The organism is Tenacibaculum sp. TC6, from assembly GCF_050606265.1.
Classification (GTDB): domain Bacteria; phylum Bacteroidota; class Bacteroidia; order Flavobacteriales; family Flavobacteriaceae; genus Polaribacter.
The window spans coordinates 1-57,671 of record NZ_JBOCUK010000002.1 but is presented as its reverse complement, the minus strand read 5'-3'; the positions used below and the strand labels follow the sequence as shown (position 1 = coordinate 57,671).

Sequence of the window (57,671 nt, the reverse complement as noted above, 5' to 3'; positions counted from 1 at the left end):
TAAATTTTACCACTACTCCGTCTCCCAACTGTCCTCTGTCTAAACCTATATCATTAGATCCGAGTCCTTCTGACAATGAATGAACATACAAAAACTCTGTATTTAGTTTATTTACTTCTAAAAATAGTTTATCAGAAGTTTCATCATAATAAAAATTAAAATAGCCTTGGTATTTGGTAATTCCTTCTTTTCCTTTTAAAAATTGTGAAAAACCGGGTATAGAAAATCCTAGAAAAAGAATATAAATGGTTAGTTTTTTCATGTGTTTGTTTTTATTGCTTTTGATAGTCGCAAGCTCCCTTCAATATTTAAAATATTTCCATAAAAATAGAAAAATACTCTTGCTTATTTTTACAGCTTCTCTGTTCAATCCTAAATTTTAACTTATTTTTGTGTCAATTATGATTACACAAGAACATTTAAAAAATATATCAGACCGCGTAAAAAAGCTGAAAGAATACTTAGAAATAGATAAAAAACTCATTGAAATTTCTAACGAAGAAGAAAAAACTGCCGACCCAGATTTTTGGAACCACCCTAAAGAGGCAGAGAGTGTGATGAAATCTCTGAGGTTTAAGAAAAAATGGGTAGACGATTACAATGCTATTGTTACTTTAAATGAAGATCTTTCGGTTTTATATGATTTTTATAAGGAAGGTGATGTTGCCGAAGAGGAAGTTGAGGAGCATTACCAAAAAACCATTTCTTATCTTGAAGATACGGAGTTTAAAAATATGCTTTCTGAAGAAGGTGACAACCTAAGTGCCGTTATTCAAATAACTGCCGGAGCCGGAGGAACAGAAAGTTGTGATTGGACAGAAATGTTAATGCGTATGTACTCTATGTGGGCAGAGAAACAAGGGTACAAAATAAAAACCTTAAACTACCAGGAAGGTGATGTAGCCGGTATAAAAACAGTAACTCTTGAGTTTGAAGGTGATTACGCTTTTGGTTGGTTAAAAGGTGAAAACGGTGTGCATAGATTGGTGCGTATTTCTCCTTTTGATAGCAATGCTAAACGTCACACCTCATTCTCTTCCGTATATGTATATCCGGTAGCAGACGATTCTATTGAAATTGATATTAACCCTGCTGATATTGAAATAACAACAGCTCGTTCTAGTGGTGCCGGTGGTCAGAACGTAAACAAAGTAGAAACAAAAGTTCAGTTATACCACAAACCAACCGGAATTCAAATTCAGTGTTCTATTTCACGTTCACAGCATGATAACAGGGCTACCGCTTTACAAATGTTAAAATCTCAGTTATATGAAATTGAGCTTCAAAAACGTTTAGCGGCTCGTGCAGATATTGAGGCTAATAAATTAAAAAATGAATGGGGAAGCCAAATTCGTAATTATGTTATGCATCCTTATAAATTGGTAAAAGATGTTAGAACAACCCATGAAACCGGAAATGTAGATGCAGTTATGAATGGTGAGATTAACCCGTTTTTAAAAGCTTATTTAATGATGATGGGGCAAAAGGAAAAAGAAAACTCTTAATTTTTAAACTGAAAACCTTAGCGTAATGATTAAAATATTTCACAATAACAGATGTAGTAAATCCAGATGCGGTGTTGAAATTCTTGAAAATTCCGGAAAAGATTTTGAAATCATCAACTATTTGCAAACCCCTCCCAATAAAGAGGAGTTAAAAGATATTATTAAGTTGCTTGGTATTGCTCCTATTGAGTTGGTTAGAAAGAACGAGCAAATCTGGAAAGATGCTTATAAAGATAAAAATCTTTCTGATGATGAAGTTATTGAGGCGATGATTGAAAACCCTAAACTTATAGAGCGTCCTATTGTAATTAACGGTAAAAAAGCGGTTATTGGCCGCCCACCGGAAACTATTAAAGAAATTATATAACTACTATTTTTAAAAGCTCTCTATAAACGAGAGCTTTATTTTTTAACAGTTTTTTACAACTAAAACATTAGTTATTAACCTGTATATTGTTAACTTCGCCTAGAAATCAAATATTTAAGTACTATGAAAAAACTTTTTTTAGCAATTTCCATTGCTGCAAGCATTTCCTTAACCGCACAAAATCAGCAAACAAAGCCTGCTTCTCCTCAGAAAGGAAGTTTAGCTTCTATGGAAATTCCTACCGACCCTTCTGTTAAAATAGGAAAACTATCTAATGGGTTAACCTACTATATACAACAGAACCCAAAACCTGCCAATAAAGTAGAACTTCGATTGGCTATTAATGCCGGTTCTATTTTAGAAGATGATGACCAATTAGGGTTAGCACACTTCATGGAACACATGAACTTTAACGGAACTAAAAACTTTAAGAAGAATGAATTGGTAGATTATTTACAATCTATCGGAGTAAAATTCGGAGCGCACCTAAATGCCTATACCGGTTTTGATCAAACGGTTTATATCTTACCTATTCCTAGTGATGATGAAACTAAATTAGAAAAAGGTTTCCAAATTATTGAAGACTGGGCGCATGGTGCTTTACTTACCGGTAAAGATATTGATGATGAACGCGGTGTTGTACTGGAAGAGTACCGCTCTCGTAGAGGTGCCGATAGCAGAATGCTAGAAAAATACCTTCCGGTTATTATGCACGGATCAAAGTATGCAGAAAGATTACCTATTGGTACAGAACATAACCTTAAAACTTTTAAACATGAAAGTTTAAGACGTTTTTACAAAGATTGGTATCGTCCGGATTTAATGGCGGTTATTGCAGTAGGTGATGTAGATGTAGCCACTTTAGAGCAAAAAATAAAAGATCATTTTGAAAAAATTCCTGCTGCTCATAAACCTAGAGAACGAAAAGTAGCTCCTATGAAAAACCATCAGGAAACTTTTATTGCTATTGAAGCCGATAAAGAAGCTCCTTTTTCAAGAGTTCAATTACTATATAAAGATCACGACAATGCGCAACCGGAAGTATCTATTCGCGATTACAGACAGTCAATCATTGAGTCGTTATTTTCTCAAATGCTTAATAACCGATTAGATGAGTTACGTAATAGTGAAAACCCTCCTTTTGTATATGGTTTCAGTTATCATGGTGGTACGTTGGCCAGAGATAAAAATGCCTATCAGTCTACCGCAGGTACAAGTGCTGACGGACAGTTAAGAGGTTTAGAAGCTTTATTAGAAGAAAGTGAACGAGTAAAACGTTATGGTTTTCAGGAAGGAGAGTTTGAAAGAGCTAAAAAGAACATTGTAGCCAGAATAGAAAAAGCATTTAAAGATAAAGACAAAAGAGAGTCCGGAAGAATTGTGGGGGCGTATATTAATAATTTTTTAGAGCAAAGTCCTATACCTAGTATCGATTGGGAATACAAAGCACACTTAAGATTGTTACCTACCATTACTTTAGAAGAGGTAAATAAATTAATCAACAGTTACTTACATGACGATAACCGAGTGGTTGTAATTACCGGACCTAAAAAAGTAGTTACTAAAGAACAAGTTATCAATGCTTTAAACGGGGTAAAACAAAAGGAATTAAAACCTTATGAAGATAAGGTGGTAGCTACCTCTTTAATGGCAAAAACACCTGCTCCGGGTTCTATTGTTGCTACGTCTAAAAATGCCCAATTAGGCACCACTACTTTAACGTTAAGCAACGGTGCCAAAGTAACCTACAAAAAAACCGATTTTAAAAACGATGAGATTTTATTTGATGCCTTTAGTTTTGGAGGAAACTCGTTGTACTCTGATGCCGATTTAAAAGCAACTGCCTTTGCTAACGGTGCTTTAAATGAAGCGGGGATTAACGGCTATTCAAAAGTTGATTTATCTAAAATGTTATCCGGTAAAATTGTAAATGTAAGTCCTTATATTTCCGGTTTAAGTGAAGGATTTAGAGGAGCTACTACGCCAAAAAACCTGGAAGATTTATTCCAAATGGTACATTTATACTTTACCTCATTAAACAAAGATGAAAAAGCATTTGCTTCGTATGTAAACAAACAAAAAAGTTTCTTAGGTAACTTATTGGCAAGTCCTAATTTTTACTTTCAAAAAGAAATGGGTGATTATATGAATCATGGAAATCCTCGTTATTCAGGGTTCCCTTCACCTGAAGCTTATGAAAAAGCAGATTATAATTTAGCGTACAAAAAATACCAAGAGCGTTTTGCAGATGCCGGAGATTTTCATTTCTATTTCGTAGGTAATATAGATGAAACTAAGTTACAAGAGTTTTCTAGTACTTATTTAGCAAGTTTACCGGGTAAAAACTCAAAAGAGACTTTCAAAGTACATGATTTCAGACCTTTATCAGGTTCACACTCTAAAACTGTAGCTAAAGGAAAAGATCCTAAAAGTAGTGTTCAAATTATTTACCAAGGAAATGCTGACTATGACGATAAAGAAGCTTTAGCTTTTAGCAGTTTAGGTGATATTGTAAGTATTAAGCTTACTGAAAAACTACGTGAACAAGAAGGTGGTGTATATTCTTCAAGAACACGTGGTACCATTTCTAAACTACCTTATGGTTGGTATAATTTTACTATTTCATTTCCTTGTGCTCCTGAAAATGTAGAAAAATTAAAGACTATTTCTGTAAACGAAGTTGCTTCTATAGTAAAAAACGGACCTACAGAAGAGGATTTATCTAAAGCTAAAAAAGCAATGATAGCAGATTACAAAGAGGATTTAAAGAAGAATCGTTTTTGGTTACGCACGCTTAGAAACATTGACTTTTATGGTAACAACCCTACAGATGTATCAACATTTGAAAACAGAGTAAACGCGCTTACCGTAAAAGACATTCAAAAAGTAGCAAAGAAATATTTAACTAACGGATATATTTTAGGAGTTTTAAATCCTGAGAACTAATAGCTATTTCCGCCACATAATAAAAATTCCCTGTTTAGGCTAGCTTAAACAGGGAATTTTGTTAGTTCTAATTATAAATCACATTATTACTTTTGAAGTTCTAAAAGTTCTATAGCTTTTTTTAATTCTTCTTGAAGTTCATCATACCCAATCACTCGTCCTATACTACTTAATTCAAGAAAATGCATTCTAAGGTTTTGGTATAAAGTTTCTTTTATCTGATTTTTTAACTGGTTTATTTCCTTGGTTTGCTCCATATCATCCAGTTGTTTATATAATTTTAAAATATCGGTATTCATCATGGCTATAAGTTTAAATCTTTATTAGGGTGTACACCCAATTTTCATTTTTAAAAATAAGACCGTCACTGCGAAGCAAACACTTTTGCTGTGGCAGTCTCTTTTTATCCAGAGATTACTTTAGTCGTTACCACTTCTTTGTAATAACCCAAAAGGAAATTGGTCGTACATCTTTTTTATACTATTTTTCAAAAATATACTTTTTTTACTATAATTCTTAGTTACTTCTGTATATATACTTGTTATCTTTTACTCTTAACTCTTTTAACACCTTATTTAGTAGCCTACGGCAACTATTTATAAAAACTTTAACACCTACCACGAAAACAACCTACTGATTTTCAAAGAATAATATGTACTTTGTAGCGTCTTGAAAAAGCAAAAATCATATTACTATGAAAATTATCACTCCTATTTTAGAGAAATATCGCAAAGGCGATGTAGCACAGTACTTTTACAATGTACTTGAAATTATAACTGAAGACAGAGCTACTACTTTACAAATAGCCAATCAACGAAGTGCTTTAGCCACTACTATGGATAGCTTTAAAACCAATTGGCAACAAGTAAAAGGTAGTGAGTTAACTCCTCAAATAGCTGAACTGGATGCACAACGTGATTCTAGTTATATAGGGTTAAAACTTACGGTAGAAACTTGGGCAAGTAATCATTTTGATGATAGCTTAAAAAATGCTGCTTTTTTAATAGCCGATAAACTAGCTACGTATGGAACTAAAATCCAAGCATTACGCTACCAAGAAGAAACGGCTACCTTAAATGCTATTATTAATGATTTAGAAACGGATTTAGCTCCACAGGTAACTCAATTAGGACTTACCGATTGGGTAGCGCAATTAAAAAACTTAAATACGTCTTTTAATGAAAAATATGTGTTACGTGCACAAGATTTATCTACAGAACAAGACGGATTGGTTGCTGAAATTCGTATACAGGCTACTAACGAGTTTAAGTTGTTAAAAGATTTATTTGTAGCCAGAGGTACGATTGCTATAGAAGACGCACAAGATAATGCCGCTCTTTTTACCACCGTTGCCAATGAATGGAATACCTTAACAGAGCAATACAATGCTTCTGTATTAAGAAATACCGTAAGCACCGGTACACCTACCGATACTACAGAAGAACCAACTACAGAAGCTCCTTCTGAATCGGAATAATATAATTTTTAATTACGAATTATACATTCTTAAAATTATGTACATCAGATTCTTGACCTTATTTTACACAAAGACTGATATACTTTTTTACAAAAACTTTTAGTTAATCATACTTTTTCAAGACCTAACACCGCAGAAGCGGTGTTTTTTTTGTGTAGAGAATGAAACTATTCAATAAAGTGTGTAGTCGAGTGCAATCGAGGCCCAAAACCGTCCTGCCACGGGTGGGAAACTCTCGGCGGTTCCCGAAACCGTCCTGCCACGGGTGGGAAGCTCTCGGCATTCCCCGAAACCATCCTACCACGGGTGGGAAGCTTTTGGCATTCCCCGAAACCGTCCTGCCACCGGTGGGAAGCTTTCGGCAGTTCCCGAAACCGTCCTGCCACGGGTGGGAAGCTCTCGGCGGTTCCCGAAACCGCCCTGCCACCGGTGGGAAGCTTTCGGCTGTTCCCGAAACGGTGCTGACGTGGTCAGGAATCTTTCGGTGGTTCCCGAAACTGTGCTACCATGGGTGGGAAGCTCTTGGCTGTTCCCGAAACCGTCCTGCCATGGGTGGAAAGTTTTAGGGGATTTCTAAAAGTGGTATTAATACAGTCTGTATATTCTTTTTAGAAATTATTCATCAACCCTATCTAATGGCTCATTTTTCATAAATGCCTCAAAGGCACCAACAGGAGCAAAATCAATATTTATAATTGAATAATTATCTTTCAATCTCCATAAACGAACAGAGTCAGTTCCTTTTTTTTCTAACCATTCACGTGTAACCTCCTTACGTTCCTTAAAAATAACCAGAAAGAGTTTAATTCACACTCCCCTTTAAACATAAAAAATCAATTAATAACAATTATTTATACTACATCCTATATAATAGATTCTTTTTATTTTATAAGTATCAAAACAATAATCAAGGATTAAAAATATAATCTTTTTAAATAAAAATTAGAAAATTCACTTTTTGCATTATATTAAATTCAACTTATTTTAATTTTCTAGTCTTAGAATATTAAATTTCACAATAGTTTCACAATTTTCACAACATATAGAATCTCCTTGATTAACAATTAAATTGTAAACATTTATTTCATCATTACAAACTGGACAATTTAAAAAATCAATAAAATTCAAAACAATCGGAGGTTCTAAAACAGTCTTTACCTCTTGATAAAATATATTTCCCATTTATATTATATTTATTTAACTGATATCAGAAGTTATATAATACTCTTTCGTAACTCCTGTACTTTTTATTACTTCTTTGAACTTTAGATTATTAATTGGATTTTCAATAGTTAAAAACCTTGGAATATCATTTAAATTCAAAACCAAAGTAATAATATAATCAGTTTTGTACTCATTAGCTTTAATATATTCTTTTTCAGTTAATCTAAATCGTCCCTTTTGTTCTCTAATTCCTTTAATCTCTATCAGAAAAGATTTTTCTTCTACATCTAATTGGAAATCATATCCATCACCATATAATCTTGCGTCAAAGAGTTTTCCATCTTTAAAAATATCTAGTGAATTATAATTGTTGATAAAATACAACTCTGCCTCTAATCCTGTTTCTTGGATTTTTTTATATCGAGATTTCATAATTGGCTTTACCGAATCAATTATACCTTTTACCTTATATTTTTCCTTTAAAAACAATTTTACAATATTGGAAAATCCTATAACATCTTCATTACCGAACAAACTATCGATTACTAATTTTCTATGAAGATAAACATCTCCTTTTTGCCACCATCCTTTTCTTTTATTTGGAAAAAAGGGATCAAATAAATCCATTCTATTTTTTACTACTCCTGTAGTTTCTGCAATACCTATCTCAACAAAATACTTGTAAAAAGAATCTTTATACTTATATCCAAATTGCTCAATAAAACTGTTATCAAACTTAGCTAAACCATATCCTAACAAATTTAGAATTTCATAGTTCTCATGTTTATTTTTGGTATTCTTCATAAACAAAAATTGTTTTTATAACTTCTATAATGAATTACTCTTAACTTTTCTACTCCCCCAACACCTTATCAAAATAAGCAATTACTTTGGTTAGTCCTTCTTCTAAACCCACTTTAGGTTGCCAATCATTCAATAGTTGTTTTGCCAAAGTAATATCCGGTTGGCGTTGCATTGGGTCGTCTTCCGGTAAAGGTTTAAAAATAATTTTTGACGAAGAATTGGTCAGCCTTATAACCTCATTTGCCAGTTCTAGCATAGAATATTCTAACGGATTTCCAATGTTTACAGGGCCTGTAATTGACTCAGGAGTATGCATCATTCGTACCATTCCTTCAATTAAATCATCTACATACTGGAAACTTCGGGTTTGTAATCCATTACCGTAAATGGTTATATCTTCCCCCTTTAAGGCTTGTACTATAAAGTTTGAGATTACTCTACCATCATTCGTATTCATACGGGTACCGTAGGTATTAAAAATACGTATGATTTTAATACGAACGTTGTTTTGTTTGTGGTAGTTGATGAATAATGATTCTGCACAACGTTTTCCTTCATCATAACAAGAACGCAAACCAATAGGGTTTACATTTCCCCAATAGCTTTCCGGTTGCGGGTGTATTTTTGGGTCGCCATACACTTCACTGGTAGAGGCTTGTAATATTTTAGCATTTACACGCTTTGCCAATCCTAACATATTGGTAGCTCCTACTACCGACGTTTTGATCGTTTTTATAGGATCATACTGATAATGTATGGGAGATGCCGGGCATGCTAAATTGTATATCTCATCAATTTCTGCATAATAGGGCTCGGTAACATCATGACGAACTAACTCAAAAAAAGGATTGTCCATCAAGTGCAAAATATTTTTCTTACTTCCTGTAAAATAATTGTCTAAACAAATTACTTCATTTCCCTCATGCAATAGTCGCTCACATAAGTGTGAACCTATAAAACCAGCTCCTCCGGTAACTAATATTTTTTTCAATGTAGAATTATTTTCACCAAAAATAAGAACTATAAAACAATTATCAATATTCAGGTGTCAATAATCAATGTTCAATTATCAGTGTTCTGTAATCAATGAACAATAGAGATTACCAAATTGATAATTCATAATTCATAATTCGGATGTACGACAAATTTCCTTTCGGTCATTACGAAGGAGTAGTAACGACTGAAGTAATCTCTTGATAAAAAGAGACTGCCAAAGCAAAAGCTTTTGCTTCGCAGTGACGGTCTTGTTTTTAAAAACGGAAATTTGTCGTACACCCCATAATTCTTATAACTAATTCTTTTTGAAAAAATACGTTGGGTAGTGCTCTTCCGGGTTTCTTTTTAATACTCGAATATAAAAGGTAGATTGTAAAAAGGCGATTCCGTAACCAAAAAACTGAATACATACAGCGTATATTGATAATGCGCCTACTTTGATACTTTTATTTAATATAGTTGAATGTATAAATAACATGCCCAAATACGCCAATAACGGATACAAATACATCATATTTCTACTAATAATAGCTCCAAGAACTGAGGCTACTGTGAACAGTACAAACAGCGTAGGAAACCAAAAGGTAATTTTTTTAGTTTCCGGATGCCAACGGGTAAGTATAGGCCTAACGGTACCAAACTTTTTTACCTGTGTATAAAACTTATCCCAAGAAATTCTTCGCTTATGATATACATGGGCATTGGGTAAAAAAGTGGTTTTAAAACCTGCCTTTACAATTCTTTGAGATAAATCAGGATCTTCTCCCGGGTGTATTCTTGAAAAGCCTTGCGTTAATTCAAAGGCTTTCTTAGAGATTCCCATATTAAAACTACGGGGTTCAAATTTCTGAACTTTGGTTTTTCCTCCTCTGATACCTCCGGTGGTAAAAAAGGAAGTCATTACGTAGTTAATTGCTTTTTGCAAGGGAGTGAAACTTTCATGTGCCGCATCTGCCCCACCAAAACAATCTACATAGTTTTTTTCTAAAAATGCGGCTATGGTTGATAGGTATTGAGGTGGTAGAATAACATCAGAATCTAAAATAATAAAGTAGTTCCCGGCAGCTTTTTTCATACCGTAGTTTCTGGAATCACCGGGACCTGAATTTTGTTTATACAGGTAAGTGATTGCCAATTGATTTTGGTAATTCTTAACAATGTCTTCTGAAGATTCACTAGAACCATCTTCAACAATTACAATTTCATAGGCTTGCTTATAATCTTGTTTGGTAAGACTTTCTAACAGCTCATCAATTTCATTAGGTCTATTGTAAACAGGTACTATAATTGATAATGATACACTCATTGTTATTTTCTAAGCTATAATTTGACTCTCTTGCGCTGTTTTTATTCTTTTGGCTATTCCGTTCCAAAGATTAATTCTTTTTTCTAAAGAAGCTTTTGCATAATACAGCACATCGTTCCATTTTTGCTCATCGGTTCCGCATAACTCTTCTATCATTTGTAAAGATAAAGGTCCGTGCTCATCACCATCTAATTCAATATGTCGGTTTAAATAATAGGTAAGTTTACCGTAATCTACCTTTTCTTTGGCTTCTGTACGTTTTACAATTTCTAAAAACATATCCGGTATTACATCTTCTCTACCAAAGGTAAAACCGGAAGCTATAATATGAGGTTGTTGGGTATGAATTATTTCAAAGGTAAATGAAACAAAATCTTTAGTTTCCGGAGCTATAGAAAGCGTATTTAAGATATCGTTAATATCATCTCCATCAATAACTTTAGAGATAAAAGCTGCTATTTCTGAGGTATTTGCTTGTGTTTGTTGCATAGCATCTATATACATTTCAAAATGGCTTTTAGGCTCTCCTAATTCATTTATATCGGTTTCTTCTCCCAGTACTATTTCATTGATAAAACGAGCCGTTTTAGCATTTAACACTGGTACCCAAGGCACCTTTACACAGGTTAATTTTTGTTGTAATGCTTTTAGTAAAGACATAAAATCCCATACAGCAAAAACATGCTCTTCCATAAATAGTTGCACATCTTTAATATCTTTTAATAAAGTGTACAATTCATGTTCTTTTAACTCTTTTCTTAAAGATGCTAAGGCTTGTTCTGTTATTAAAATACGGTTCATGGTAAACTATTTTCCAATAAAAAATGCAAATCTAAGGATTTGCATTTTATCTTATTGTATTATTCTTGGTATTGAAGTTATTTATTCTTCTGTAAATTTACTCATTACAGCGTCACTTACTCCCATATTTGAGAATCCGCCATCATGGAATAAATTTTGTAACGTTACCTTTTTTGTTAAGTCAGAGAATAACGAAATGGTATAGTCTGCACATTCTAACGCAGTCGCATTTCCTAATGGTGACATTTTATCTGCATACGAAATAAATCCGTCAAATCCTTTTACTCCACTTCCGGCTGTTGTTGGAGTTGGTGATTGAGAAATGGTGTTTACACGTACTTTATGGTCACGTCCGAAGAAATACCCGAAACTACGAGCAATAGACTCTAAATAGGCTTTATTATCTGCCATATCATTATAATCAGGAAATACTCTTTGTGCTGCCATATAGGTTAAAGCTACAATACTTCCCCACTCGTTCATTGCATTTTTATTATACAACACATTCATGGTTTTATGAAACGATAATGCTGAAACATCTGCTCCTTTTTGTGTAAAATCGTAATTAGAGTTTGTATAATGAATTCCTTTACGCACGTTAACAGACATACCGATAGAGTGTAAAACAAAATCAATTTTACCTCCTAAAATTTCCATTGATTTTTCAACTAAGTTGTTTAAATCATCCATAGAAGTTGCATCAGCCGGAATTACTTGTGAACCTGTTTTTTCAGCTAAGGCTTTAATTTCTCCCATACGCATTGCAATAGGCGCATTGGTTAATACGAATTCAGCTCCTTCTTCATGAGCTCTTTCAGCTACTTTCCATGCTATTGAATGCTCATTTAAAGCTCCAAAAATAATTCCTTTTTTACCTTTTAATAAATTATACATGTTCTAGTTATTTGTTTTATTCGTTTATTAATTTTAATTTTTGCAACAAACTCATCTTTCCTCTTACTCTGTTTACAGATGCATACAGTTCGTCTAAAAATTTATTATTTAGTGTTTTCTTTACAGCTAATTTATAGTGTTTATAGGCCAACATAAAATTACCTTTTAACTCATATGCTTGTGCCATTTTATTATAAATGGTAGCCTTATCAGCTATTGTACTATTAATAGCTTTCGTGCCAAAGGTAATCATTTCATCATAAAGGTTCATATCTATTAACAGATATGCATAATTAGCATATACTGCGTAATAATCCGGAGCATATTTAAGAGCTAACTCAAAATGTGTTTTAGCTTTGGTAAAATTATTAAACTTCACATTATACATCCAACCTAAATGATTGTGTGCTCTGCCGTAATCAGGAAACTCACTTAAAAGTTCCAATAGGAGCTCTTTAGCTTCTGTAATTTTATTTTCTTCAATTAGCTGGTCGGCCTCATAAAATAAATTTTCTGCTTTATCTTCACTCATAGCTTTTATTTTTAGTTTAATAATTCTTTGGCATGTAGTAATGCACTTTCTGAAAAATCTTTTCCGCTTAACATTTCAGCAATTTCAGCAACTCTTTCATCATACGTTAATAGTTTAAGGTTAGAGGTAGTTACTCCGTTTTCTTCTCCTTTATATACTTTGTAGTGTTGCTGTCCTCTTGAGGCTATTTGAGGTAAATGTGTAATGGTTATTACCTGCATGTTACTTCCCATATCGTTCATAATAGCGGCAATTTTATTAGACACCTCTCCTGAAACTCCTGTATCTATTTCATCAAAAATAATAGTTGGTAGCTGTATATTTTTAGAAAGAATATTTTTAATAGACAACATGATTCTTGATAATTCTCCTCCGGATGCTACCTTTTTTAACTCACCAAAGTTACCTCCTTTATTGGCTGAAAATAAAAAGGTAAGTTCATCTTTTCCGTTGGTCGTAAAATGTTCGTTGGGTGTAACTTCAATTAAAAACTGTGCATTAGACATTCCTAATTCCGACAGTAAATACATTAAGTCTTTTTGAAGTACTGGAATTGCTTTTTGCCTTCCGGCAGTGATAGTACCGGCTAATTCATCTAATTTTCCTTCAACTTCTTTTATTTCGGCTTCTTTCTTTGCTATTTGCTCTCCGGCCCCTTCAACTTGCGCTACTTTTTCTGCTAATTCGGCATGAATGTGTTGCAATTCTTCAATAGTTGAAACCGTATGCTTTTTTTGCAGGTTATAAATCAGTTGTAAACGATCATTGAGTTCTTCTATTTCGTAAGGATTAAAATCTACCTTTTCATTTTCTTCTTCTAACTCAGAAACAATATCATCTAACTCAATTTTAACGCTGGTTATTCTTGCATGTAGCTCTTCATACTCTTTAGAATAAGAACTTATTTTTTGCAATCTGTTTTCTAAAGAATTAAGCTGGGTTTGTATGCCTATTTCTTCACTGATAACCAATTGCAAGCTTTCTGATAAATTTTGTTTTATCTCTTCAATATTGTTAAGCTTTTCAAGCTTTTCTTCTAAGGTTTCCTGCTCCCCTACTTGCAATTTTACTTCTTCCAGTTCATTAAATAAATGCAAGTTATATTCATATTGCTCGGTAGATTTTTGAGCGTCTTCTTGCATTTCTTTTAATTCTCTTTTTAAGGAGTTATATTTTTTAAGTCCTCTTCGGTAAGAAGCTACTTTTGCCTGATTTTTAGCCAGTGCATCTAAAATAGCATATTGAAATTCTACATCAGACAACTGTAAGGTTTGATGCTGTGAATGAATATCTATTAACTTTGTTTTTAAAGCAGATAATACGGATAAGGTTACCGGAGTATCATTTACAAAGGCTCTGGATTTCCCGGAAGGTAAAATTTCTCTTCTTATGATGGTTTGTTCTTCATAATCAACATCCAATTCTTCAAAAGCTTCTTGTAATCCGTATCCTTTTATAGAAAATTGAGCTTCTATAACACACTTTTTTTCAGTGTCTTTTAAGGATGTTAAATCTGCACGATTTCCCATTACCAATCCTAAAGCTCCTAATAAAATAGACTTTCCGGCCCCGGTTTCTCCGGTTATTATAGATAATCCTTTGGTAAAATCAATCGATAATTGATTGATTAACGCATAGTTATGTATTGATAAATGTGTAAGCAAATTCTAACTCTTTGAAAGGAATAAAAGTAAGAATTTTGGCTGAATTAACTTATGTTAAATGCCAAGGAAGTTTACTTAATTTTTTCCCATTTATTTTCATACGTAGGGGCTATCTTTTGTAACACCGTTAGCATTTTTTGCTGATTTTTTGTCGGCCTTCCGTCAGAAAAAACATTCACTATTTCATCTGCTTTAGCATCTAAAAAAATTCGAATCATATAGTTACCTACTGTAATGTTGTGTAGTTTATCTAATTCAATAACATTTTTTTCAATCTCTTCTTTTGCCTGATCTGCTTCGGTAGCAAACGTGTCAAATCCATTTCTATGGTAATTGTAATAAATACTACGCAAAACAGCAAATTTTGGAGATAACAGGTTATCTATTAACGCAAACCTGTTTTGTTTTCCTATTTGGTTTTGCCATCCGCTTTCACCGTTAGATTGCGCTTGTAACATGGCATTTTCAGCTTGCTTAAAATAATCTTCTCCTCCTTTTTCTGCAAAAGTGTCTGCATCTACTCCAATAATAACATATACGTAAAAAGCAATCATTGACACTAGATTAGAATCGTAAACGTTAGGAGTGTATAATAAAGGATCAAACTCGTTATACTTAAAATTAAAGTTTGTATCGTTTATATTTAAAATAGGAGTTGCATACGATGAATTAAAAACCGGACGTGTGGCTTGTATTTGTAGGCTTGCAGAAAAGTTATTTCCTGCCTGTTCATTTACAATAATGGTAAAAGCACAGTTAATACGTTCTTGTACTTTAAACGTTTTATTGGTCCACTGTTTTTGGTTAATAAATTCTGTTAAAGCCTTTTGCAGTGTTGTATATACCTGCTTATTGGAACTTTGGATTTTTTCTGTATTTATAGTTACTAAAGCATTTAACTCTTGTGATGAAACTGAAAGTATTGTAGTAAATACAAATAGTAGAAAGAAAATCTTACGCATGTAACTTATGTATTATTTCGTTAATTATATCTTTAGACACCTCACTTTTAGACTTTAATTCAAATTCTTTTTGGTTAAAATCAGCATCAATAATAGTAATTTTATTTGTATCTGTAGCAAAACCAGCTCCTTTATCTCTTAATGAATTTAATACAATTAAATCTAAATTCTTTCGCTCAATTTTACTTTTAGCATTTTCTAACTCGTTATTGGTTTCTAATGCAAAGCCTACTAATAATTGATGTTTTTTGTTTTCTCCTAATGATTTTAATATATCTTTTGTAGGTTCTAACTCAATAGTTAACGCTGTATCCTTCTTTTTTATTTTCTGGTTAGCCACATTTTTTGGTCGGTAATCTGCCACTGCTGCTGATAAAATGGCCACATCAACCTCAGCGTAATAGGTATGACATGCTTGGTACATATCTTCTGCTGATTTTACATCTACTCTATGAATAAGGGAGTGTGTGGCTTTTTGAAATGAAGGCCCTGATATTAAAATAACTTCTGCGCCTAAGTTAGCGGCAGTTTTAGCTATTTCAAAGCCCATTTTTCCTGAAGAATGATTTCCTATAAAACGAACAGGGTCTATAGCTTCATAAGTTGGACCTGCTGTTATTAATATTTTTTTTCCTCGTAAAGGTAGTTTAGAGGCTATATCTTTTTCAATAAATTCAACAATGTCTTCCGGTTCAGCCATTCTTCCTTCTCCTACTAAGCCACTGGCTAATTCACCTGAGGTTGCCGGAATCATACAGTTTCCGAAACTTTGTAAAGCTTCTAAACTATTTTTTGTAGAAGGATGTTTATACATATCTAAATCCATAGCTGGCGCAAAATACACCGGGCATTTTGCAGACAAATAGGTTGCCAGTACTAAATTGTCACAAGTACCGTTTGTCATTTTAGATAAAGTATTGGCTGTTGCCGGGGCAATTAGCATAATATCTGCCCATAGTCCTAACTCAACATGATTATTCCATAATTCATTTTCTTCATCTTTTTCATAAAAGGTAGAATGAACCGGATTTTTAGATAGTGTTGATAAGGTAAGTGGTGTTATAAAATCTTTAGACGCAGGAGTCATAATTACTTTGACTTCTGCGCCTGATTTTATAAATAAGCGGACTAAGTGTGCCGTTTTGTAAGCGGCAATTCCTGCAGTTACAGCTAATAAGACTTTCTTACCGCTTAGTACAGACATATTATTCCGCGTCTGGTGTTCTGAAATATACTTTTCCTTCTAACCACTCTTCTACTGCAATAGCATGTGGCTTAGGTAAACGTTCATAGAATTTAGAAACTTCTATTTGCTCTTTGTTTTCAAAAACTTCCTCTAAACTGTCATTATAAGTAGCAAATTCATCTAACTTATCTACTAACTCTTTCTTTAAATCAGAATTAATTTGAGTAGCTCTTTTAGCTATAATTGAGATAGCTTCGTAGATGTTCTCTGTTGGAGTTTCGATAGCTGCTTTATCATAAGTAACAGTACTTACAGGTGCTTTCGTTTCTTTATAATCCATTTTTTAACTTTTAACTAATTGTTCTTGTTCCTTTTGTAATGCTGATAACATTTTATCAGAATCTTCCTTGTATTTAGATTGCGGGAAATTTCGTTGTAACTTCTCGTAAGCTTTTATAGCTTCTTCAATTCTTTCCCCTTTTCTTCTAAAGGTACTTTTCATAGCAAAATCATGCGCTGCTTTTAATCGGTAGTACAAGGCTTCTTCTTTAAAGCTTGTTCCTAAATAATCTGATAATAAATTATCAAAAGCAACAATGGCTGCTTTGTAATTTCTAGGATCATAATCGGCAGTTCTATAATATGTTTTTGCTATTTCAAATGCTTTCTTTTCTAACTTATATCTAAGTTCTCCGTAGTATTTGTTAGCTTCTGCTAATCTATCAGAATCCGGAAACTTATCAATAAATCCTTGAAAAGCTTCTAAGGCTTTATTGGTATCTGTAGGATCTAAACTAAATCTTGGTGCTGCTTTATAGTAACTTAATGCAGATAAAAATGCTGCTTCTTCTACTTTAGAGCTTTTTGGGTAGTTCTTAGCAAATCTATCAAAATAATACCCTGCTAAACTGTAGTTTTTAACATTAAAATTAGCTTGTGAAACCATAAACTGAATACGTTCCATTTGAGGTTTACCTCTATAAGAAGGGGTTATTTTTTCAAATAAACGTAAGGCTTTACTGTATTTTTGAGATTCATACATTTTTACGGCCATTTTGTACTGGTCTTCTACGGTACCTTTGTTTAATACTTTTTGATATTCACTACATGAAATAAACATCAAAAGCATTACTAATATATACGCTAATTTTTTATTTTTTTGCATCTGGCAAAATTAAGGATTAATTATGGATTATTAAAAAGATTTTTTAAACCTGTTTTTTAGTGCAATAAACCATAAAATCTGTTATAAAAACTACAAAGAACTACTAAATGTTTGTTAATGTTATTGTGGTTTTTCTGCTGCTTTTCCTACTAATTGTTTTACATCATTATCAAACAAATACAATCCGCCTTTATCATCTCCTATTAAGTTAATCTTGTCTAAAATTGTTCTAGCTAAGGCTTCTTCTTCTATTTGCTCAGATACATACCATTGTAAAAAGTTATGAGTTGCATAATCTCTTTCTTCTAAGGTAATATGTACTAAATCGTTAATTGATTGTGACACCATTACTTCATGATCAAACAACGTTTGAAACATATCTTTAAATGAACCAAATTCTGTTGGAGGTGCTGTTAGGTCAGATATACGTGCATGTCCTCCGCGCTCATTTATAAATTTTACCAATTTAAGCATGTGCATTCTCTCTTCATCTGAATGTGCATACATAAACTGAGCTACTCCTTCAAATCCTTGTACTTCTGCCCAACAAGCCATTGACAGGTAAATTTGAGAGGACTCTGCTTCTATTCTGATTTGTTTATTTAGCGCTTCTTCTATTTTTTTTGGTAACATAAATGGGTGATTATTTTTAAAATGCAAAGATGCTAAAAAAATGCTTAGATGAAAAGTAAATACTATACTCAACTGTTATAAAAAGTATGTTGTCAATTAAAAATGTATCTATATTTGTGCTTGTTGTATTGGTATAAAAAGAAAAGTGGTTTCATTTACAGAATGTAAACTGCTATGATTAGAAAAACTGACAAAAATTGAGCGCTAGGTTTACCAATATACGCACAACCGTTATGACTATTTTTGATTTTCAACTATGATAAAACCAACAAAATTACAGCCAGGAGATAAAGTAGCTACCATATCTCTTTCTTGGGGAGGCGCCGGAGATATCTCTCACAGATATATGGCAGGAAAAAAACAATTACAAGATACCTTTGGTTTAGAAGTAGTTGAAACCCGAAATGCTTTACAACCTTCGAGTTGGATTTATCAAAATCCTGAGGCACGTGCAGATGATTTAATGGAAGCTCTTGAAGATTCTTCTATAAAAGCTATTATTTCAAATATTGGTGGTGAAGACAGCATTCGAACTTTGCCGTATATAGACTTGTCTGTGATACGAAACAATCCTAAAATTTTTATCGGGTTTTCTGATTCTACCATTACTCACTTTTGCTTTTATAAAGCGGGGGTAACTTCTTTTTATGGTACATCAACCTTAGTGGGGTTTGCTGAAAATGGCGGTATGCTTCCGTATCAAATAAATGATATTCATCGAACTCTTTTTTCTTCTGACCTTATTGGGCAAATTAAGCCTAATAGTGACGGGTGGACTTCTGAACGTTTGGAATGGAACAACCCTAACAACCAATCTATTAAAAGAAAACTAGAAAAATCAGGTACTTGGCGCTTTTTACAAGGCAATGGTATTCATAAGGGTGAATTGTTAGGCGGTTGTTTAGAAGTTCTTGAGTTTTTAAAAGGAACTGATTTTTGGGTAGCTCCCGTTGATTGGACTAACAAAATTATGTTTTTAGAGACTTCCGAAGTTAAAACGTCTCCTACTAATTTTAAATGGATACTTCGTAACTACGCCGCTTCGGGAATATTTAAATCTATTAAGGGTTTAATCGTTGCTCGTCCTTATGACAACTTGTATTGGAAAGAATATGATGCTATTTTATTGCAAGTTATTAGAGAGGAAGAAGGATTAACATCGTTACCTATAATTGCCGGAATGGACTTTGGCCATACCTGTCCTACTTTTACTCTGCCGTATGGGGTTATGGCTGAAATTGATGCTGATAACAATACTTTTTCTATTATAGAAAAGGCTACTTTATAGTTTGTAAATTTTTAAAAAAGCTTCCCTAACCTATGTTTTAGGTAGCATAACATCATTATTTTACTCAATGCTTTTGTAATAGAAATCTATAGACAAAAGCATTTTTTATGCACTTTGCATAAAAAAGGTAAGCATCTTTTTTACCAGAGGTTATTACCTTTAAAAAAAGACAGTATATTTTAACTAAAAAAGACCGTAGTATATGATAAAACTACGGCCTTTTTAGCTCCTTTTTTCTATATGCCCCTTTTATAGATTATCTATAAAACTTCCTATTTTTTGTTGTAACTGTACTGTTGCCGGTACTAAAGGTAAACGTACAGCATCTGAAGTAATGCCTAACTTTTTAAGTACGGCTTTAATACCTGCCGGATTATTTTCTTCAAAAATATAACTTACGATATCCATTAATTTATAATGCAATGCAAAGGCTTCGGTATTGTTCCCTTCTAATCCTAAACGAATCATATCTGAAAAGTCTTTTGGAAATCCTTGTCCTATTACCGAGATTACTCCTGCTCCTCCGGCTAATACTACACCTAACGCTAAATCATCGTCTCCTGAAATTACTAAAAAACCTTCCGGTTTATTTTTTAGTAATTCATAGTATTGTTGTTGGTTATTTCCGGCTTCTTTAACTCCTATTATATTGTCAAAATCATTTGCTAAGCGTAAGGTAGTTTCCGGTAACATATTTTTAGCTGTTCTTCCCGGAACATTGTATAAAATTACCGGTTTAGGGCTTGCTTGCGCTACTGCTTTAAAATGTTGGTAAAAACCTTCTTGTGTAGGCTTACTGTAATAAGGAGCTACTGATAAAATTGCATCTATTTCAGATAAATCTAGTGTTTGTAATTCATCTATAATAACCTGCGTATTGTTGCCTCCTACTCCTAATACTAATGGTAAACGTCCTTGGTTAGTTTCAGCAATTACTTTTATAATTTCTTTCTTTTCCTCTTTTGTTATGGTAGCACTTTCTGCCGTAGTACCATTGATAACTAAATAGTTGGTTCCGTTATCAATATTATACGTAACTAATTTTCTTAGCGCCTCAAAATCTACACTTAAATCCTCATTAAAAGGAGTTACCAAAGCAACCCCCATACCCATAAACTTTTGCATTATATTTTATTTAAAATCGTTAAATATTTTTTTAATTCCTGATTTAAGATTGCTTCGTTAAATGTAGGATCAGCCACTACGATATCAAACAACCTGTCATCAATACCAACAAACCCAGCTTTAAGTTTTGCTTGTGACTGCAAAGTTATTACATTAGTGTATAAATTTGACGTCTTTGTATAATTTATAAGCAAATCATAGTCGTTTTTAACAAAGTTTTTCAAATTGTCTGATTTCAAACTTGCTTTGTATTCGATTTCTTTTTCTGTAAAAAACAAAGGGGTAGTTTCTTGTTTTTTAGAAAACTCCCGATATACTAAAAAGGTGATGTCTTGTTTTTGAAAAGGAAATATGTTTAGCATGTTAGAGGTAATTACATTTACCAAAGCTTCATTATCTAACACTACAGCAACCTTTTTTACTTTTCCTTGTTTATTATTGGTTACCGGCTGCTTTTGCAACAGTTTATCGTACTCTTTTTGTATTGACTTTTGCTTTAAATTAGCTATCATTTGTGTATTAAAACTAAGGTTATTTATTTTTCAATTGCTAACAATACAAACTGATTCAGTTGTTTTCCGTACTTCTGAAAGTTATCATCAGACACTACTAATAAGGTTGAATTGCCATTGGGTAATATAGGTCCGAAAGTAATTCCTTCTATATTATCAATAATTCCCTCAGTAAGTTGGTCTTTTACTGATGAAAAATCAAAGACTAATTCTTTGGTTAACGGAATGTATGGTTCATTTTTTAATCCTCCAAGAGTAAGTGTATTGGTTGTTTGCTCATTGGCTGTTGCTTTAAATATACGTATGGTGTTACCGTAACTTCCGTAATCACTTTGATAAATACGTTCTACCACAAAAAATACATTAGGGGCATACTCTAAAATAGCGGTAACGCCATTCAAATTGATGTTTCCTTTAGGTTGTTTATCTATCTTTTCTAACTGGTAAGCATATTGTTTGGTAGCTTGCTCTGTAACATGATCAAAATAGGTAATTCTAACCGGTGATTGGGTTTCTTGTAAAGTGGGTTCGTCTCCGTCAATTTCTAACGGGGCTTCCATTGCTACCCAAAAACCTTTGTTTTCTATTCCTTTGCAAGAACCTTCAAAAACGCCGTTATGTCTTGGCTTTCCTTTTTCAAGGTTGCTAAAATAATCCGGTACTTTTATTTCTCTTAAAAAAGCACCTGTTGCATCGGTTATAAAAACGGCAGGCTTTTTTCCTCCTTTTATATTGCCTTCACTGGTTAGGTTAATGGTACCATCACTGTTTACAAAAATCGATTCTAAATCTAACAACTGTTCTTTATAAAATGTACTTACCGTATCCGTAATAGAAATGGTGTTTAAAAAACGAATGTTTTTAATTTTTTCATTTTCTATCGCAATTGTACAAGTAACAACTCTTGGGTTTTCTGAATCATCTACTACCAAGTAGTAAGTATCTTTATACCGATCTATTCCTGACAGTCCGCCAATAAGATTTCCTTGAAATTCAAGAGAATCTTTAACCACATATTCATCTAAAAACGTTAATTGAATTGATTCCTTTTTACAACTTAAAAAAGGCAATAACAATAGTAACAGTCTGTATTTCATTGACAATAAACTTATATTAAGAGAATCGTAAAAACGGTATTTGCTTTTACTATACACAAAAATACCATTTATCTTCGTAAGGTTTAAAATTTTCACCGTCTAAAACATAAAGACTCAAAATTATGAATACTAAAATAGTACTTGTACTAAAGCTAATTGCCGCAGTTATTATGCTACAAACACTTTATTTTAAGTTTTCCGGAGCACAGGAAAGTATTGATTTATTTACTAAAGTAGCAGGAGAACATGAAGCCTTAATGAGAATTGGCACAGGTATTATGGAGCTTATTGCTGCTGTTTTATTATTTGTTCCTAAAAAAACATGGTTGGGTGCTTTGTTAACTGTAGGATTAATGGGCGGAGCTATTATGAGTCATCTTACCAAAATTGGTATTGTACACAACAATGATGGTGGTACTTTATTTATGATGGCTGTTGGTACGTTACTTATAGGTGTATTACTTCTTTATAATTACAGAAAAGATATTCCTTTTATAAAATAGAATTTTTGATTATTGTTTGTTTAATTGTTTAAACCATTGATTTTAGTTTCCCCACTAAAACCAATGGTTTATATTTTTTATACCACGGCTATATAGATATCAACTTCACCATTGGTAGGGTCGTTGGCTTTTTCTCCGTACAGCTCAAAATCTGCCGTATAAGTTCGGTTTAAATCCATATTCCATATTTCTACCCATTTATGAATGACTGCATCTTTGGTAAGATCTCCCTGTGCTACAAATTTCTTGTAAGTTGATTTTTCAACGGTAATGCCTACCATACCTTCCGGAATTGTATTTAAGTCTGAAACTATACAGCCTAAAATAGTATCATACGGTTGAGTATGATCTGATTCATAATGGGTGTACACTGCACAAATAGCAGGGTCTATTGCATTCGGTATTAATTTAGGCACTTCCAATGCCATAAACCTTTTCCATAAGTTCGTAATATCTTCTTTTGCTTGTCCGTTTTCATTAGTGGTTCTTACTGAGATGCCAACCACGTAAAAGGTGTCTTTTTGTACTACTTTCATTTGTAAATTTTTAAAGTTGGTACAAAACTAGGTACGATCTATGACAACCCTTTGTCAAGGGTACTCATATATTTTTCTCTACAGATTTCAAAATACTCTTGTAAAGTTATTTGATGAGCTTCAAATACGGTATATGTATTGGTTATTTTTTGCATACAGTCTAACCTAAAAACCCTAAACTCATTCCTTAACCTGCAATATGCTATTAACAACCAATTTTCATTAGTACTGTATAAGGCAAAGGGTTCTACCGTTCTTTGGGTAAACCTATGTTCTAACGATAAATAGTCTATTTGTAATAAATGAAAGTTTGTAATTGCAGATTGAATTTGTGTTAAAAAACTACTGGTTTGTTCTTCTTCCATGTTAGCTCTGAACACAATTCGTTGTGACAGTAAATCTGCTTTATCTTTTTGCGAGTATTGTAAAACAGCTTTAATTTTAGTAATGGCATTGCTATAATTTTCTACCAAAGAAGCATCTTTATTTTTTAGCATTAACTGTTCTGCAGTAATTAAAGCATTAGCTTCTTCTTCAGAAAACATAACAGGCGGTAATTGATAGCCTTCTATAAGGGAGTAACCTTTTCCTTCTTCTGTGACAATAGGAACTCCCGAGCTTTCGAGAGTTCGTATATCACGATAGATAGTTCTGGTACTTACTTTATATTTTTCTGCCAATTCTCTGGCTGTAAGAAGTCTTTTAGATTGTAACTGCGTAAGTATTTGTGTTAACCTGGCAATTCTTGGCTTTTCCATGTAAGGTCACTTTTAGCTATCATAGCTTTGCAGATAAAATATTGAGAAATAATATACAATATAATAATAGCGATATCAAAGAAATGTTTAGGGGTGTAAAAGTTATTCAATGCAATTAGGCTATCAGAAGCTATAAATAAAATAGCACCTAACAACAACCATAAGTTGGGCGTTGATTTTTCTTGCCTGAAATTTAATAAGGCGGTAGCTCCAAACGTTGCAATGGTTACTCCATATACAATTACCGGTACTAACATGTCTCCTAAATTTTCATAAATCAAATACAAAACACCTGCAAACAGGAACACAAAAGGTAATGCAGAGGATACCATTTTTATAGTTAAATCTTTTTCTAAAAAGCCTATTGTTATTTTTATATAAATAATATGTGCTAATAAAAATGACGCTAAGCCAAATACAAAAAAGCTTTCTTTATCTAATAAAAAAACATCACCCCAAAACGAGAAGAATAAACCGCTTACAAACCAAAAATTCGGTTTTTTAACAGCTGCTAAATAGACTAACACCAACGTGGTCATTAGTAAAGGTTTAAAAATCATTTCTATAATTTTGGTTTGCGAAATAACAGCATACACATCTGCGGCTGCCACCAGTAAAAACAAGATAGAAATAAAGGTTACTTTAGTTTGCTTACTCATCACTTTTTAAGAAATCTTAATGGTTAATAAAACAATTATTTAGGCGTTAATCATGTCAATAAAATCTTGCTCTGTAATAATAGGAATTCCTAAATCTTCTGCTTTTGCCAGTTTACTAGGTCCCATATTATCTCCGGCAACTATAAAATCGGTTTTTTTAGAGATTGAACTACTTACTTTTCCGGCATTGTCTTCAATAGCTTTTTTAAGCTCATCTCTACTCATTTGATGAAAAACTCCCGAAACAACAAAAACTTTTCCTGCTAATTTATCGGTTTGATTTTCCATGCTTTTTGCAGAAACTTCTAACTGAACACCATAAGACTGCAATCTTCTTATCAGTTCTTTATTGCCTTCATTAGACGAAAAGTCAATAATACTTTGTGCTATTCTCTCTCCTATCTCATCAACAGCAACTAAAGTTTCTAAATCGGCATTCATTAGGTTATCTATCGACTTAAATTGCTTGGCTAGTTTTTTAGCTACCGTTTCTCCTACAAATCGAATTCCTAAGGCAAATAATACTTTTTCAAAAGGTATTTCTTTTGATTTTTCTATGCCATCTATCATATTTTGAGCTGATTTCTCAGCCATACGCTCTAATGGTACAATTTGCTCTTTCTTCAGCTCGTACAAATCTGCATAGTTTTGTATCAATCCTTCTTTTCTAAGTAAATCAACCGTTTCACCTCCTAAGCCTTCTATATCCATAGCTTTTCTGCTAATAAAATGCTGAATTCTTCCGGTTATCTGCGGAGCGCATCCGTATTCATTAGGGCAATAGTGTTTAGCATCGCCTTCGGTTCTTACTAATTCGGTATGACATTCCGGACAATGAGTTGCATACACTGTTGGCATAGAATCTAAAGGCCTTTTAGTAAGGTCTACTTTTATTATCTTAGGAATAATTTCACCTCCTTTTTCAACAAAAACCGTATCTCCGATTCTAACATCTAATTTTTCAATTTGATCGGCATTGTGTAATGAAGCTCTTTTAACCACGGTACCGGCTAAATAAACGGGTTCTAAATTAGCTACCGGAGTAATGGCTCCGGTTCGACCTACTTGATAGGTAATTTCATTTAAAACCGTAGCTACCTGTTCTGCTTTAAATTTATAGGCTATTGCCCAACGTGGTGATTTAGAGGTATACCCAAGCTCTTCTTGTTGCTGTAGGTTGTTTACTTTTACCACCACCCCGTCGGTTTCATAAGGTAACTCATGTCGTTTAACATCCCAATCGTTAATAAAGTCAATAACTTCTTGTATCGATTTTGCTAAAACAATAGTATCAGGTGCTTTAAACCCTACTTTTCTTGCAGCTTGTAAACTTTCATAGTGGGTAGCGTATTTTCGTTCGTTGGTTACTACTTGATATAATAAACAGTCTAAAGGGCGTTTAGCTACTTCTGCACTATCTTGTAGCTTTAAACTTCCGCTTGCCGTGTTTCTAGGGTTTCTATAGGGTTCATCTCCATTAGCTATTCTTTCTTCATTCATAGCATTGAATCCGTCGAGCGGTAAAATAATTTCACCCCTCATTTCAAAATCGGAAATAAAATCACCATTAGGTACTAACGGAATCGACTTTATTGTTCTTACATTAGTGGTTACATCATCTCCCTGAAATCCGTCTCCTCTGGTAACCGCCCTAACAAACTGACCGTTTTCATAGGTCAAGTTAATTGAAGCTCCATCGTATTTTAACTCACATGTATATTCTATATCGGTTCTTCCCAGGTTCTTTTGCAAACGTTTTTCCCAATCCAATAAATCTTCTTTAGAATATGAATTATCTAAAGAGTACATTCTGTTTTTATGTGTAACCGTTTCAAAGTTTTTGGTAATATCTCCTCCTACTCTTTGTGTTGGTGAATTAGGATCGAAAAACTCCGGGTTTTCATCTTCTAACTGCTCTAATTCTTTTAGTTTTATATCAAACTCGTAATCGGAAATAGTAGCGTTATCTAATACGTAATAACTATAATTATGTTGATGTAATTCCTTTCTTAGCTGTTCAATTTTCTCTTTAACTGTCATTATCTGCAATACAACTTGTTTTCTCTATTTATTTTTTAACGGTTCCTGTTAATAAGCTCACACCTTTAGGTAATGGGTTTCCTGCTGATCGCCTAAAAGAAACTACTTGCCCTACATGCCATAAAGCATCTCCGATAGGACCGTTTAACTGATTCCAAAAAGGGTATTCAGCTACCTGATTTCCTCTTCTCATCTTCATGGTAAACATTGATATATCTTTTGATTCTTTTAGTATATCACTTGATTTTTTTAAGTTTTCTAACGTTTGCTTTCTTAAAGCTTCAAAAGAAAGTTCTTTTACAGAAGGAAATACAACTTCTTTTCCTTCCAAAGCACTTAAAGTCATAACAGACAACCCTAAAATATGATCTAACGTTTCTCTAATGCTTCTGGTTTTGTCTCCTGGAGCATATTGTAAATTTTCTTCTGTTAACCCTTCAGTAGCCCAGTAATAACGGAATCCTAAACCATCAATCATTCTACCGGCTACAGTACCTGCTGTATATTCTTTTGGTGATTCCGGAATTTCATAATACGGCAATTGTTGGGCATTCATACGGTGTAGGGTTACTAACGTTATAAAACATAAAAGAGCTCTTATACTTCTCATAAATGGTATTATTCTAAAAATTAAAACTTTTTAATTCACTGTAAAACTTATACTTATATTTTTCAAAGCTACCTTGAAAAACGGTTGTTTTGATTGTGTATTTTTTGCTAATTTAAGGAAAACTTTTAGACATTTTTCTCTTCCTGTAATTGGTTATAAACAAAAAACCGAAGCCTAAGCCTCGGTTTTGTTTATTGGAAGTGTATTTGTTACTTCTTTAAAGTCATTGTATAAACAATATCATCTTCAATTGTTGAAAACAGTAATTCTTTGTTGGTTAATTTAAGTATCTTAAAACCATCAATAGCTCCTTCGTTTTCAAACTTTAAAATGTTTTTATTTGATTCTAATTCCCAGTGACCTATTTTTTCATTTTTTCGTATCATCAGCTGGTAGCTTCCATCTTCTTTAAAAACCAACCAACTGTTTAAACAATCAGAAAAATCTTCTTTTTCATCACCTATCTTTAGGGATTCTATACGCCATTTTCCGGAAGTTAAACAAGTCTCTTCTTTGCTTTCTTGAGCTAACACTACTGTAGATACACTTAAGAAGAACACTATAAACATAATTGCTTTTCTCATATTTTGGGGGATTTTTGGGGTTATATCTCAAATATATAAAAAAAAGCCGAAACATTTTACGGCTTCAGCTTTTTATACTATTAAATTAATTGTCTATTAATAATAAGTGTAACGACGAACTTTTGCTATGTGTTTAGCTAAACGCATTACTTGGTGTGAATATCCGTATTCGTTATCATACCACACATATAAAACCACAGTGTTTCCATCAGCTATGGTAGCTTTGCTATCAAAAATTGATGGTGCAGTAGTTCCTACAATATCAGAAGAAACTAATTCATTATTTAATGAATATTGAATTTGCTCAACTAAATCACCTTCTAAAGCATATTGCTTCATAATAGCGTTTACAGCCTCAACAGTAGTTTCTGAATTTAACTGAAGATTTAAAATAGCTAACGATCCGTTTGGTACAGGTACTCTAATTGCATTAGATGTTAATTTTCCTGCTAATACCGGTAAAGCTTTTGCCACAGCACTTCCTGCTCCGGTTTCTGTAATTACCATGTTTAAAGCAGCAGCTCTACCTCTACGGTATTTGTTATGCATGTTATCTACTAAATTTTGATCATTAGTATAAGCATGAATAGTTTCAATATGTCCTTTTTTAATACCAAAATTATCTTCTAATACTTTTAATACAGGTGTTATTGCGTTGGTTGTACATGATGCTGCTGAGAAAATATCAATCTCATCCGGATTGTTTTCTAAATGGTTAACTCCGTGTACAATATTTGGAATTCCTTTTCCCGGTGCTGTTAATAATACTTTACTAGCTCCTTTTGACGCTAATAAACGACTTAAAGCTTCTTTATCTCTAAAAGCTCCGGTGTTATCAATTACTAAAGCATCGTTAATTCCGTATTGTGTATAATCAATTTCTTCCGGTTGGTTAGCAGAAATCATATAAACAGTAGTTCCGTTAATGATTAAGGCATTGTTTTCAACATCTACCTGCACCGTTCCTAAGAAATCTCCGTGAACTGAGTCAATACTTAATAAAGAAGCTCTTTTTTCTAAAACAGATTGATCTATCTTTCCTCTGGTAACTACAGCTCTTAAACGTAATTGAGAACCTTTCCCCATTTTACTGCTTAATTCACGAGCTAATAAACGTCCAATACGTCCAAAACCATATAACACTACGTCTTTAGGTTGAAAAGTAGTAGCCTCAGTAGCATCTTTTAATTGATTTTTTACAAAATCTACTTTATTTAAATTAGCATTGTCAGATAAATGATACTCATATGCTAATTTTCCTATATCTAATTTTGATGCCGGTAAATCAATTGATTGAATTGCCTTAGCTATTTCTAACGCATCTTGAATAGAAATTGGTTTTGCTACGAATTCTTTAGCATAGCTAATTAAATTTAAAACTTCACTAGCTCTTTTATCAACTAATGGATTTCTAAATAAAACTAATTCTATAGATTTATCATACCATAAATCGTTTACAATATTGATAAATTCAACAGTAGCTCTTCTTACTTGAGCTTGATTTGCTACTTCTTTTTCGTAATTTGTTATTGTTGACATAGTTGTGTGTTAACTAAATTTTTTAAAATTTGTGCAAAAGTACATATTTCAAACGATTTCGTAAATCTTTTTATAAAAGAAAATCTCACCAAAAAATTTGGTGAGATTACAAACTAAATTCATTCTATTTTTAATATCTGAACCTTTCTATTTCTCCTTTAGGGTTAATCATTTCTAATAAAAATCTTCCTGACTGACTTCCATCTAAAACACTTGTTGCTTCACTTGCTGAGCTTATTGATTTTCCATTAATCTTAGTTAAGATATACCCTTTATCTAAATTGTATTCTAAAAAAATTCTATTAACTGTAGATACAATCTTGGCACCACCTTCAATATTATACATTTTTTTGTCTTTATCCGTAATATCTTTAAAATTGGTACCTAACGTAGTTGAGTAAAAAGTACTCTTCTTACTAAGCTTTACCGTTTTTGTTAAATCCGTTCCGTCTCTGTTTACGGTTACATCAACATATTCTCCCGGTCTTTTTGCTGTTAACTGACCTTTTAAATCTGAAAACTTAGTAATTTTTATATTATTTACTTTGGTTATAATATCTCCCTCTTTTAAACCTGCTTTTACGGCATCGCTATCTTTATCTACTGAGCCAATTTTAACTCCCTCAATATCTTTTTCTCCCTGATCAATATTTATTCCTAAAATTGCTTCTTGCACCGTACCATATTCTAACAAGTCATCAATGATTTTTTTAGCAATGTTAGACGGAACTGCAAACGAATATCCGATAAATGATCCGGTTCTTGAAGTAATGGCTGTGTTAATTCCTATTAATTCTCCTCGAGTATTTACCAAAGCGCCTCCACTATTTCCGGGATTAACCGCTGCATCAGTTTGAATAAACGACTCTATATTTCTGTTTCCTTCTAAGTCTCTTCCTTTAGCACTCACAATTCCGGCAGTTACTGTTGATGTTAAATTATACGGATTTCCAACAGCTAACACCCATTCACCAACTTTTACATTGTCTGAGTTTCCAAAAGGAATGTTAGGTAAATCAACATCTGTTTCAATTTTTAACAACGCAATGTCTCTTTCTGAATCTGCTCCTACTAAAGTAGCTTTTAGTTTTTTCTTATTATTTAAGGTTACTTCAATATCTGTAGCCCCGTCAATTACGTGGTTATTGGTTACAATATATCCATCCGGAGAAATAATAACACCACTTCCCGTACCTACTTGTTCAAACTTTCTGGTTCCATTACCTCCAAAGAAAAAGCTCACAGGATCTTGCTGTGTTCTTACTGCTGTGTTTTTAACGTGTACAACTGCATGCACTGTACTTTCAGCTGCCTCTGTAAAATCTGTAGGAACAGAAGACGTGTTTAAAATTGGTGAGGTGTAATTAGCTTTCACTGTTTGCAAAGCCGGCTCTTGGTGTTGGATGACCGTTTGTGGTTGTTCTAATAACATCTTGTAGCCTGTAAGCGACACTGCGCCACCTAAAAACGCTACACCTAAAATTCCTAAAATTTTCTTCATATGCTTACAATAATTTAAGTACTCAAATATACAATTTTAACATTTTAACAAAATCTGTTTAACTTCGTTTTAACGATTTTTAACCGCCATTTAACACTCCGAGCTCTTCCTTTAAATACGTATCTTTGCTTCTATGAATTTGAGCTTTTATAAATATCAAGGAACAGGTAATGATTTTGTTATGATTGATAACAGAACAAAAATCTTTCCAAAAGATAATACTGACATTATTGCTACTTTATGTCATAGAAATTTTGGTATTGGTGCTGACGGACTTATTTTATTAGAAGAAGATGAGCATACTGATTTTAGAATGATTTACTTTAATGCTGACGGTAATGAGAGTACCATGTGTGGTAATGGTGGACGTTGCATTGTTGCTTTTGCTCATAAATTGGGGTTATTTGATACAGAAACAACATTTATGGCTATTGACGGAATACACCATGCTTTTATAAAAGAAGGCATTGTTTCTTTACAAATGATTGACGTTAACAACGTTGAGCATCATAATTCGTATTCTTTTGCCAATACAGGATCTCCCCATCATGTACAAATAGTTGATGATTTAAACAACTATGATGTGTACACCAACGGAAAAAAAATCAGAAATGACGTATATGGTACAGAAGGTAGTAATGTTAATTTTGTACAACAAGTAAACAACTCAACTTTTAGAGTAAGAACTTATGAAAGAGGAGTTGAAAATGAAACGTTAGCCTGTGGTACAGGAGTTACAGCGGTTGCTTTAGCTATGCATGCTTCTAAAAAAACAACTAGTACCTCAATAACTCTTCCTGTTGAAGGAGGAGAACTTTTGGTTTCTTTTAATGAAAAAAACGGACAGTATACGCATGTTTTTTTAACCGGACCTGCTACTTTTGTCTTTAAAGGCGAAATAACTATTTAATGCAAACCCTTAAAGGTACTCACATAAACTTACGTGCTTTGGAGCCCGAAGACTTAACTTTTCTATACACCATAGAAAATAATGAGTCTTTTTGGGAAGTAAGCCATACACAAACTCCTTTTTCTAAGTTTTTATTAAAACAATATTTAGAAAATGCCTATATGGATATTTACGAAGCTAAACAACTTCGATTAATCATTGAGCTTAATAACAACCAACAACCTATTGGTACTATTGATCTTTTTGATTTTAATCCTCAACATAAAAGAGCGGGCATTGGAGTGCTTATAAATCCTGAATACCAAAAAAACGGGTATGCCTCAGAAGCTTTAGATTTACTGATTAACTATTGCTTTTCTCATTTGAATTTACATCAGCTGTATGTAAATATTACCGATGATAATATAAATAGTTTACATTTGTTTCAAAAAAAGAATTTTACTAAAATTGGCATTAAAAAAGATTGGATTTTTAGTAAAGGTCAATTTAAAAACGAAGTATTATTTCAGTTAATTAATGAATAAAAAGATTGTATACGGAATTATTGCTACCCTATTAGTGGTTCTAGCAATTATAGGAGTAAATTTTTATCAAAAAGTATTTGGAAACGCCGTTCATAAAGACGGAGCCATTTATATTAAATCCAATGGCACTTTGACTGAGGTTACTCAGCAACTTTCAAATTTTATTGATGCTCCGGAAAATTTCTCTTGGCTCGCTGAAAAGAAAAAATACCTAACTCCTAAAGGAGGAAAATATGTATTAAAAAAAGGAATGAGCCTAAACGATGTTGTTAATCTTTTAAGAAGTGGTAATCAAACTCCTGTAAATATATCATTCAACAATCAAGATACCATAGAAAAATTAGCCGGTAGAATTTCTCAGCAAATTGAAGCTGATTCTCTCTCTTTAGTTAACGCAATGCTTGACGCAGCTTTTTTAAATACCAATGGTTTTACAGAAAAATCTGCATTAGGAATGTATATACCTAATAGTTATGAATTTTATTGGAACACTTCTGCTGAGAAGTTTAGAGATAAAATGCTTAAAGAGTACAAACGCTTTTGGAATAATACTCGATTAAACAAAGCTAAAGACTTAAACTTATCAAAAGAAGATGTTACTACCTTAGCTTCTATTGTTCAAAAAGAAACTGCTCAGAAAATTGAAAGACCTATAGTTGCCGGATTATATTTAAACCGCTTAAAAAGTAACTGGCCGTTACAAGCAGACCCAACCATTATTTATTGTATTAAACAAGAAAAAGGGCAAGACTTTATTGTAAAAAGAGTTCTGAACAAAGACTTAGAAATAAACTCACCATACAATACTTATAAAAATACAGGATTACCTCCTACCTTAATTGCCATGCCTGATATTTCAACTATAGATGCTGTGTTAAACTATAAAAAACATGATTATTTTTATATGTGTGCCAGCGTTGACAATATTGGTTTTCATGATTTTGCCAGTTCACTCGCTCAACATAATAGAAATGCCGCTAAATACCAACGTTGGATAAGTGAACAAGGAATTAATCGTTAATTTTTAACAGTATTTTATCCTTAATAAAATAACGTTTTATTTAAATATTCATTACATTTTATAAACATATGATTGTTTTTAATCAATAAAAAGCAAAAAAACATCAAAATACTTAAAACCACAAAAAGTACACAAGCTATTGATTCTTAGTTATTTGTGTTTTTTGTCGTATATTTGCCCCCGCTAAACAGAAAGTAACTAATTATCAAGAAGTTAATAAGTATATTTTTAGGATTTATTTTGTTAACGAGTTTTACTGTAAATCCATATAGAGAAAGAAAAACTACTATTACTCTAAAACCTATTTCGGAAGTTAATTATAAAAAGAACTTTAACTTTCCTTTTTTACAAAAAGATTTTATAGGTTTTCGTGAAGCTTTGGCTTTTAAAGAATCTCAGGGAGATTACACTATCGTTAACAAATTAGGGTATTTGGGGAAATACCAGTTTGGAAGATCTACTTTAAAACGATTCAGAATTTATAACACAGAACAGTTTTTAAAAAACCCTGAATTACAGGAAAAAACTTTTATAGCTTTATGCAAAGTTAATAAATGGATTTTACGTAGAGATATTAAAAGAACTACAGGTAAAACCATTAATGGAGTTGTTATTACTGAATCAGGAATTTTAGCCGCAGCCCACTTAAGCGGTGCAGGAAATGTAAAAAAGTTTTTACGTTCTTGGGGCAAATTCCAATTTAATGATGCTTTTGGTACCTCTATAGAGGAGTATATGAGAAAATTTGGAGGGTATGATGTTTCCAACATCACTGCTAACAAATTTGCCAGCATATAAAACCACAAAACTAAGTATACTAAAAACCGATTTACTTATGCACAATAAAAATTGTTGGGCGTTTATGTAAGTCGGTTTTTACATTTTTCCACTCTTTTATGGTTAATGTTTTAATATATTCGGTTGGAAGTGTTATATCACAAGCTACGCAAACTCTAGTTTCTGGTGATAATATAGCTCGTAAATCATCTAGCAACTTTTCGTTTCTATAGGGAGTTTCTATAAAAATCTGTGATTGATTTTTTTCTTTAGAAATTCTTTCCAACTCTTTTATAGCTTTCTTTCTATCAGCCTTTTCAATTGGTAAATACCCATTAAAAGTAAAGCTCTGTCCATTCATTCCGGAAGCCATCATTGCTAATAATATTGATGACGGCCCTACTAAAGGCACCACCTGAATTCCTTTTTTATGAGCTAGTTTAGCAATAGTAGCTCCGGGATCTGCAACAGCAGGCACCCCTGCTTCAGATAACAAACCTACTGAAATTCCCTCATCACAAACATCTAGATAGTTTCTGGTTTCCAGTTCATCAGAATACTTATCTAATAACATTAACTGTAATGAACCTTGTGATTTTGTAGGGGTAATTTTCTTGATAAACCTTCTGGCTGATTTTTCATTTTCTACAATAAAATAATCCAACTTTTCTATCACCTTCTTTACAGAGATTGGCATTACTTCTAAAGGTTCTGTATCTCCTAAGGTTGTGGGTATTAAATAAAGTTTACCTTTCATTTGTATTTATTTTAGAAGCAATTATTTCACAAGCCTCATCTAACATATTATAAACATTTTCAAAGCCTTGATCTCCTCCGTAATAAGGATCCGGAACACTTAATTTTTCTTTCGGAAATAATTCTTGTAGTATCATTGTTACTTTATCAGCTTCTTCCTTATTTCTGGCTAAAGAAACAATTGTTTGATAATTACTTTCATCCATAGCATAAATTCTGTCAAAATGATCAAAATCAGCTACAGAAAACTTTCTGGAACGTTGATCCGTAATATCAATACCATATTTTTGGGCAACCATTACCGATCTTTTATCAGGCAGTTCACCAACATGGTATCCGGCAGTACCTGCTGAATCAACATAAATATCGGAAGATACTTTAGCTTTTAAAATACCTTCGGCTAATGGAGAACGGCAAATATTCCCCAAACAAACCATAAGTATTTTCATTTTATTCGTATTATAATGTTAACTTTTTAGTTAAATCGTCAACATATTTTTTAAACTGCTTATCTGTTTCTGTCAAATTATCTACCGTTTTACAAGCATGTAATACCGTAGCGTGATCTCTTTGTCCTATTTGACTTCCAATACTGGCTAAAGAAGATTTAGTCATTCGCTTTGCAAAATACATAGCTAACTGACGAGCTTGCACTATGTGTCTCTTTCTGGTTTTAGATTGTAAAGTAGCTACATCCATATCAAAATACTTTGATACTACTTTTTGAATATAATCTATGGAAAGTTCCTTTTTGGTATTCTTAACAAATTTATCTACAATTTGTTTAGCCAATTCAAGCGTAAATTCTTTTCTGTTAAAAGAGGCTTGAGCAATCATTGAAATAATAACTCCTTCAAGTTCTCTTACATTCGATTTTATGTTCTTGGCTATATACTCAACAATTTCCTCCGGCATTTCAACCCCATCTCTATACAACTTATTTTGTAATATAGAAACACGAGTTTCATAATCAGGTGATTGTAATTCTGCTGATAATCCCCATTTAAAACGAGAAAGTAAACGTTGTTCTATATCCTGCATATCCACAGGCGCTTTATCCGAAGTTAAAATAACCTGTTTACCATTTTGGTGTAAGTGGTTAAAAATATGGAAAAACACATCTTGTGTACCGGCTTTACCTGATAAAAATTGTACATCATCAATAATAAGAACATCAATCATTTGATAGAAATGAATAAAATCATTTCTTGTATTTGATTTTACTGAATCTATAAATTGTTGTGTAAACTTTTCAGAAGATATATATAAGACGGTTTTATCCGGATATTTATCTTTAATTTCAACACCAATAGCATGAGCTAAATGTGTTTTTCCTAACCCTACTCCTCCATAGATTAATAAAGGGTTGAATGAGGTTCCTCCCGGCTTATTAGCCACTGCCATTCCAGCAGATCTTGCTAATCTATTTGAATCACCTTCAACAAAATTCACAAAATTGTAATTCGGGTTTAATTGTGATTCTATTTTTACCTTTTGTAATCCGGGAATTACAAACGGGTTTTTTAATTCTCTTTTAGATTCTAACGGAACGGTTACCTTTTGAGGTTTTAAAGGATTTCTGTTAGCACTAGGTATTTTTACCGTTTGAGGACTGTTACTACTATACGTATTTTCCATACGTACATCATACACTAATTTAGCCTCATTACCTAACTGTCTTACTAAAGCAACTCTTAATAATTTTATGTAATGTTCTTCTAGCCATTCATAAAAAAACTTACTCGGAACCTGAATTGTTAAAGCTTCCCCAGATAACTTTACCGGCTTAATCGGTTCAAACCAAGTTTTATATGCCTGTGGTTTGATATTGTCCTTGATAAAGGACAAACATTCCATCCAAACTGAATCAGCTGTTTTAGTCATATTGGTGAAAAAAGATTAATTTTTTGTTAAAATTATTTAGATTATAGGGGACTCTAAACCTACATATTCGGATGAACAAAAGTGTGAATAAATTTCAGTAAAAAAAAACTAAATCACTATTGATTATTATTTTTTTTTTGCGTAACGTTCAAAATCATTAAAAAAAATACCTTGTACGATAACATAACAACCGTAAGAATACGGTATTCTGAAACAGACCAAATGGGCGTTGTATACCACGGTAATTACGCGCAATTCTTCGAAATAGGAAGAACAGAATGGCTAAGAAATTTAAACACCAGTTATAAACATATGGAACAAAACGGAGTAATGCTTCCTGTTATTTCATTAAGTTGTAATTTTAAAAAATCAGCCTATTATGATGAAGTTATTAACATAAAAACTTTGTTAAAAAAAACACCTACAGTAAAAATAGAATTTGATTATGAAATAAGAAATGAAAATAATGAATTATTATGTACCGGAAATACGGTTTTAGCTTTTGTAGATAGTACAACAATGAAACCTATTCGATGCCCTGAATTTATTTTAACTAAATTGAATAAAAAAAACGCTTAAATTTCTACCATAATACGATACCATGAAAATTTATACAAAAACAGGTGATAAAGGAACTACTGCTCTATTTGGAGGTAGTAGAGTTCCTAAACATCATTTAAGAATTGAAAGTTACGGTACTGTTGATGAATTAAACTCATATATAGGACTTATCAGAGACCAAGCAATAAATGAGAATTTAAAACAAACTTTAACAAAAATTCAAAACGACTTATTTACTTTAGGAGCTATGTTAGCCACACCTCCTGAAAAAGAAACCCTAAAAAGTGGTAAAGAGCGCCTTAATATTCCAAAGGTAAATGATTCTTCTATTTTATTTTTAGAAAATGAAATAGATCAAATGAATGAAACCTTACCTCCTATGACTCACTTTATTTTACCGGGTGGACACCAAACCGTGTCATTCTGTCATATAGCCAGATGTGTTTGCAGACGAACTGAACGTTTAACAGTCGCTTTAAATGAGCAAGAAGTCATTAATGACACTATTTTAATGTACTTAAACCGACTTTCTGACTACCTTTTTGTATTGGCACGGAAGTTGACCCAAGAATTAAAAGCTGAGGAAATTAAATGGATTCCTGAAAAGCTATAATTAAGTTCTTTAATTTACGATAACAGATTTTTTAAAAAAAACTTGACTTTTTAGAAAAAAAAATTATTTTTGCGAAAATCAAAAAAAACCGATAAAGAAATGTATTGGACACTTGAACTAGCATCTTATTTAGCTGATGCACCTTGGCCAGCAACTAAAGACGAATTAATAGATTATGCAATTCGTACCGGCGCCCCTCTGGAGGTTGTAGAAAATTTACAAGACATTGAAGATGAAGGTGAAGCTTATGATTCTATTGTTGAAATTTGGCCTGATTACCCTTCCGAAGAAGATTATCTTTGGAATGAAGATGAATATTAGAAAAAACACCATAAAAAGTCTCTTTTAGAGGCTTTTTTTTTGCTTACTTTTAAGCACAAACATAATAACCATATTTAACAGGTTAATTAACCCAAATTAATTAACTGTAAAACAATATTTTAAAATGAGTATTTTAGATTCGATTATAAAAATATTTGTTGGAGATAAACAACAAAAAGACTTAAAATCACTGCAACCTATTATTGAAAAAGTAAAATCTTATGAGAGTGCTCTGCACAATTTATCTAATGATGATTTAAGGACAAAAACCATCGAATTTAAAACTAAAATCTCTAAAGCTACTCAACCTTTTAACGAAAAAATTGCCGTTTTAGAAGAAGAAGTTACAACTGCAGACATAGACAGACAAGAAGATATTTATTCTGAAATTGATAGATTAAAAGATGAAGCCTATGAAGCTTCTGAAAAAATTTTAGAAGAAATAATGCCGGAAGCTTTTGCCGTTGTTAAAGAAACTGCAAAACGTTTTGCCAGCAATACAGAATTAGAAGTTACCGCTACTCCTTTTGATAGAGAACTATCGGCTACGAAAGAACATGTAACTTTAGAAGGCGACAAAGCATTTTGGGCTAATTCGTGGGACGCAGCCGGAAAGCCTGTTATTTGGGATATGATACATTATGATGTTCAATTAATAGGAGGTTCTGTTTTACATCAAGGAAAAATTGCTGAAATGATGACAGGTGAAGGAAAAACGTTAGTTTCAACTTTACCTATATATTTAAATGCTTTAACCGGTAACGGAGTGCATGTAGTAACAGTTAACGATTACTTAGCAAAACGTGACCGTGCTTGGATGGCGCCTATTTTTGAGTTTCATGGATTAAGTACAGATTGTATTGATTATCATCAACCAAACTCTGAGTCTCGTAGAAAAGCATATAATGCTGATATTACCTACGGAACAAACAATGAATTTGGTTTTGACTACCTTCGTGATAATATGGCCAATTCTAAAGAAGATTTGGTTCAAAGAGCTCCAAACTATGCTATAATTGACGAGGTTGACTCTGTATTAATTGATGATGCTCGTACGCCTTTAATCATTTCAGGTCCTGTTCCTCAGGGAGATCGTCATGAATTTAATGAGTTAAAACCTTTAGTTTCTGATTTAGTATCTATACAAAGTAAATATTTGGTAGGTGTTTTAGCGGAGGCTAAAAAATTAATTAGTGAAGGTAACACTAAAGATGGCGGATTCCTTTTATTAAGAGTATACAGAGGTCTTCCAAAAAACAAAGCCTTAATTAAATTCTTATCACAAGAAGGAGTTAAGCAAATTCTTCAAAAAACAGAAAACTTCTACATGCAAGATAACAATAAGTTAATGCCGGAAGTTGATGCTGAACTATACTTTACTATTGAAGAAAAAAACAATCAAATAGATTTAACCGATAAAGGTGTTGCTCACCTTTCAGAAGTTACTAAAGATACTTCTTTCTTTGTTTTACCTGATATTAGTGTTAAAATAGGTGAAATTGATAAAAGTAATGTTACTCCTGAAGAGAAAGCTGACTTAAAAGAAGAATTATATAGAGACTTCAGCGTTAAAAGTGAGCGCATTCATACCATGAACCAACTTTTGAAAGCATATACTGTTTTTGAAAAAGATGTTGAGTACGTTGTTATGGATAACAAGGTTATGATTGTAGATGAGCAAACGGGTCGTATCATGGACGGTCGTCGTTATTCAGACGGATTACATCAGGCTATTGAAGCTAAAGAAAATGTAAAAATTGAAGATGCTACTCAAACATTTGCCACAGTTACTTTACAAAATTACTTTAGAATGTACCGTAAACTGTCTGGTATGACCGGTACAGCTATTACAGAAGCCGGAGAATTTTGGGAAATCTACAAATTAGATGTTGTTGAAATTCCAACTAACAGACCTATCTCTCGTGATGATAAGCAAGACTTAGTATATAAAACAACGCGTGAAAAATACAATGCTGTTATTGAAGACATTGTACAATTAGTAAATCAAGGAAGACCTGTATTAGTAGGAACCACTTCTGTTGAAATTTCTGAATTATTAGGAAGAATGTTACAAATGCGAAAAATTCCTCATAATATTCTGAACGCTAAACTTCATAAAAAAGAAGCTGATATTGTTGCCGAGGCTGGTAAACCAGGACAAGTAACCATTGCTACCAACATGGCTGGTCGTGGTACCGATATCAAATTAACTGATGAAGTAAAAACCGCTGGTGGTTTAGCTATCATTGGTACTGAGCGCCATGATTCTCGTCGTGTTGACCGTCAGTTACGTGGTCGTGCAGGACGTCAGGGTGATGTTGGTTCTTCTCAATTTTATGTCGCTTTAGATGATAACTTAATGCGTTTATTCGGTTCAGAAAGAATTGCTAAGATGATGGACAGAATGGGCTTAAAAGAAGGAGAAGTTATTCAACACTCTATGATTACAAAATCGATAGAGCGTGCTCAGAAAAAAGTAGAAGAAAACAACTTTGGTATTCGTAAACGTTTATTAGAATATGATGATGTTATGAATGCGCAACGTGAATTTATCTACAAACGTCGTCGACATGCTTTAGATGGTAAACGCTTACAAATTGATATTGCTAATATGATTTACGATACTTGTGATTCTATAGTAAAAATAAATAAAGCTAATAAAGACTTCCAAAATTTTGAATTCGAATTAATTCGTTTCTCTTCAATGACCTCACCGTTCTCTGAAGAAGAGTTTAACAGATTATCAGAACAAGAATTAACAAGTCAGTTATATAAAATAGTTTCTGAACATTATAAAAATGATTCCGACAGAAATGCTACTCAAGCATTTCCGGTTATCAAAAGTGTATATGAAAATGAAGGAGACCGTTATGAGCGTATTGTAGTTCCTTTTACAGATGGTAGTAAAACTCTTCAAGTAGTTACCAACTTAAAAGAAGCTTATGAGACTGAAGGTAAATCTTTAGTTAACGATTTTGAAAAGAATATTACTTTAGCTATTATTGATGAGAATTGGAAAGATCACTTAAGAAAGTTAGATGAGCTTAAACACTCTATTCAAAGTACAGCTCATATTGAACAAAAAGATCCTTTATTAATTTATAAATTTGAAGCTTTTAATGTTTTTGAAGAAACATTAGATAAAATAAATAAAGAAGTACTTTCTTTCTTATTCAAAGGAAAACTTCCGGCACAAGACGACTCACAAATTTCTGAAGCTCGTGAGCAAAAAAGAGAAAAACTAGACTTACGTAAAGACGAAGTTCAGAATTCTACTCAACAAGCAATTAATAGTGCTCGTCAACAACAAACTCAAGAACAACAAATAGTAGAAACTATTGTTCGTGAGCAACCAAAAATTGGTCGTAATGAAAAAGTTACTATTAAAAATGTAATGACCGGTGAAGAAAAAGACGTTAAATTTAAACAAGCCATTCCTTTATTAGAAGAAGGTACTTGGGTATTGTACAACAAATAAACAAATATAAAAAAGCTCGGTTTTTCCGAGCTTTTTACTTTTTACTAACAATCTTCTTACATAAATATAAACTTTTTATTACCAATATTTTACATTTTACTATCAGTAAAAAAACATTGAGAAAGTAACTTTGATTAGAATAAGGCATAAAGCAAGTCTTTTTGTTTTATATAAGTTATAGTCACTTTCAATATGAAAAAAAACAAAAAACGTAAACTTGATATTGCAGTTATATCTGATGTGCATTTAGGTACTTTTGGTTGTAGAGCTGTTGAACTAAACAACTACTTAAAAACCATTAACCCTAAAATACTAATCCTAAATGGTGATATTATAGATATATGGCAATTTAACAAGCGTTATTTTCCAAAACCTCACTTAAAGGTTATTAAACAAATAATGTCGTTCATTACTTCCGGCATCAAAGTTTATTACATAACCGGTAATCATGATGAAACTTTAAGAAAATTTAGAGGATTCAGTTTAGATGGGTTTGAAATAGTAAACAAAGTAGTACTTGACATTGATGGAAAAAAAGGATGGTTTTTTCACGGAGATGTTTTTGATGTTACCATGCAACACTCTAAATGGTTAGCCAAATTGGGGGGGATTGGTTATGATACATTAATCATGCTAAATACAGCGGTAAACTGGATTAGTGAACAGTTTGGATACGGGCGTCTTTCATTTTCTAAAAAAATAAAAAACAGTGTAAAAAGCGCTGTAAAATTCATTAACAATTTTGAAACTACAGCTTCAGACATTGCTATTTCTGAAGGATATGATTATGTAGTTTGCGGACATATACATCAACCTGAAATACGAGAAATTCAAAATGATAACGGAAAAACGCTGTATTTAAATTCAGGTGATTGGATTGAAAACCTTACAGCTTTAGAATATAAAAATAAAAAATGGAGCTTGTATGAATACGAAAAAGATGAATTAGCTAAAAATACGCATTTAGACACCAAAGTAACCGACCTTGAATTAGTAGGTACTGAAGGGAATAACGCTCAACTTTTTGAAGAACTTTTAGCTGAATTTAATATTAATAAATCATCAAAGTAAATAGCTTATGAAAATTTTATATGCCATTCAAGGAACCGGAAACGGCCATGCCAGCAGAGCTATAGAAATGATTCCGTTTTTACAACGAAAAGCTGAAGTAGATGTATTAATAAGCGGATATCAATGTGAATTAAAATTTCCTTTTGAAATAAAATATAAATTATATGGTTTGAGTTTTATTTTCGGAAAAAAAGGAGGAGTTGACATTCTTAAAACTCTAAAAAAATTAAAACTTAAAAATCTAATCAAAGAAATTAAATCAATTCCTGTACAAGAATATGATTTAATTATTAACGATTTTGAGCCTGTTACTGCTTGGGCTGCCAAGTTAAAAAATGTACCCATTATTTCATTAAGCCATCAAAATGCAGTGTTAGATGATAACGCTCCTAAGTATGGAACTTACAAATTTGAACGTCTTATATTGAAATATTACGCTCCGGCAAAAATTAAATTCGGGTTTCATTTTAAAACGTACTCATCAGCCATTTTTACTCCTATCATCAGAAAAGAAATAAGGTATAGAAACATAACTAACAAAGGACATTATACGGTATATCTACCTGCTTATAGCGATAAAAAAATTATTAAAGTATTATCTGAATTTAAAGGTGTTAAATGGGAAGTGTTTTCTAAACATACTGATGAGCATCAATTTTTAAACAATATTATTATACGCCCTATAAACGGTACAGATTTTATTAAAAGTATAGCTTCGTCCAGTGGCGTGTTATGTGGAGCCGGATTTGAAACCCCTGCTGAGGCTTTGTATCTACGTAAAAAGCTTTTAGTAATTCCTATGACCAATCAATATGAACAGCAATGCAATGCACTAAGTTTAAAAGAAATGGGAATCCCTGTATTAAAGAAATTCAATAAAAATCAATACGGTGAAATTGCTAAGTGGATTAAATCTAAAAACACTATTGAAGTACATTACCCAGATTGTACTGAAGATATTTTAGATGCCATTACTTTACCTTTTTACAATCAAGTTATCTTGCCTACCATTGTATCGTAGGCAAATTTTTTGATTGTAAAAACGCATTGGTTTTAGAAAAGTGTTTGTTACCAAACCAAAAACCTCTGTTAGCACTTAAAGGTGAAGGATGCCCGGAAGTTAACACACAGTGTTTGTTTTTATTTATTTTAGCGCCTTTCTTTTTAGCATAACCTCCCCAAAGTAAAAAAACAACATTTTCTTTGCGCTCAGAAATTTGAGCAATAACAGCATCTGTAAACTGTTCCCATCCTTTTCCTTGGTGGCTCCCCGCCATTCCTGATCTAACGGTTAACGTTGCGTTTAACAACAACACGCCTTGTGTAGCCCAACGTGATAAATCACCCGATACAGGATACGGTTTTCCTAAATCACTCTCTATCTCTTTAAAAATATTAATCAATGATGGTGGATGCGTTATACCATCATGAACAGAAAAACACAAACCATTAGCTTGCCCTACTCCATGATACGGATCTTGCCCTAAAATAACAACATTCACATCATTAAAAGAACAAGTATCAAAAGCAGCAAAGATGTCTTTCCCTTTTGGAAAACAAGTATGAGAAGTATATTCACTCTTTACAAAAGAAATCAAATTGGTAAAATAGTCTTTTTCAAATTCATCTTGCAAAACATTTTTCCAGCTATCAGCTATTTTTACATCCATAGTTTGTTATTTTTGTCCTCCTAAAACTCCATATATAGAGCTATTGGGATTTTAGTTTGTAAATTTTAATCAAAAATAAGCATTGAAAACTGTAATAGCAGACAAAACATTACAAGATTTAGAATTCACTACGGTACTGGAACAAGTAACCGAATTTTGTATTTCTGATTTAGGAAAGGCTAGTATTTTACAAATTACTCCTTTTGCTGAAGCTGATACCTTGTTTTTTGAATTGAATTTGGTAAACGAATATTTGAGTTCTTTTGAAAACGAAAACCGAATTCCCAGCCATCGTTTTGATAATATTACAGACCACATAAAAAGGTTAGCTATAGAAAATAGTTTTTTAGATACTGAAGCTTTTTTAAAAATTGCAACTACCACACAAACGGTAAATGAGTTAAAAAAGTTTTTAGTGAAATTTGAAAGCTATTACCCTTCTTTGGCTCAACTGGCAAGCACTATTGAATATACCACTTTTGTTTCTGATACTATTGCTAAAATTATTACCTCTTATGGTGAAGTTGCTGATAATGCCTCACCCGCTCTAAAACAAATACGAAAAGATATTCATAGTGTACGAGGAAAAATATCAGAAAGTTTTTCACGGGCATTAAGCAAAAATATCGCAAGCGGTTATTTAGATGATATAAAAGAAACCATAATTGACAATCAAAGAGTATTGGCTGTATTAGCTATGCATCGTCGTAAAGTATCTGGTAGTCTTTTAGGATCATCAAAATCCGGAAATATTGTATATATAGCTCCGCAAGCTTCCTTAGCTTTTTCAAGAGAACTCCAAAACCTGCTATATGAAGAAAAACAAGAGATTATTAAGATATTAAGGGCGTTGGCTGAAGAAATCAGACCATATGTTTCTTTATTACAACAATACCTTGTTTTTTTAACACATTTAGATGTCGTTGGAGCTAAAGCTAAATACGCCAAAGAAATTAATGCACTACTCCCTAAAATTCATCCTGAAAAACGAGTATTTCTTCGTGATGCCTATCACCCAATTTTATGGAGGAAAAATAAGGCCAAAAATGTTGAAACCATTCCTCAGACAATTGAATTAAACGATAAACAACAAATTATTGTTATATCAGGACCTAATGCCGGAGGAAAAAGTATTACTTTAAAAACCATAGGTTTATTACAACTTATGTTGCAAAGTGGTTTGCTTATCCCGGTTCATGAGCGAAGTGAAACAACTATTTTCAATACTATTTTAACAGATATTGGTGACAATCAATCCATAGAAAACCAACTAAGTACTTATAGTTATCGTTTAAAAAATATGCGTTATTTTTTACGTAAATGTAATGATAAGACCTTGTTTTTAATTGACGAGTTTGGTACAGGATCTGATCCTGAACTAGGTGGTGCCTTGGCTGAAATATTTTTAGAAGAATTTTACGATAAAAAAGCCTTTGGTATTATTACTACTCATTATGCGAATCTTAAAGTTTTAGCTAATGAATTAGAAAATGTTACCAATGCTAATATGCAATTTAACGAACGTACTTTAGAGCCTATTTATAAGTTATTAGTAGGGCAAGCAGGAAGTTCTTTTACCTTTGAGGTTGCTCAAAAAAACGGTATTCCTTACAGCTTGATTAACAGGGCTAAAAAGCGTGTTGAAAATGAAAAAATTCGTTTAGATAAAACTATTTCTAAACTTCAAAAAGAACGAAACAGGTTACAAAAAACCTCTGATACTTTAGAAAAGCAAAAGTCTAAAGAACAAGAACATTTAGATAGTTTACAACAGAAAGAGCAAAAAATACGCGAAAAACTAGAAGGTTTTCAAGATTTGTATGATAATAATCAACGTATGTTATCATTAGGTCGCTCTATAAATGAATTACTTAATAAGTATTTTCAAACCAATAATAAAAAAGAGCTTTCTACTAGTTTTTTTAAATGGGTAGCTGCTGAGAAGACAAAATTCATCAAGAAAAATCCACCAAAAAAGAAAACTAAAACAGAAAAAAAGCAGGAAGAAGTTGAAGAGAAAAAACAATTAGAAGCCATAAAAAAAGTAGAACAAGAAGTCTTAGAAAAAGTTGTAGAAGTTCGAAAAGAAAAGAAAATTGAAGCTGATAAAGTTGCTAAAGAGCGAGCTGAATATGTGTTTAAAATTGGTGATAGAGTTCGTTTAATTGATGGAAATGCTGTAGGTACCATTGATAAAATTGAAAAGAAAAAAGCTTTTATTAATTATGGTTTATTTACTACTGAAGCAAAAATAGAGCAGTTAGAATTAGTAGAACGTGCTAAAAAGTAACATTCTTTTTCACTTTTACTATAACTAAAAACAGGAATGATAAAAAATCATTCCTGTTTTTAGTTTATTCTCTACTCTTGGTAAAATTAAAAATAGAAGTTATATCTTTCTATAGAAATATTTTGCTAACCAATAACCTCCCTTTATATTTATAGCTAAATTTTAACATAAAATCACTGTCCTAATAATGTATAAATAAAGTATTTTCATTGCCATACCAAATTATCGTAAAAAATGATTTTCAGAGAAGCTAAACCTAAAGATATAAAACAGATTCAACTAGTAAGAAATTCTGTAACTGAAAACACCCTATCTAACCCTGATTTAGTCACAGATAATGATTGTTTGCTCTTTATAACTCAAAGAGGAAAGGGCTGGGTTTGTGAAATAGCCAATGTAATTGTTGGTTTTGCTATTGCCGATTTGAAAGAAAACAATATTTGGGCTCTTTTTGTTCATCCTGACTATGAAAAAAAAGGCATTGGAAAACAATTACATACTATTATGCTAGATTGGTATTTTAAAAATACAACTGACAATGTTTGGTTAGGAACTTCTCCAAATACCAGAGCCGAAACGTTTTATAGAAAATTAGGCTGGATTGATATTGGATTGCATGGAAAAGATGAAATTAAATTTGAAATGACCTATCAAAAATGGAAAGAAACCTCTCACTAACTTTTTTACAAAACTACTAGATTACCAATATTACAATGAAAGCTACTTATTACCTTATTTTCTTACTACTTACATCTAACATTATTTTAGGTCAGAAATATCTTAATTATTCTAATGATAGTTTAAAAATTAATTCAACATTTTTAAAAGAAACGATTACTTTAAACTTACACCTTCCTGAAACGTATAGATATGCAGCCGCAACTACCAAGTACCCGATAACAATAATTTTTGACAGTCAACATCAAAGAGTATACCCTCAAATTATCCATTCCATTGATTTATTAACCAGTGAATCACAAATGCCGGAAACTATCATTATAGGAATTCCTTTTAACCGTAATAACCGCCATTATTTAACTTCAAATCAAAAAATTAAAGGTGATATTTTATCCGGAATAGAACGTATGGAAAAGTTTCTTTTTGAAGAACTACTTCCACTACTAAAAAAACAGTATAGAACCAACGATTTTACTATTGTAACCGGGCATTCCAGATCCGCTTTTCTCGTAAATTATTTAATAACTAAACGTAGTCATCAAATTAATACTGCAATTGCATTGAGTGGTTTTTTCAGTAATAAACCATTATCTATACAGCAATTTAAAGCTTACATTTCTGATGAATACAACTTTCCTCATCTTGTTAACTATTACTTTTCTGCCGGTACAACAACAGAAGAAAACACCTATTTAACAGAAGATACAGATCTATCAAACTATCTTACAAATCATAAAACAGCCACAAACTTTAAAGGTCATTTTTTTGAAACTAAAAATACTAACCACATGACAAATTATTGGGTTTCCTTCCCTCCTTTTCTGATGGATTGTTTTAGTGATTACAATTTAATTTTAGATAATTGGTTTTACCATAAACTCAAAGGTAAAACAATAACAAATCCTATTGAAGAATTTAAATCAGATTTAAAAAATGTAAGTATTAAATTAGGTTTTAAGGTAAATCCTAATTTAACACACCTCTTCTCTTTAGCAAGTCATTACGGATATGAGAAAAAAGACTATAACACCGCAATTAACTTTTTAAAGCTTGGTCAAAAATACTATCCTGATTATCCCGATTTCGAGTTAGACTTTATTGAGTATTACAAACTCCTTAATAACTCTCAAATGGTTGATTTCCATAAACAACAATACACCAACAAAATTTTATCAAGAAAAGATATTAGTAATGCTGATAAAGAAAAGTTATTACAAAACTTAATTAAAGAATAGCTTATTCGCAATACTAAACAACTAGCAATAATATCTATAAACTATAACTATGAAAAATACCTTAAAACCTATTTTTTATTTTTTAGTAATTATCGTTTTCAACAATTGCGCTTCTAACGCTCAAAATGAAAACTTAAAACGCACTATTGATAGCCTTCAACAAAAAAATAACTTACTAGAAAGAAAATTAGCAGAGGCTACTCTGAAAAAAACGCATTCAAACGTAGTTTTAGCTAATACTGAAGTTAAAAAAATTACATCTTCCAGTAATGGTCAAACGTATACCATAAAAATAAAATTACCCAGAGAGTATTCTAAAAATTCAACTTCTTATCCGGTACTTTATGTAACAGATGCTGAAACTAATTTTGGAGGAGTATGTTATATTGTACAACGTTTAATAAAAGATAAATTAATTCCTCCTATGATTATTGTAGGAATTGCTTATGATACCGATTATAAATCTTTTTATCAGTTACGAAGCAGAGACCTTACTCCTGTAGAGGATAAAAATTTAACCATAGGAGGTTCAATAGATCCAACAGGTGGCGCTCCTTTATTTTCTAAATTTTTAGAACAGGAATTATTCCCTTTCATTGAAAAGAATTATAACGTACAAAAAAATGAAAGAACTTATTACGGACATTCCTATGGAGGTTTATTTGGTACTTATGTATTGATAAATAATCCTGAATTATTTAATAAGTATCTAATTTTAAGTCCTTCACTATGGTTTTATAACCGACTTATGCTAAAACAAGTAACTGAACTATCGCCTGATTTTGGTTCCGGTGTTAAGTTGTATATGGCTTCCGGTGAACTTGAACAAGGAATAAATAGATTGCAAACTATATTCATTTCTAAAATCAAAAACAACCATTTTGACAAACTGACTTATAAGGCTGAAGTTTTAAAAAATGAAACTCACAGAACAATTTTTGGAGCAGGTTTTACTAATGGTCTCCGTTATTTATTTGAATAAACAATTTGGTTTTCAACCATCATAAAGTAGTTATACTATTTATATACACTACTTTATAATTGCTACCGTTATACTATAATTAATTCAACAACAATAACCATACATGAATTTATTACATAAACTCTCAACTCTTTTTATCCTTTGTCTCACTTCCTATCAGGTAACTGCTCAAACTAAAAAACTTAGTGCTAATACAAAAGTTGACAGAACACTTACTGCTCAAGAAAAACATACATATGATGTTTCACTAAAAAACGGAATGGCTATCGTAGGAAAAGTTATCCAAAATAAAATAGACTTGGTTGTTGATATTTATAGTTCAGACGGAATACATTTACAACAAATCGATAGTCCAAATGGCTCAAAAGGTTCTGAAATTATTGATTTTACAGCTTCAACCTCCGATTATTATAAATTTATAATTCACACGCTTGACACAGAATCTAAACAAGGTAGTTATTCTTTAAACATTGAACAACTACTTTCTACTGCTGAAAATGCAAAACGAATAGCAAAAAAAGAACTTCCTACCGAAACATTATATAACTTGTGGGAAACTTCATTAACTGATGAAACGGTTATTGATGAGTTTATCAAAAGCCATAAAAATAAACACATTATTGAGCCTTTATCCGGAAATCCAACCAAAATGCTAGTTACTTATTTTTGCGTACCGGATAAAAACACAGAATACGTTATGCTAAGTGGTGGTCCTGATTTTTTAGGATTACGTTTTCAGCAATTAGGTAATACTAAACTATTTTATGTAACACAATTAGTCCCTAATGATGCTCGATTCAGTTATGGCTTTAATTATTTTAAAACGTTTAAATACGGACCTGAAAATGAAGTTATACATAGAAACGTAGTCCATGCCTATGATGGAATTATAGAAATGCCTAATGCTCCAAAACAACTATATCTTCCAGAAAGAAATGAAGTTCCTAAAGGAAAACTTTCTGTAATAACCGTTAAAAGTGATTTTTTACAAGAAGATAGAAAAGTTACTGTTCACGTACCGGCTAATTATAGCGCTAAAACACTTCATAATTTATTAATTATTTTTGACGGAGAAGCCTACGGTGGTAGACCAAATCGTCAAGCCCGAATTCCAACTCCTACTATTATAGATAATTTAACTGCTGATAAAAAAATTACACCTACAATTACTATCTTAGTATGGTCTATGGGAAAGCGAAGTAAAGATCTAATCAGTGATAAATTTGGCAATTTTATAGCTGACGAGCTTATTCCGTGGGCACGTTCTAATTATAACATATCTCCTCATCAGGAAAAAATAATAGTAGCAGGCTCAAGCAGAGGAGGTTTTGCAGCAAGTTCAATAGCTTTTAACCATTCAGATGTTATTGGCAATGTGCTTTCACAATCAGGTTCTTATTGGATTAAAGCAACTAAAGATGAAAACCATTGGACCTATCCGGAAGCAAATGGAAAACTTATAAATGCCTATAAACAAAGTAAAAAGTTACCCATTAGGTTTTATATGGATGTAGGTCTTTATGATGCCGGTGCTGCTATGCTTGGAATGAATAGAGAGCTAAGAGATATCTTAGAACTAAAAGGATATACAGTAACCTATAATGAATTTAAAGGCGGGCATAGTTATGTAAATTGGCGAGGTACATTAGCCAGCGGCTTAATTTCATTAATTGGTACAAAAAACAACTAAATCTATGATAAACTTTAAAGAAATTTCTATTGAAAACAGAACTTCCGAAGAGGTAACCTGTCAATTTTTTGAACATGAAGAAGAAAACATATTATTAGTTAAACTTGCAGGAGTTTGCTCTGTAGGATCTAGTGGAGAAAACTACGGAGCTTATTTATATCAAAAGATAGGATTGGCTTTATTAACTACGCAACCGAATGCTGTACTTGTTGATTTACAAGAGTTAGAATATCAATTTGGAGATAGAATAAGCTTATTATTTCAAGTTTTTTCACAGGTAAGAATTTTTGATGAAGAGGAAATAATTACAGCTTTTGTTTGCTCTGATAAAAATAAATTGGGTTTGGCGTCATTACTTCAGTTTGACCTTGAAAATCCTGCTCCTCCTTTTTTTTATGACTTACAACTAGCCTATAAAACATTATATGAACAGTATGATCGTATTTAAATAGTTAGCAAAATAATTTGTAAATGCTTAACATTAACACCATAAGTAGTATTTTCTTGTTTTTAGCACTTATTGCTGAAATTTTAGGTACAATCGGAGGTTTTGGATCTTCAGTTTTTTTTGTACCTATCGCTAGCTTTTATTTTGATTTTCAATCTGTTTTAGGATTAACCGCTATTTATCACTTATCCAGTAATATTAGTAAAATAGCCTTATTTAAAAAAGGTTTAAACAAAAAGCTTATTTTGACTATTGGAGCGCCCTCTGTTATTTTTGTAATCATTGGCGGGTATTTAACCAAGTACATCAACAGTCAATATTTAGAAATAATTTTAGGAATATTTCTAATAAGCCTAAGTCTTTTATTTCTTATTAAAAAAAGTTTAGTCATACAACCTACCAATAAAAATGCTGTTACAGGCGGAGCTTTATCCGGGTTTTCGGCAGGATTATTAGGTACAGGAGGAGCCATAAGGGGGCTTACCATGGCTGCTTTTAATTTAGAAAAAGATGTTTTTATTGCCACCTCAGCCTGTATCGATTTTTTAATCGACTTTTCCAGAACATTTGTATACTTTCAAAACGGCTATATCCATACACACGATTTAATTTATCTGCCTTTTTTAATCGTAATTGGTTTTATAGGAACTTTAATAGGAAAACGCATCCTAAACTTTATAACTCAAAAAAAGTTTAAAATAATATCCTTAACTCTCATATTACTAATCGGAATAGTTACTATTAGTAAGGTAATTTTCAAGTTCAACCTATAAAAGCACCTTACACAACCCCCAACTAAAACACTATATTACAACCAATTATTCATCATTCATAAAAATAAAAAAAGACAAAATATTTGTGTAGCTAAATAACTTCACATATATTTGTAGTCAAATAACTACATAATGAAATTAAGAAGAGACATTTTCCAAGCTATATCAGATCCAACCAGAAGAGCTATACTTGTATTACTCACCTCACAATCTATGACTGCAGGAAATATAGCCTCTAACTTTAATGTTGCCAGACCAACTATTTCAAAACATATTCAAATTCTAAATGAATGCGGACTTGTTGAAGCAAATCAGCAAGGAAGAGAAATTTTTTATGAATTGAAAATTGATAAAATGAAAGAAATAGACAAGTGGCTGGAGCAATTCAGAAAAATTTGGGAAAATCGTTTTAACAAACTAGATAACTTATTACTAACCTTAAAAAATAAAGAAAATGAACACTAATTTATTATTTGATTTTATTGTAGACAAAGATAAAAACACAATTACAGTAAGTCGAGAATTTATGGCTAACCACCAACTTGTTTGGAACTGTTATACAAAAAGTGAACTTTTAGATCAATGGTTTGCTCCGGATCCGTTAACTACCAAAACAAAATCGATGGAGTTTAAAGAAAAAGGGCATTGGCATTACGCTATGGTTGAGCCTAATGGTACCGAATATTGGGGATGGACAGAATATACAGCTATCTCCCCTATTGACTTCTATACAACTGTTGATGCTTTTAGTAATGAAAAAGGTGAGATTAATCATGATTTGCCTAAAGCCGAATGGAAAGTGTCATTTACAGAAAAAGGCAATCATACTATAGTAGAAACTATCGTGTACTATAAAACCTTAGAAGATCTGGAAACAGTTATCAATATGGGAATGAAAGAAGGCTTAACATCTACATTGAATCGATTAGATACTTTACTATTAACCCTAAATTAAAAACTCATGAAAGCTAAAATCTTTTTTGTACTCTACTTACTTTTTGGACTTATGTTTATCAATGCAGGATTAAATAAGTTTTTAAACTACATGCCAGTTCCCGAAGGTTTACCTGAAAAAATGATGCAAATGAATACAGCCTTTATATCAATTGAATGGTTATTACCTTTGGTTGGAATTATTGAAATTATAAGCGGAACACTATTTTTAGTTCCAAAATTCAGATTACTAGGTGCATTTATGATATTTCCTATACTTATAGGAATACTTTTAACAAACATAGTTGCAATGCCTTCCGGATTACCAATTCCTATAGTACTTTTAGCTATAAATATTAGTGTTTTTACACAAAAAAAAGAACTAATAAAACCAATACTTAACAACTCAAAAAAGTCATAGTTTATGAATACAATAACTATTAAAACAACCATACAAGCTCCTATTGAAAAGGTTTGGAATTATTGGACACTCCCGAAACATATAATAAACTGGAATTTTGCATCAAATGACTGGTGTTGTCCTTCAGCAATTAATAATTTACAGCCCGGAGAAAGTTTTGTGTGGAGAATGGAAGCTAAAGATGGTAGTATAGGATTTGACTTTACCGGTACGTATGAGAAAATTGAAAAAAACAGACTCATTACATACAAAATGCCTGATGGAAGAAATGTTCTTATTAGCTTTCATCCTCTGGAAAACGAGGTAAAAGTAACCGAAACATTTGATACCGAAGGCACACATACAGATGAACAACAACGTGCAGGTTGGCAATCGATTTTGGATACTTTTAAAAACTATGTTGAAAACAACTAAAAAGCTCTATTTTTAAAGTTGAAAAGTGGCAGAAAACAGAAAGAATTTGTCTTTAATACAAAGCAAACCTATCAATCTGTAAATCAACACAATTAACTCAAACATATGATTAAAAATGTTAAAAAACAATATACAGTTTTAACATAAATAATCGCTTGTTTTTTCATCAACTTACCATATATTTGAGCCCGAAAATAATTAAACCACTACCATGAAGAAGGCATTAATAGTATTCCTGTTTTTTATGACTACAATAGTAGTAGGACAAGGGAATTATGAAGAGGTTATTACAAATGCAATTATGAGTTATGATTCTACTAAACTTGACAGTTTAGCAAAATCTATAGGTTATAAAGGCGGAGAACAAGTTGAAACAATTGTTAGATTTAAAGTAAATCATGAAGGTAAAGTAATTGATGTTACTGCTGAAGGGCCTCATGAAATTTTCATTAAAGAAAGTGTAAAAATTATAGAAGGGCTTCCTAAATTAGATTTAGGTATTCCTATTGAAGCAGACAAACCTTTAAAGTTAAAATTACCTATTAATTATAGTATTAAAATTGAAGGTTAATAAAAAGGTTAACTACAAATCTTATAACAGTGTACAAATTTTTGTACACTTTTTTTTTGTTTTAACTTCAGAAGTCATTAGAAGTTTTAAGTTTTGTACCTTGCATAAAATAAAAACAACAAACTCTTAGAGCTGAAAATTCCGGCACCTCCAAATGAAAGAAAAACTAATAATAGAAAATTGGAAAAGAAAAGATATTTATAACTTTTTTAAAAACTTTGATGAGCCTTTTTATGGTCTTACTGTTACTGTAAACTGTACGAAAGCCTATCAATTTTGTAAAAAAAATAACGTTTCATTTTTTTTATTTTACCTGCATAAATCACTAAAAGCTGCTAATACTATTGAGCCTTTTAAATACAGAATTATAGGTAACGAAGTATATCTTTTTAATACTATAAATGCTTCACCAACCATTAATAAACCCAACGGAACTTTTGGCTTTTCTTATATGGAATTTCATAACGATTTTGATCAATTTGAAAAAATAGCCAAACAAGAAATTGAAAGGGTTCAAAACAGCAATACTTTTCTTCCGGCTGTTTCCGGTGAAAATGTAATTCACTACTCCTCTCTTCCATGGATACAATTTACCTCTCTTTCTCATGCCAGACATTATGGTTTTAACGATAGCTGCCCAAAAATTTCTTTTGGAAAAATGACAGAAAACAAAGATGGAGAAAAAGAAATGTCCGTTTCTATTCATGTACACCATGCCTTGGTTGATGGTATTCATGTAGGTCAGTATATAGACTTATTTCAACAGTTTTTAAATGAAACTTCTTAAGTTCCGGTAATGCTAGTTAAAAAATGGACCTTTTAAAAGAATACATACAAAAACTCATTACTATTTCAGATACCAACCTCAATACCTTTTGTGGGTATTTTAACGCGGTTACCATTCAGCGAAAAGAGCTTTTATTACGCCAAGGAGAATTGTGTAATTTTGAAGGCTTTATTACCAAAGGTTGCTTTCGTCTTTTTACAATTGATGATAAAGGAAATGAACATACTTTATACTTCGGTATTAAAAATTGGTGGATTGCTGATATACACAGCTTTCTTAATCAAGTTCCGGCAACATTTTCTATACAGGCATTAGAAGACAGTGAAGTACTACTTATTAATAGAGAAAATAAAAAAAAGGCTTTTAATGAAATTCCGGAAATAGAAAAACTCTTTAGAATTATCCTTCAAAACGCTCATGTTGCTTTGGAACAACGAATGATTAAAAATATAAGTACAACAGCAGACCAAAGATATTTGAAGTTCCTTGAAAAATACCCTCAAATTGCACAACGTTTAACCAATATTCAAATTGCTTCTTACTTAGGAGTATCGCCAGAATTTTTAAGCAAAATAAAAAGAAAAATAGCTAAATCTTAATCCTACACTGTTTCTTGAACTAGTTCAATGTTTTTATGCTATAATAATTAAATATTTGTATCTCATTAAGTGCATAAATGAAAAGAACAACATTTTTACAACTTTTAGGATTATCTTCTTTAGCAATGACAGCAAAACCTTTATCTGAACTAGAAAAATTAACAGACCTATTTTCTAAATCACCTAAAATGCCCGTTTTATTCTTAGGTCATGGTGATCCGATGAATGCTATACGAGAAAATAAATACACACAAGGATTTAAGGAAATAGCTAAAACAATTCCTGTAAAACCCAATGCCATTATTTGTATTTCTGCCCACTGGCTTACAAAAGGAACACAAATAACTGCCATGGAAAACCCTAGAACCATACATGATTTTGGTGGATTTCCTCAAGAATTATATGAAGTACAATATCCTGCAAAAGGAAGTGAACAGTTAGCTGAAGAAACCTCCAAACTATTCTATCCCACTCCGGTAACTCTTGATTATGATTGGGGATTAGATCACGGAGCTTGGTCCGTTATTAAGCATCTTTACCCTAATGCAGATATTCCTGTATTGCAATTAAGTATTGACTATTACAAACCAGCTACATACCATTATGAATTGGCTAAAAAGCTCTCACAACTGCGCCATAAAGGTATTTTAATCATTGGTAGCGGTAATATAGTTCACAATCTAAGAAAACTGAGTTATCAAGATGATTTTGGGCATGATTGGGCTATAGAAGCTCGACATATTATGAACCAACACCTATTAAATAATAATCATAAGGCACTTATTAATTATGACAAATTAGGTAGTGAAGTTCAATTATCCATACCAACTCCGGATCATTATTATCCTTTGATTTATACCTTAGGCTTGCAAGAAAAAAACGAAACGGTAACGTTGTTTAATGATACCTTAACCAACGGAGCAATTAGTATGACTTCTTTAAAAATAAGTTAACCTATACTAATATACTTGAGTCGTCCTAAAATAGGTTGACAGATTTAAAAAATATTATTTAAACCAGAGAGGCTAGCTTCTCTGGTTTTTTGTTGTGTATAAAATTAGGAGTTTTCATATTCAAACTCAAGTGAGGTCTTAAATTATTATAAACATT

60 protein-coding genes (1 of these 60 running past the window's edge) are annotated in these 57,671 nt (G+C 32.2%); 31 read left to right on the top strand and 29 right to left on the bottom strand.

The window, feature by feature from the left end; genetic code table 11:
• On the bottom strand, positions 1-262 hold the 5' end (the start) of the coding sequence (locus tag ACQY1Q_RS01810; protein ID WP_431003572.1) for a zinc-dependent metalloprotease. The gene continues 2,126 nt to the left of window position 1, outside the view; the window shows 262 of its 2,388 coding nt (coding positions 1-262); it begins with the start codon at positions 260-262; its stop codon lies off the left edge, out of view.
• Positions 263-401: 139 nt separating this feature from the next.
• On the opposite strand from ACQY1Q_RS01810, the gene prfB reads away from it, so the two are divergent.
• The 3 genes from prfB to ACQY1Q_RS01795 all read left to right on the top strand — a co-directional run bounded on the left by prfB (position 402) and on the right by ACQY1Q_RS01795 (position 4,818).
• Positions 402-1,505 carry a peptide chain release factor 2 gene (prfB, locus tag ACQY1Q_RS01805; protein WP_431003571.1) on the top strand — a complete coding sequence of 368 codons (1,104 nt, stop codon included), beginning with the start codon at positions 402-404 and terminating at the stop codon, positions 1,503-1,505.
• A gap of 25 nt (positions 1,506-1,530) precedes the next feature.
• Entirely contained in the window at positions 1,531-1,872 is a 342-nt protein-coding gene (gene arsC, locus ACQY1Q_RS01800) for an arsenate reductase (glutaredoxin) (protein ID WP_431003570.1), read from the top strand.
• 123 nt (positions 1,873-1,995) lie between these two features.
• Positions 1,996-4,818 (top strand): M16 family metallopeptidase, encoded by a 2,823-nt coding sequence (locus ACQY1Q_RS01795; protein ID WP_431003569.1) that lies wholly within the window; start codon positions 1,996-1,998, stop codon positions 4,816-4,818.
• A gap of 86 nt (positions 4,819-4,904) precedes the next feature.
• Here ACQY1Q_RS01795 and ACQY1Q_RS01790 read toward each other — a convergent pair whose 3' ends face one another.
• Positions 4,905-5,120, bottom strand: coding sequence for a hypothetical protein (locus tag ACQY1Q_RS01790; protein WP_431003568.1), 216 nt, complete (start codon positions 5,118-5,120; stop codon positions 4,905-4,907).
• A gap of 392 nt (positions 5,121-5,512) precedes the next feature.
• Between ACQY1Q_RS01790 and ACQY1Q_RS01785 the strand changes: the two genes are divergently transcribed.
• Complete coding sequence (locus ACQY1Q_RS01785) at positions 5,513-6,295, top strand: DUF6261 family protein (protein ID WP_431003567.1); 783 nt, start codon at positions 5,513-5,515, stop codon at positions 6,293-6,295.
• Positions 6,296-7,492: 1,197 nt separating this feature from the next.
• Here the strand turns inward: ACQY1Q_RS01785 and ACQY1Q_RS01780 are convergent.
• The 12 genes from ACQY1Q_RS01780 to ACQY1Q_RS01725 form a co-directional block, all read right to left on the bottom strand.
• Entirely contained in the window at positions 7,493-8,263 is a 771-nt protein-coding gene (locus ACQY1Q_RS01780; RefSeq protein WP_431003566.1) for a DUF3883 domain-containing protein, read from the bottom strand.
• 49 nt (positions 8,264-8,312) lie between these two features.
• Positions 8,313-9,254 (bottom strand): UDP-glucuronic acid decarboxylase family protein, encoded by a 942-nt coding sequence (locus ACQY1Q_RS01775; RefSeq protein ID WP_431003565.1) that lies wholly within the window; start codon positions 9,252-9,254, stop codon positions 8,313-8,315.
• 300 nt (positions 9,255-9,554) lie between these two features.
• Positions 9,555-10,565 (bottom strand): glycosyltransferase, encoded by a 1,011-nt coding sequence (locus tag ACQY1Q_RS01770; protein WP_431003564.1) that lies wholly within the window; start codon positions 10,563-10,565, stop codon positions 9,555-9,557.
• Between the two features lie 9 nt (positions 10,566-10,574).
• On the bottom strand, positions 10,575-11,366 hold the full coding sequence (locus ACQY1Q_RS01765; RefSeq protein WP_431003563.1) for a DUF3050 domain-containing protein: 792 nt from the start codon (positions 11,364-11,366) through the stop codon (positions 10,575-10,577).
• Positions 11,367-11,447: 81 nt separating this feature from the next.
• A complete protein-coding gene (locus ACQY1Q_RS01760; RefSeq protein WP_431003562.1) occupies positions 11,448-12,260 on the bottom strand; it encodes an enoyl-ACP reductase FabI in 813 nt (270 codons plus the stop codon).
• A gap of 16 nt (positions 12,261-12,276) precedes the next feature.
• Positions 12,277-12,792 carry a hypothetical protein gene (locus tag ACQY1Q_RS01755; RefSeq protein WP_431003561.1) on the bottom strand — a complete coding sequence of 172 codons (516 nt, stop codon included), beginning with the start codon at positions 12,790-12,792 and terminating at the stop codon, positions 12,277-12,279.
• 11 nt (positions 12,793-12,803) lie between these two features.
• On the bottom strand, positions 12,804-14,456 hold the full coding sequence (recN, locus tag ACQY1Q_RS01750) for a DNA repair protein RecN (RefSeq protein WP_431003560.1): 1,653 nt from the start codon (positions 14,454-14,456) through the stop codon (positions 12,804-12,806).
• A gap of 71 nt (positions 14,457-14,527) precedes the next feature.
• Positions 14,528-15,418, bottom strand: a complete 891-nt coding sequence (locus ACQY1Q_RS01745; RefSeq protein ID WP_431003559.1) for a DUF4835 family protein — start codon at positions 15,416-15,418, stop codon at positions 14,528-14,530.
• Positions 15,411-16,622, bottom strand: coding sequence for a bifunctional phosphopantothenoylcysteine decarboxylase/phosphopantothenate--cysteine ligase CoaBC (gene coaBC, locus ACQY1Q_RS01740; protein WP_431003558.1), 1,212 nt, complete (start codon positions 16,620-16,622; stop codon positions 15,411-15,413). Before coaBC ends, ACQY1Q_RS01745 begins: the two co-directional genes overlap by 8 nt.
• 1 nt (position 16,623) lies before the next feature.
• Positions 16,624-16,944, bottom strand: a complete 321-nt coding sequence (locus ACQY1Q_RS01735; RefSeq protein ID WP_431003557.1) for a DNA-directed RNA polymerase subunit omega — start codon at positions 16,942-16,944, stop codon at positions 16,624-16,626.
• Between the two features lie 3 nt (positions 16,945-16,947).
• Complete coding sequence (locus ACQY1Q_RS01730; protein ID WP_431003556.1) at positions 16,948-17,769, bottom strand: outer membrane protein assembly factor BamD; 822 nt, start codon at positions 17,767-17,769, stop codon at positions 16,948-16,950.
• A 120-nt stretch (positions 17,770-17,889) separates the two neighbouring features.
• Positions 17,890-18,402: a ferritin gene (locus ACQY1Q_RS01725; protein WP_431003555.1), complete on the bottom strand. Its 513-nt coding sequence runs from the start codon at positions 18,400-18,402 to the stop codon at positions 17,890-17,892.
• Positions 18,403-18,658: 256 nt separating this feature from the next.
• Between ACQY1Q_RS01725 and ACQY1Q_RS01720 the strand changes: the two genes are divergently transcribed.
• A complete protein-coding gene (locus ACQY1Q_RS01720; protein ID WP_431003554.1) occupies positions 18,659-19,690 on the top strand; it encodes a S66 family peptidase in 1,032 nt (343 codons plus the stop codon).
• A gap of 249 nt (positions 19,691-19,939) precedes the next feature.
• Here ACQY1Q_RS01720 and dapA read toward each other — a convergent pair whose 3' ends face one another.
• The 3 genes from dapA to ACQY1Q_RS01705 are packed head-to-tail and all read right to left on the bottom strand — an operon-like array spanning position 19,940 to position 22,424.
• Complete coding sequence (dapA, locus tag ACQY1Q_RS01715; RefSeq protein WP_431003553.1) at positions 19,940-20,815, bottom strand: 4-hydroxy-tetrahydrodipicolinate synthase; 876 nt, start codon at positions 20,813-20,815, stop codon at positions 19,940-19,942.
• Positions 20,815-21,327, bottom strand: coding sequence for a DUF6913 domain-containing protein (locus tag ACQY1Q_RS01710; RefSeq protein WP_431003552.1), 513 nt, complete (start codon positions 21,325-21,327; stop codon positions 20,815-20,817). Before ACQY1Q_RS01710 ends, dapA begins: the two co-directional genes overlap by 1 nt.
• A 23-nt stretch (positions 21,328-21,350) precedes the next feature.
• A complete protein-coding gene (locus ACQY1Q_RS01705) occupies positions 21,351-22,424 on the bottom strand; it encodes an esterase-like activity of phytase family protein (RefSeq protein WP_431003551.1) in 1,074 nt (357 codons plus the stop codon).
• A gap of 122 nt (positions 22,425-22,546) precedes the next feature.
• On the opposite strand from ACQY1Q_RS01705, the gene ACQY1Q_RS01700 reads away from it, so the two are divergent.
• Entirely contained in the window at positions 22,547-22,927 is a 381-nt protein-coding gene (locus ACQY1Q_RS01700; protein WP_431003550.1) for a DoxX family membrane protein, read from the top strand.
• Positions 22,928-23,004: 77 nt separating this feature from the next.
• Here the strand turns inward: ACQY1Q_RS01700 and ACQY1Q_RS01695 are convergent, their stop codons facing one another.
• The 8 genes from ACQY1Q_RS01695 to ACQY1Q_RS01660 form a co-directional block, all read right to left on the bottom strand.
• A complete protein-coding gene (locus tag ACQY1Q_RS01695; protein ID WP_431003549.1) occupies positions 23,005-23,463 on the bottom strand; it encodes a GyrI-like domain-containing protein in 459 nt (152 codons plus the stop codon).
• Positions 23,464-23,501: 38 nt separating this feature from the next.
• Positions 23,502-24,221: a helix-turn-helix transcriptional regulator gene (locus ACQY1Q_RS01690; RefSeq protein WP_431003548.1), complete on the bottom strand. Its 720-nt coding sequence runs from the start codon at positions 24,219-24,221 to the stop codon at positions 23,502-23,504.
• Positions 24,194-24,880, bottom strand: coding sequence for a lysoplasmalogenase (locus tag ACQY1Q_RS01685; RefSeq protein WP_431003547.1), 687 nt, complete (start codon positions 24,878-24,880; stop codon positions 24,194-24,196). The genes ACQY1Q_RS01690 and ACQY1Q_RS01685 overlap by 28 nt, the downstream gene beginning before the upstream one ends.
• Before the next feature lie 39 nt (positions 24,881-24,919).
• Positions 24,920-26,920, bottom strand: coding sequence for an NAD-dependent DNA ligase LigA (gene ligA / locus ACQY1Q_RS01680; RefSeq protein ID WP_431003713.1), 2,001 nt, complete (start codon positions 26,918-26,920; stop codon positions 24,920-24,922).
• Between the two features lie 28 nt (positions 26,921-26,948).
• A complete protein-coding gene (locus ACQY1Q_RS01675) occupies positions 26,949-27,476 on the bottom strand; it encodes a DinB family protein (RefSeq protein WP_431003546.1) in 528 nt (175 codons plus the stop codon).
• A 263-nt stretch (positions 27,477-27,739) separates the two neighbouring features.
• A complete protein-coding gene (locus tag ACQY1Q_RS01670) occupies positions 27,740-28,114 on the bottom strand; it encodes a lipocalin family protein (RefSeq protein WP_431003545.1) in 375 nt (124 codons plus the stop codon).
• Between the two features lie 96 nt (positions 28,115-28,210).
• Positions 28,211-29,653 carry a glyceraldehyde-3-phosphate dehydrogenase gene (locus tag ACQY1Q_RS01665; protein ID WP_431003544.1) on the bottom strand — a complete coding sequence of 481 codons (1,443 nt, stop codon included), beginning with the start codon at positions 29,651-29,653 and terminating at the stop codon, positions 28,211-28,213.
• Between the two features lie 130 nt (positions 29,654-29,783).
• Entirely contained in the window at positions 29,784-31,154 is a 1,371-nt protein-coding gene (locus tag ACQY1Q_RS01660) for a trypsin-like peptidase domain-containing protein (protein WP_431003543.1), read from the bottom strand.
• Positions 31,155-31,287: 133 nt separating this feature from the next.
• On the opposite strand from ACQY1Q_RS01660, the gene dapF reads away from it, so the two are divergent.
• The 4 genes from dapF to ACQY1Q_RS01640 all read left to right on the top strand — a co-directional run bounded on the left by dapF (position 31,288) and on the right by ACQY1Q_RS01640 (position 34,407).
• Positions 31,288-32,064, top strand: a complete 777-nt coding sequence (gene dapF / locus ACQY1Q_RS01655) for a diaminopimelate epimerase (protein WP_431003542.1) — start codon at positions 31,288-31,290, stop codon at positions 32,062-32,064.
• Positions 32,064-32,588 (top strand): GNAT family N-acetyltransferase, encoded by a 525-nt coding sequence (locus tag ACQY1Q_RS01650; RefSeq protein ID WP_431003541.1) that lies wholly within the window; start codon positions 32,064-32,066, stop codon positions 32,586-32,588. Before dapF ends, ACQY1Q_RS01650 begins: the two co-directional genes overlap by 1 nt.
• Entirely contained in the window at positions 32,581-33,609 is a 1,029-nt protein-coding gene (mltG, locus tag ACQY1Q_RS01645; protein WP_431003540.1) for an endolytic transglycosylase MltG, read from the top strand. Before ACQY1Q_RS01650 ends, mltG begins: the two co-directional genes overlap by 8 nt.
• A 240-nt stretch (positions 33,610-33,849) precedes the next feature.
• The gene (locus ACQY1Q_RS01640; protein WP_431003539.1) at positions 33,850-34,407 is read left to right on the top strand and encodes a peptidoglycan-binding protein LysM; all 558 of its coding nucleotides are present in this window, start codon (positions 33,850-33,852) and stop codon (positions 34,405-34,407) included.
• A 31-nt stretch (positions 34,408-34,438) separates the two neighbouring features.
• Here the strand turns inward: ACQY1Q_RS01640 and ACQY1Q_RS01635 are convergent, their stop codons facing one another.
• The 3 genes from ACQY1Q_RS01635 to dnaA are packed head-to-tail and all read right to left on the bottom strand — an operon-like array spanning position 34,439 to position 37,026.
• On the bottom strand, positions 34,439-35,143 hold the full coding sequence (locus tag ACQY1Q_RS01635) for an SAM-dependent methyltransferase (RefSeq protein ID WP_431003538.1): 705 nt from the start codon (positions 35,141-35,143) through the stop codon (positions 34,439-34,441).
• A complete protein-coding gene (locus ACQY1Q_RS01630; RefSeq protein WP_431003537.1) occupies positions 35,133-35,591 on the bottom strand; it encodes a low molecular weight protein-tyrosine-phosphatase in 459 nt (152 codons plus the stop codon). The genes ACQY1Q_RS01635 and ACQY1Q_RS01630 overlap by 11 nt, the downstream gene beginning before the upstream one ends.
• Positions 35,592-35,601: 10 nt before the next feature.
• Positions 35,602-37,026, bottom strand: a complete 1,425-nt coding sequence (dnaA, locus tag ACQY1Q_RS01625) for a chromosomal replication initiator protein DnaA (protein ID WP_431003536.1) — start codon at positions 37,024-37,026, stop codon at positions 35,602-35,604.
• 171 nt (positions 37,027-37,197) lie between these two features.
• Between dnaA and ACQY1Q_RS01620 the strand changes: the two genes are divergently transcribed.
• The 6 genes from ACQY1Q_RS01620 to ACQY1Q_RS01595 all read left to right on the top strand — a co-directional run bounded on the left by ACQY1Q_RS01620 (position 37,198) and on the right by ACQY1Q_RS01595 (position 44,091).
• On the top strand, positions 37,198-37,605 hold the full coding sequence (locus ACQY1Q_RS01620) for an acyl-CoA thioesterase (protein WP_431003535.1): 408 nt from the start codon (positions 37,198-37,200) through the stop codon (positions 37,603-37,605).
• A gap of 22 nt (positions 37,606-37,627) precedes the next feature.
• Positions 37,628-38,200: a cob(I)yrinic acid a,c-diamide adenosyltransferase gene (locus ACQY1Q_RS01615; protein WP_431003534.1), complete on the top strand. Its 573-nt coding sequence runs from the start codon at positions 37,628-37,630 to the stop codon at positions 38,198-38,200.
• Positions 38,201-38,299: 99 nt separating this feature from the next.
• A complete protein-coding gene (locus ACQY1Q_RS01610) occupies positions 38,300-38,521 on the top strand; it encodes a DUF2795 domain-containing protein (protein ID WP_093668347.1) in 222 nt (73 codons plus the stop codon).
• Positions 38,522-38,645: 124 nt separating this feature from the next.
• The gene (secA, locus tag ACQY1Q_RS01605; RefSeq protein ID WP_431003533.1) at positions 38,646-41,999 is read left to right on the top strand and encodes a preprotein translocase subunit SecA; all 3,354 of its coding nucleotides are present in this window, start codon (positions 38,646-38,648) and stop codon (positions 41,997-41,999) included.
• Between the two features lie 192 nt (positions 42,000-42,191).
• Positions 42,192-43,070 (top strand): UDP-2,3-diacylglucosamine diphosphatase, encoded by an 879-nt coding sequence (locus ACQY1Q_RS01600; RefSeq protein ID WP_431003532.1) that lies wholly within the window; start codon positions 42,192-42,194, stop codon positions 43,068-43,070.
• Positions 43,071-43,077: 7 nt separating this feature from the next.
• Positions 43,078-44,091: a glycosyltransferase family protein gene (locus ACQY1Q_RS01595; protein WP_431003531.1), complete on the top strand. Its 1,014-nt coding sequence runs from the start codon at positions 43,078-43,080 to the stop codon at positions 44,089-44,091.
• Here the strand turns inward: ACQY1Q_RS01595 and ACQY1Q_RS01590 are convergent.
• The gene (locus ACQY1Q_RS01590) at positions 44,075-44,740 is read right to left on the bottom strand and encodes a uracil-DNA glycosylase (RefSeq protein ID WP_431003530.1); all 666 of its coding nucleotides are present in this window, start codon (positions 44,738-44,740) and stop codon (positions 44,075-44,077) included. The two genes, ACQY1Q_RS01595 and ACQY1Q_RS01590, sit on opposite strands and share 17 nt — an antisense overlap.
• Before the next feature lie 82 nt (positions 44,741-44,822).
• Here ACQY1Q_RS01590 and ACQY1Q_RS01585 point away from each other — a divergent pair, with 82 nt between their 5' ends.
• The 15 genes from ACQY1Q_RS01585 to ygiD all read left to right on the top strand — a co-directional run bounded on the left by ACQY1Q_RS01585 (position 44,823) and on the right by ygiD (position 57,514).
• Positions 44,823-47,030 (top strand): endonuclease MutS2, encoded by a 2,208-nt coding sequence (locus ACQY1Q_RS01585; protein WP_431003529.1) that lies wholly within the window; start codon positions 44,823-44,825, stop codon positions 47,028-47,030.
• Positions 47,031-47,264: 234 nt separating this feature from the next.
• Entirely contained in the window at positions 47,265-47,708 is a 444-nt protein-coding gene (locus tag ACQY1Q_RS01580) for a GNAT family N-acetyltransferase (RefSeq protein ID WP_431003528.1), read from the top strand.
• A gap of 35 nt (positions 47,709-47,743) precedes the next feature.
• The gene (locus ACQY1Q_RS01575) at positions 47,744-48,943 is read left to right on the top strand and encodes an alpha/beta hydrolase-fold protein (RefSeq protein WP_431003527.1); all 1,200 of its coding nucleotides are present in this window, start codon (positions 47,744-47,746) and stop codon (positions 48,941-48,943) included.
• A gap of 49 nt (positions 48,944-48,992) precedes the next feature.
• On the top strand, positions 48,993-49,925 hold the full coding sequence (locus ACQY1Q_RS01570; RefSeq protein ID WP_431003526.1) for an alpha/beta hydrolase: 933 nt from the start codon (positions 48,993-48,995) through the stop codon (positions 49,923-49,925).
• Between the two features lie 103 nt (positions 49,926-50,028).
• Positions 50,029-51,615, top strand: coding sequence for an alpha/beta hydrolase (locus ACQY1Q_RS01565; RefSeq protein WP_431003525.1), 1,587 nt, complete (start codon positions 50,029-50,031; stop codon positions 51,613-51,615).
• Between the two features lie 4 nt (positions 51,616-51,619).
• Positions 51,620-52,063, top strand: a complete 444-nt coding sequence (locus ACQY1Q_RS01560; protein WP_431003524.1) for a hypothetical protein — start codon at positions 51,620-51,622, stop codon at positions 52,061-52,063.
• 23 nt (positions 52,064-52,086) lie between these two features.
• Positions 52,087-52,836, top strand: a complete 750-nt coding sequence (locus tag ACQY1Q_RS01555; RefSeq protein ID WP_431003523.1) for a sulfite exporter TauE/SafE family protein — start codon at positions 52,087-52,089, stop codon at positions 52,834-52,836.
• Positions 52,837-52,968: 132 nt separating this feature from the next.
• A complete protein-coding gene (locus tag ACQY1Q_RS01550) occupies positions 52,969-53,301 on the top strand; it encodes a metalloregulator ArsR/SmtB family transcription factor (protein WP_431003522.1) in 333 nt (110 codons plus the stop codon).
• On the top strand, positions 53,291-53,791 hold the full coding sequence (locus ACQY1Q_RS01545) for an SRPBCC family protein (protein ID WP_431003521.1): 501 nt from the start codon (positions 53,291-53,293) through the stop codon (positions 53,789-53,791). Before ACQY1Q_RS01550 ends, ACQY1Q_RS01545 begins: the two co-directional genes overlap by 11 nt.
• A gap of 6 nt (positions 53,792-53,797) precedes the next feature.
• Positions 53,798-54,190: a DoxX family membrane protein gene (locus tag ACQY1Q_RS01540; RefSeq protein ID WP_431003520.1), complete on the top strand. Its 393-nt coding sequence runs from the start codon at positions 53,798-53,800 to the stop codon at positions 54,188-54,190.
• 3 nt (positions 54,191-54,193) lie between these two features.
• Positions 54,194-54,604 carry an SRPBCC domain-containing protein gene (locus ACQY1Q_RS01535; RefSeq protein ID WP_431003519.1) on the top strand — a complete coding sequence of 137 codons (411 nt, stop codon included), beginning with the start codon at positions 54,194-54,196 and terminating at the stop codon, positions 54,602-54,604.
• A 244-nt stretch (positions 54,605-54,848) separates the two neighbouring features.
• Entirely contained in the window at positions 54,849-55,175 is a 327-nt protein-coding gene (locus ACQY1Q_RS01530; RefSeq protein WP_431003518.1) for an energy transducer TonB, read from the top strand.
• A gap of 154 nt (positions 55,176-55,329) precedes the next feature.
• A complete protein-coding gene (locus ACQY1Q_RS01525; protein WP_431003517.1) occupies positions 55,330-55,962 on the top strand; it encodes a CatA-like O-acetyltransferase in 633 nt (210 codons plus the stop codon).
• A 23-nt stretch (positions 55,963-55,985) separates the two neighbouring features.
• The gene (locus ACQY1Q_RS01520; protein WP_431003516.1) at positions 55,986-56,561 is read left to right on the top strand and encodes a Crp/Fnr family transcriptional regulator; all 576 of its coding nucleotides are present in this window, start codon (positions 55,986-55,988) and stop codon (positions 56,559-56,561) included.
• Positions 56,562-56,638: 77 nt separating this feature from the next.
• Positions 56,639-57,514: a 4,5-DOPA dioxygenase extradiol gene (gene ygiD / locus ACQY1Q_RS01515; RefSeq protein ID WP_431003515.1), complete on the top strand. Its 876-nt coding sequence runs from the start codon at positions 56,639-56,641 to the stop codon at positions 57,512-57,514.
• Positions 57,515-57,671 lie beyond the last annotated feature (157 nt).

Excerpts from the sequence above, each read along its gene's own strand:
- ACQY1Q_RS01790 (WP_431003568.1), bottom strand. The coding sequence starts at position 5,120 with ATGATGAATACCGATATTTTAAAATTATATAAACAACTGGATGATATG.
- ACQY1Q_RS01720 (WP_431003554.1), top strand. The coding sequence starts at position 18,659 with ATGATAAAACCAACAAAATTACAGCCAGGAGATAAAGTAGCTACCATA.
- ACQY1Q_RS01595 (WP_431003531.1), top strand. The coding sequence starts at position 43,078 with ATGAAAATTTTATATGCCATTCAAGGAACCGGAAACGGCCATGCCAGC.
- ACQY1Q_RS01630 (WP_431003537.1), bottom strand. The coding sequence starts at position 35,591 with ATGAAAATACTTATGGTTTGTTTGGGGAATATTTGCCGTTCTCCATTA.
- ACQY1Q_RS01650 (WP_431003541.1), top strand. The coding sequence starts at position 32,064 with ATGCAAACCCTTAAAGGTACTCACATAAACTTACGTGCTTTGGAGCCC.
- ACQY1Q_RS01635 (WP_431003538.1), bottom strand. The coding sequence starts at position 35,143 with ATGAAAGGTAAACTTTATTTAATACCCACAACCTTAGGAGATACAGAA.
- ACQY1Q_RS01555 (WP_431003523.1), top strand. The coding sequence starts at position 52,087 with ATGCTTAACATTAACACCATAAGTAGTATTTTCTTGTTTTTAGCACTT.
- ligA (WP_431003713.1), bottom strand. The coding sequence starts at position 26,920 with ATGACAGTTAAAGAGAAAATTGAACAGCTAAGAAAGGAATTACATCAA.
- ACQY1Q_RS01535 (WP_431003519.1), top strand. The coding sequence starts at position 54,194 with ATGAATACAATAACTATTAAAACAACCATACAAGCTCCTATTGAAAAG.
- ACQY1Q_RS01575 (WP_431003527.1), top strand. The coding sequence starts at position 47,744 with ATGAAAGCTACTTATTACCTTATTTTCTTACTACTTACATCTAACATT.
- ACQY1Q_RS01700 (WP_431003550.1), top strand. The coding sequence starts at position 22,547 with ATGAATACTAAAATAGTACTTGTACTAAAGCTAATTGCCGCAGTTATT.
- ACQY1Q_RS01770 (WP_431003564.1), bottom strand. The coding sequence starts at position 10,565 with ATGAGTGTATCATTATCAATTATAGTACCTGTTTACAATAGACCTAAT.
- ACQY1Q_RS01765 (WP_431003563.1), bottom strand. The coding sequence starts at position 11,366 with ATGAACCGTATTTTAATAACAGAACAAGCCTTAGCATCTTTAAGAAAA.
- ACQY1Q_RS01580 (WP_431003528.1), top strand. The coding sequence starts at position 47,265 with ATGATTTTCAGAGAAGCTAAACCTAAAGATATAAAACAGATTCAACTA.
- dapF (WP_431003542.1), top strand. The coding sequence starts at position 31,288 with ATGAATTTGAGCTTTTATAAATATCAAGGAACAGGTAATGATTTTGTT.
- ACQY1Q_RS01590 (WP_431003530.1), bottom strand. The coding sequence starts at position 44,740 with ATGGATGTAAAAATAGCTGATAGCTGGAAAAATGTTTTGCAAGATGAA.
- ACQY1Q_RS01665 (WP_431003544.1), bottom strand. The coding sequence starts at position 29,653 with ATGTCAACAATAACAAATTACGAAAAAGAAGTAGCAAATCAAGCTCAA.
- ACQY1Q_RS01780 (WP_431003566.1), bottom strand. The coding sequence starts at position 8,263 with ATGAAGAATACCAAAAATAAACATGAGAACTATGAAATTCTAAATTTG.
- ACQY1Q_RS01560 (WP_431003524.1), top strand. The coding sequence starts at position 51,620 with ATGATAAACTTTAAAGAAATTTCTATTGAAAACAGAACTTCCGAAGAG.
- ACQY1Q_RS01520 (WP_431003516.1), top strand. The coding sequence starts at position 55,986 with ATGGACCTTTTAAAAGAATACATACAAAAACTCATTACTATTTCAGAT.
- ACQY1Q_RS01600 (WP_431003532.1), top strand. The coding sequence starts at position 42,192 with ATGAAAAAAAACAAAAAACGTAAACTTGATATTGCAGTTATATCTGAT.
- ACQY1Q_RS01745 (WP_431003559.1), bottom strand. The coding sequence starts at position 15,418 with ATGCGTAAGATTTTCTTTCTACTATTTGTATTTACTACAATACTTTCA.
- dapA (WP_431003553.1), bottom strand. The coding sequence starts at position 20,815 with ATGCAAAAGTTTATGGGTATGGGGGTTGCTTTGGTAACTCCTTTTAAT.
- mltG (WP_431003540.1), top strand. The coding sequence starts at position 32,581 with ATGAATAAAAAGATTGTATACGGAATTATTGCTACCCTATTAGTGGTT.
- ACQY1Q_RS01735 (WP_431003557.1), bottom strand. The coding sequence starts at position 16,944 with ATGGATTATAAAGAAACGAAAGCACCTGTAAGTACTGTTACTTATGAT.
- ACQY1Q_RS01705 (WP_431003551.1), bottom strand. The coding sequence starts at position 22,424 with ATGAAATACAGACTGTTACTATTGTTATTGCCTTTTTTAAGTTGTAAA.
- ACQY1Q_RS01795 (WP_431003569.1), top strand. The coding sequence starts at position 1,996 with ATGAAAAAACTTTTTTTAGCAATTTCCATTGCTGCAAGCATTTCCTTA.
- ACQY1Q_RS01670 (WP_431003545.1), bottom strand. The coding sequence starts at position 28,114 with ATGAGAAAAGCAATTATGTTTATAGTGTTCTTCTTAAGTGTATCTACA.
- ACQY1Q_RS01540 (WP_431003520.1), top strand. The coding sequence starts at position 53,798 with ATGAAAGCTAAAATCTTTTTTGTACTCTACTTACTTTTTGGACTTATG.
- ACQY1Q_RS01685 (WP_431003547.1), bottom strand. The coding sequence starts at position 24,880 with ATGAGTAAGCAAACTAAAGTAACCTTTATTTCTATCTTGTTTTTACTG.
- ACQY1Q_RS01695 (WP_431003549.1), bottom strand. The coding sequence starts at position 23,463 with ATGAAAGTAGTACAAAAAGACACCTTTTACGTGGTTGGCATCTCAGTA.
- ACQY1Q_RS01615 (WP_431003534.1), top strand. The coding sequence starts at position 37,628 with ATGAAAATTTATACAAAAACAGGTGATAAAGGAACTACTGCTCTATTT.
- coaBC (WP_431003558.1), bottom strand. The coding sequence starts at position 16,622 with ATGTCTGTACTAAGCGGTAAGAAAGTCTTATTAGCTGTAACTGCAGGA.
- dnaA (WP_431003536.1), bottom strand. The coding sequence starts at position 37,026 with ATGACTAAAACAGCTGATTCAGTTTGGATGGAATGTTTGTCCTTTATC.
- ACQY1Q_RS01660 (WP_431003543.1), bottom strand. The coding sequence starts at position 31,154 with ATGAAGAAAATTTTAGGAATTTTAGGTGTAGCGTTTTTAGGTGGCGCA.
- ACQY1Q_RS01545 (WP_431003521.1), top strand. The coding sequence starts at position 53,291 with ATGAACACTAATTTATTATTTGATTTTATTGTAGACAAAGATAAAAAC.
- ACQY1Q_RS01785 (WP_431003567.1), top strand. The coding sequence starts at position 5,513 with ATGAAAATTATCACTCCTATTTTAGAGAAATATCGCAAAGGCGATGTA.
- ACQY1Q_RS01550 (WP_431003522.1), top strand. The coding sequence starts at position 52,969 with ATGAAATTAAGAAGAGACATTTTCCAAGCTATATCAGATCCAACCAGA.
- ACQY1Q_RS01525 (WP_431003517.1), top strand. The coding sequence starts at position 55,330 with ATGAAAGAAAAACTAATAATAGAAAATTGGAAAAGAAAAGATATTTAT.
- ACQY1Q_RS01530 (WP_431003518.1), top strand. The coding sequence starts at position 54,849 with ATGACTACAATAGTAGTAGGACAAGGGAATTATGAAGAGGTTATTACA.
- ACQY1Q_RS01690 (WP_431003548.1), bottom strand. The coding sequence starts at position 24,221 with ATGGAAAAGCCAAGAATTGCCAGGTTAACACAAATACTTACGCAGTTA.
- ACQY1Q_RS01710 (WP_431003552.1), bottom strand. The coding sequence starts at position 21,327 with ATGATAGCTAATTTAAAGCAAAAGTCAATACAAAAAGAGTACGATAAA.
- ACQY1Q_RS01610 (WP_093668347.1), top strand. The coding sequence starts at position 38,300 with ATGTATTGGACACTTGAACTAGCATCTTATTTAGCTGATGCACCTTGG.
- ACQY1Q_RS01570 (WP_431003526.1), top strand. The coding sequence starts at position 48,993 with ATGAAAAATACCTTAAAACCTATTTTTTATTTTTTAGTAATTATCGTT.
- ACQY1Q_RS01760 (WP_431003562.1), bottom strand. The coding sequence starts at position 12,260 with ATGTATAATTTATTAAAAGGTAAAAAAGGAATTATTTTTGGAGCTTTA.
- ygiD (WP_431003515.1), top strand. The coding sequence starts at position 56,639 with ATGAAAAGAACAACATTTTTACAACTTTTAGGATTATCTTCTTTAGCA.
- arsC (WP_431003570.1), top strand. The coding sequence starts at position 1,531 with ATGATTAAAATATTTCACAATAACAGATGTAGTAAATCCAGATGCGGT.
- ACQY1Q_RS01725 (WP_431003555.1), bottom strand. The coding sequence starts at position 18,402 with ATGTTACCAAAAAAAATAGAAGAAGCGCTAAATAAACAAATCAGAATA.
- prfB (WP_431003571.1), top strand. The coding sequence starts at position 402 with ATGATTACACAAGAACATTTAAAAAATATATCAGACCGCGTAAAAAAG.
- ACQY1Q_RS01755 (WP_431003561.1), bottom strand. The coding sequence starts at position 12,792 with ATGAGTGAAGATAAAGCAGAAAATTTATTTTATGAGGCCGACCAGCTA.
- secA (WP_431003533.1), top strand. The coding sequence starts at position 38,646 with ATGAGTATTTTAGATTCGATTATAAAAATATTTGTTGGAGATAAACAA.
- ACQY1Q_RS01730 (WP_431003556.1), bottom strand. The coding sequence starts at position 17,769 with ATGCAAAAAAATAAAAAATTAGCGTATATATTAGTAATGCTTTTGATG.
- ACQY1Q_RS01675 (WP_431003546.1), bottom strand. The coding sequence starts at position 27,476 with ATGAATGCCCAACAATTGCCGTATTATGAAATTCCGGAATCACCAAAA.
- ACQY1Q_RS01565 (WP_431003525.1), top strand. The coding sequence starts at position 50,029 with ATGAATTTATTACATAAACTCTCAACTCTTTTTATCCTTTGTCTCACT.